Genomic DNA, 51,112 nt, shown 5'->3' on the forward strand with positions numbered 1-51,112 from the left:
TTAAAGAATCGTAATGGATGAATGCCTGAAAGTGATAATAAAATGCCGTGTACTACAAACATGATTGCAAGACCAATATAAGAGGCAACTAAAAAACCACCCAGCTTTAAAATGTCTGCCATATTGGAGCCAGCAACGACTTTAGTCATTAAAGCAAAAACACCATAAGGTGTTAGGGTCATCACAAGGCGAACCAGTTTCATAATCCAGCCTTGTAAAGACTCGATCCCGCGTAAAATACGCTGACCTTTTTCAGAATCATCCTTCAAGAGCTTTAATGCAGCCATCCCCAAAAAAGCAGCAAAGATCACTACACTAATAATTGAAGTCGGATTTGCTCCCGTTAAGTCTGCAAATGGATTGGTCGGAATAAATGACAATAATAGCTGTGGCACATTTAAATCTGTCACTTTACCCATATAGTCACTGTGCAATGCGCTTAACCGCGCAGTTTCCTGTGTTCCCTGCACCAATCCTTCAGCAGTTAAGCCAAATAAATGGGTCACACTTACCCCCACAAAAGCGGCTATTGCGGTGGTAAATAATAAAATTCCTATGCTATAAAAACTGATTTTCCCTAATGAACTTGCATTGTGAAGTTTGGCAACAGCACCCAAGATAGAAATAAAAACTAATGGCATCACCACCATTTGCAGCAGTTTGACGTAGCCATTTCCAACAATATTAAACCATTGCATTGACTCAGCAATAATGGGGCTAGATTCACCATATACCAGTTGTAAGCCCAGTCCAAAAACCACCCCAAGCAATAAACCACTCAGCACTTTTTTTGCTAGGCTCCAATTGGTCTTTCGGGTCTGAGCAAGTAAAATAAGTAGCCCAATAAAAATAATAATATTGATCAGTAAGGGCCAGTTCATACAGACACCTGAAAGTTAATTGAATTTGTGAGTAATATTGGAGCATAGATATAAGCCATTAAACTAGCCCCAAGTTATTTAATTGATCAGACAATAACGGTTATCTTTATATTTATTCAGTCTAAGCAATTCATTTAAATCAATTTATCAATATGAATCATCATCAGACTGAGGTTCAATTCAACAAAATATCAACAAATGATGATATTCAAAAAATTAACCTCTCAAAGTTGAGAGGTTAATGCTAGATTATTCATCACCCATATGCTGAATGATCGCTTGTCCAAATTCAGAACAGCGTAAAAGTGTTGCACCTTGCATCAGTCGTTCAAAATCATAGGTCACTGTTTTAGCTGCAATTGCACCCGATATACCTTTAATAATCAAATCCGCAGCCTCTGTCCAGCCGATATCACGCAACATCATTTCCGCAGACAAAATAATCGAACCCGGATTCACTTTGTCCTGCCCTGCATATTTAGGTGCTGTACCGTGCGTCGCTTCATAAACTGCAATCGCCCCCCCGATATTTGCTCCTGGCGCAATGCCAATCCCGCCGACTTCGGCAGCCAGTGCATCAGAAATATAGTCCCCATTTAAGTTTAATGTCGCAATGACTGAATAATCTGTAGGACGTAGCAAAATTTGTTGCAAGAACGCATCGGCAATAACGTCCTTAATAATAATATCTTTGCCAGTTTTTGGATTTTTAATTTTTACCCATGGACCATCATCAATGAGTTCACCGCCAAAACGCTCAATGGCCAGTTCATAACCCCATTCTTTAAATGCGCCTTCGGTATATTTCATAATATTGCCTTTGTGTACCAAAGTCACATTTGGCTTATCATGATCGATTGCAAACTGAATTGCCTTACGCACTAAACGCTGTGAACCTTCTTTAGATACAGGCTTGACACCTATGCCACAACTTTCAGGGAACCGAATTTTGGTCACACCCATTTCTTCTTCAAGAAATTTAATCATTTTTTTGGCTTCAGGCGAGTCTGCTTTCCATTCAATACCTGCATAAATATCTTCCGAATTTTCACGAAAAATCACCATATTGGTGTGTTCTGGATGTTGAACAGGACTTGGAACCCCTTTAAACCAGCGGACAGGTCGAATACAGACATATAAATCCAACTCTTGACGCAGTGCAACATTGAGTGAGCGAATGCCGCCGCCCACTGGCGTAGTCAATGGCCCCTTAATTGAAACTACATATTCACGCAATGCTTCAAAAGTTTCTTCGGGCATATAACTGCCATAAATGGTATTTGCTTTCTCGCCGCAGTATACTTCCATCCATTCGATCGAACGTTTGCCACCATACGCTTTTAGCACAGCAGCATCTACCACTGCTTTCATAGCTGGTGTAATATCCACACCAATACCGTCACCCTCAATGAAAGGAATGATCGGATGGTTGGGGACATTAAGTGATAGATCTGCATTGACTGTAATTTTGTCACCATCCGCTGGAACCACGATCTTCTGATAACCCATTGTATTGGTTCTCCCTTTTGTAACTGGTGAATAAAGTATGCCGCTAAGGACATACCCACAAGTTTATTTTTTAATCGCTAATAGTCTAATCCAAAACAGGTTTTTTTTAGATTTAAAGGATGAATAGCTACATTTCTCCATTAAATAAAAACCTTTTATTAACGCTTATGACCAAAGGCCAAAGTAGTTTATTGATATGAAAATCGTTGTATTTAACAAACCATTTGATGTCTTATCTCAGTTTCGGGAAGACAGCGCACACTTGACCGTTTCAAGTTTTATCAATGATCCTGAATTACGTATTGCAGGACGATTAGATTTAGATTCAGAAGGCTTGATGTTCCTGACTGATCATGGCGGTTTAAATCAGTTCATTACTCATCCAAGTAATAAAAAATATAAAACCTATCTGGTTCAAGTCGATGGCGATATCACTGAAGATGCGTTGCAACAATTACGCAAAGGTGTCGAACTTGCCGATGGCTTAACCTTACCTGCCACTGCGATTAAAGTTTCAGAGCCAGATTGGCTTTGGGAGCGTAATCCACCTGTACGTTATCGGGCGAATATTCCAACGTCTTGGGTTGAAATTTCAATTTGTGAAGGGCGCAATCGTCAGGTACGTCGTATGACAGCTACTGTTGGTTTTCCAACTTTACGCTTGATTCGGACAAAAATTGGTTCTATTGATTTAGTCCGACTAGGTCTGCAACCTGGCGAACAAACTGAGATTGAACCACTACTTTATCCTGACTTTAAGGACGTGCCAGAAGATAAGCCATATCGTTCACGGTCTTATGTAAAAAAACCAGGTGGAACTGGTGGTAAACCGATGCAGCATAAAAACAAAGAAGGTGATAAAAAAGATCCAAATAAGAAAAAGTCAGGAACTAAACGTATCTGGCAAATGGATGAAAGTGAGAAGCCACGTCGTAAGACCAATGGTACAACTCGTCCGAATACTAAAGCACCACGTGGCCGTAACCGTAATGGTCGTTGAGGTTTAGATGCTGATAAATCAAAATTTATCAGCATCTATTTTTTAAGTTCCTGAAATAAATGCCCATCCATCTTGAGATCCAGCAATACTTGAAACAAGTCTAAAACTTGCTGGACTTAAATCCTCATCTATGACCAGATACCCTTTTGTATTATTTTTTAATACATCACAGGTATTATTTTGTATTTGATAATTTATTACGTTATTCATCTGGCTCTTGATAATTGTCCCTGCAAAGGAACAATTTTTTTCTTTAGAATGTATTTCTCCATTTGAAGTAATTTCAAGCTGAATACTCTGATCACTAGGAAATGACAATATATAATTTTCAGCAAGTGATCCTATATCGACGGCTTGATCTGTGATTTGATCAATATGAGCAAAATTTATAGGGACTGGGCTACTCTGATTGGTTTGCCATGTTTTGCTTTTTGCATCATACGACATCACTATCGCTGCTCGATCTTCATCGTTATTCATAATCAACAGTCTATTACCATCAGAACCTGAATAATATTTACCAGTCATAGGCAGTTCATTACTTGTTTCTAAACTAACTGAATAGGTGCCTTGACTTAAATCAGGAGCAAGGTTCTGAGTTATATTTGTATTTTGCTGATCTTTATTATCATTATTACATGCTGCAAGCCCGAATGTCAGGAGTAAAACCACCCAATAGTGCTTCATGATTATTCTCCTGTTATTTTAATAAATCTTTAAGGCGAATTTTTAACCACTCTTGTGCAGCGGGGCGTTGTTCATAACCAACTTGCATTGCCGTTACAGAAATCTTATTTTTTACAACAACGCTTTCATCAGAAGCTTGAGCCGTAGTTGGGGCCGTAGCAGTTACATTTATTCCCAGATTATTAGTTTTACTATCAAATTTAAGATTATAAAGGTCATAACTGCCAATTTTTGAAAAAGTGAAAGGCGTAGTCGTGCTTATATTTGCAGGGAAATTCACATTTAAAGGTATTCCTTTTGGCAATAGCAGACCCTTGGCATTACTTTGTAAACTTTTAATTAAACTAAGTGTACGTTGAGCTACGATTTTAGAATTTGCATTATTTAACTGGTTATCATCTGTAGTATTCGCATCAGCACTTAATGCAATTGATGGAATTCCACGAGCTGCCGCAAGCTGAACATTTCCGATTGTTCCTGAATGAACAACTACTTTGCCAACATTTTGCCCTTCATTTGGCCCCGAAAGAACTAAATCTGGTGCTTTACCCCAACGCTTAATCGCCAGCACATCTAGACCATACATGGTGGCCATTACAGGTGTGCCATGTGCATAGTTCCAGTCTCCATTGGTATATCCTGCTTTAGTAAATGAACCTGTAGAAGGTGCGCCGATGGATGCTGCTCCATTATGACAACCATTCTCTTTGGTTATTTGCTCATCATTTTTAGCTGATATGATAGAAGTACTATACATAACAATTGCACCCGCTCTGCCACTTTGTGGAGAACAAGGTACAGATACCAGTACATCATGACCATTAGCCTTTAACTCATCATAAAGTGCTTTTACATTACTGGTTAGACCATCATCATTTACAATTAATACATTCAAGGCAAATGCAGGTGTGGTCTGTAAAGCCAACAAAATACCGCCAATAAAATACTTTTTCATTTAAATAATTTCGCTAGTAATATATCACGTGATAATTTATTGTTTTTTTATTTATAAATTATGACAATTAATCAATATTTTAATTTAACCAAATTTAAAAAACCCGTGAACATATAATAAATTATATATATTAATACTTATAATTTTTTATAAAATTCGGTGTTCAAAATAATCTCAACCTTTATTTATAATTTAGATATTTCCTTATTTAATTTTCATCAATCCATAAAAAAACCGATGCTTTTGCATCGGTTTTCTTTCATAATATTGGCAAAATGACAAATATTATTTTGACTTAAATCGTTTCTAGCGCGGCATTCAATGTCGAACTTGGACGCATCACTGCTTCCACTTTCGCTGGATCTACCGCATAGTAACCACCGATATCAGCAGGTTTACCTTGAACTGCTGCTAGCTCTGCAACGATCTTGTCTTCGTTATCAGCCAAAGCTTTAGCAAGTGGTGCAAACTTGGCTTTTAGCTCAGTATCTTCATCTTGAGCAGCAAGTGCTTGAGCCCAATACAATGCTAAATAGAAGTGGCTACCACGGTTATCAATCTCGCCAGTACGACGTGATGGTGATTTACCATTGTCCAGTAATTTACCCGTTGCCTGATCTAAAGTTTGAGCAAGTAACTTCGCACGTTCGTTGTTTTCCTTGATACCCAGTTCCTCAAGTGAAACGGCAAGCGCAAGAAACTCACCCAAAGAATCCCAACGCAAATGGTTTTCTTCAACCAACTGTTGTACATGTTTTGGCGCCGAACCACCTGCACCAGTTTCATACATACCACCGCCCGCCATTAATGGAACAATAGACAGCATTTTGGCAGAAGTACCCAGTTCCATAATTGGGAACAAGTCTGTGAGATAATCACGCAAGATGTTACCAGTTACAGAAATTGTATCCAAACCACGTGCTACACGCTCAAGCGTATAACGCATTGCACGAACTTGTGACATGATCTCGATATCAAGTCCAGCCGTATCATAATCTTTCAAGTATTTTTCAACTTTTTTGATCAATTCATTTTCATGTGGACGGTATGGGTCAAGCCAGAAAATAGCAGGCATACCAGAGTTACGCGCACGAGTAACTGCAAGTTTTACCCAGTCGCGAATTGGCGCATCTTTTACCTGACACATACGCCAGATATCGCCTTCTTCAACATTTTGAGACAGTAAAACCTCACCTGTTTCAATATCGGTAATATTGGCAACACCAGCTTCAGGAATTTCAAAAGTTTTATCGTGAGAACCGTATTCTTCAGCTTTTTGTGCCATTAAGCCTACGTTTGGCACCGTACCCATGGTACGTGGGTCAAAATTACCATGCCATTTACAGAAATTAATCATTTCCTGATAAATACGGGCAAAAGTTGACTCAGGCATGACTGCTTTAGCATCATACTGTTTACCATCTGCACCCCACATTTTACCGCCAGCACGGATCATAGCCGGCATAGAGGCATCGACAATAATGTCGTTTGGCGAATGGAAGTTGGTAATCCCTTTAGCTGAATCTACCATTGCTAATGCAGGACGATGCTCCTGACATGCATGTAAATCTTCAATAATTTCTTCACGTAATGAAGTCGGCAATGTTTCGATTTTTTCGTAAAGACCTGCCATACCGTTATTGACATTGATACCAAGCTCGTCAAATAACTTACCGTGTTTTTCAAATGCATCTTTATAGTAAATTTTGACGCAGTGACCAAATACAATCGGGTGTGACACTTTCATCATGGTTGCTTTAACGTGCAACGAGAACAAAATGCCTGCTTCACGACAGTCTTCAAGTTGTTTCTCATAAAAGTCACAAAGCGCTTTTTTGCTCATGAACATTGAGTCGATGATTTCACCATCAAGCAAAGCAACTTCTGGTTTAAGCACAATGCTTTCACCAGTCTTGGTAATCAGCTCCATTTTCACTTTACGCGCACGATCAAGTGTCAATGATTTTTCACCATGATAGAAGTCGCCTTCTTCCATATGTGAAACATGAGTTTGAGACCATTGCTTCCATTCGCTCATTGAATGCGGATGTTTTTTGGCGTAGTTCTTCACCGCAGCAGGCGCACGACGATCAGAGTTACCCTCACGTAACACAGGATTTACAGCAGAACCTAGACATTTGCTATAACGTGCTTTCAGTGCTTTTTCTTCATCTGTAGTCGGATTTTCAGGATAATCAGGAATTGCATAACCCTTTGACTGTAATTCTTTAATACATGCAGTCAATTGACCTACCGAAGCACTGATATTTGGCAATTTAATAATGTTTGTATCAGGATCTTGTGTAAGACGACCAAGCTCTGCAAGATTGTTTGGTACTTTCTGCTCATCTTTTAGGTATTCAGAGAACTCTGCGAGTACGCGTGCAGACACAGAGATATCGCTTTTGTCGATCTCAATGCCAGCTGGCTTGGTAAAAGTCTCAATGATTGGAAGCAGTGAGTAGGTCGCTAATAGAGGCGCCTCATCGGTCAGTGTGTAAATGATTGTTGACTTTCCACCAGCCATATATATCTCCTGCTTTGGATTGAGTTGTGAGGAAAAAGCTTGTGACCCTCTCCTGCGAACCGATTTGCTTAAATAAAACCCTGAGAGTATCGACTCTCATTGCATTTCAGTCAACGTAATATCCAGTGATAACGACATTTCGCCAGAAAATAATAGGAGCAAATTTTCGCAGCTCTTATTCGTTAAATTTGTTATTTTTTTAGTTTGAATAAACCGTTAGACATCAATACATGCTTTACATGGAGACGAAATTTGGTATTTCAATAGCTATCTCAATATTTTTTAGATCTAAATTTACATATTTTCTATAAAAATTATATAAATAAGATCTTAGAATAAAATGAATGATTTAATTTCTGGTAAAAAACTGTGTATAAGACAGCACTTTTCGCGTTCAGCCTAGCCGCAACAACATTTACATTTGCCCAAAATCCTTTAAGTGTACATGTACTGAATCTTGAAAATGGTCTTCCATCCTCAGATGTTAATGTTGTACTTGAAGCACAACAAGGCGAAAAATGGGTTCAAATTAATCAGGCAAAGACAGATGAAAACGGTCGAATCACTGCGCTTTATCCTGAAGACAAGGCTCTAGATAAGGGTATTTATCGAGTAACTTTTAAAACGGGAGATTGGTTTCGCCAACACAATCAACGCTCTTTTTTCCCAGAGGTACCAGTCGTATTCGTTATTGATGGTGCAGTCGAGCATTATCATATTCCCTTACTTATAAGTCCTTATGGTTATTCAACTTATCGAGGCAATTGATACGCTCACCTTTAAAATGAAAAGATGAGATTTCCCAAGAGAATATGATCATTCTAAAACCAAATTATATCGGCTTTCTGATCACCAATTCCTACTAAGGAATTTATTTCGGATAAAAATGCTTCTTTTCTGAGTCGACGGGAAGTCAAATATAATGCTATTACTTATATTGTTATAATTTGACTGTTATACATATTTAGGCTATTTGCGAACAATCATTCCATAATGCCTTATGACATTTCAGATCTGGCATCTTGACTACGCTAACTGGTCGTAAAAAAAAATATCAAACTGAAATTACGTATCGATACTAAGGTATGCGAGCAATTAGTTTATGAAAATATCAGATGATCAGAAATAAGGCGGAATTAATTAATTAAAGTTTACGACTCAATTATGATAATAATTATAAATAGATTGGCGTCCCTACGGGGATTCGAACCCCGGTTACCGCCGTGAAAGGGCGATGTCCTAGGCCTCTAGACGATAGGGACGTTTCAGAGGTGGGCGTATATTAGGGTGATTTTTGGAGCCTGTCAAACAATTTTGACTATAAAAATTAGAAAAATTAATTGAACGTTTAAAATTAAATCAACAGCATAAAACTTTGTCAATTCTACCCCAACCTGACCGTTTAAGGTCTTGTGAGAAAAATATCTATTCACTCGAAGTCTAGTATTATTAATTCTTACAAAAGTTAAAATTTATCCAATACATCTTTTTCAAACTGCAAAGGCTCATTTATTTCATATTAAAATTTTCGATTCACCTTTATTTTCTTTATTTTTTAATTGCTGCAAATGTTTCGCACGTCACTTTTATATAAACTCATAACACAAAAGAAGAAAATGGAGAATATTAAATTGAAGCGAAGATTATCTAACTTATGTTTAGCCCTGAGTTTAAGCATCAGCACAACAGCACTTATCACTTATTCAAATACTACAATCGCTGCACCTAGTATAAATATCCAAAATGTTCTGCAACAAGAGCGAACATGGGCTGGATTGCAAACCAAAAAATTAAAAGTCGGTGAAATTGAATGGGTATATAGTGAAGGTGGTCAAACATCGAAACCCACGATTATTCTGGTTCATGGGTTAGCAGGTAGCCGTGACAATTGGAATCGAGTAGCGCGTTACCTGACTCCAAATTATCATGTGATTATTCCAGACCTACCTTCGCAAGGAGATACCAAAGTCGCAGATGATTTTGATCTATCCATTCCCAACTTAACTGAAAAATTAAGACGTTTTGCTGAAGCTGGACATTTTGAAAAAGATGTTAATATCGCAGGTCATAGCATGGGTGGTGCCATTGCACTTTTATATACAGCACAATATCCAACAGAAACCAAATCATTATTGTTAGTTGATAGTGCTGGTGTATTTAAAACAGCCAATACGCCTTATTTAAAAAATCCCGCACTATTGAATGACTTAGTTGTTAAAAAATCTGGAGATTTTGACAGACTCTTCCAATTAGTCACAGCCTCTCCACCGTTTATTCCGACCGAGTTAAAATCAGAACAAGAAAAATTAATGATTTCTCAGTCGCAAAGTACACAGCACATGGTCGATCAACTGGTAGCCATGTCCAAAGTTTATACTCCAGAAACCTTTGCAATCGCCGCCAAGTCCATCGATGTACCCACGTACATCGTCTGGGGAGACAAAGATAAAATTATTAATGTTGAAGCCGCACAAGAGTTAAAAGATTTATTGAAAAATGCCGAAGCGCCTTTAATTTTAAAAGGTGTTGGGCATATGCCAATTTTAGAAGCAGATCAAATTCTAGCGCAGCAATACCTAATCTTTTTAAATAAACATAAATGATTGGATTGGGGTTAACATGAAATAGGTAAACTAGCGTCATCTGCAAAACTCGCCTGAAGTTACCATTTATCAAATCATTCGTAAAAACAATGCATGGCAGATGTAGGTCAGGCGTAGACAATTGCAGATGACAATTTCATGTCTCTAAAATTTTATCAAACTTATCTCGCTTTAAAGTTTGCGTAATCTTAGAGCATTGAGCACTACAGATAATGAACTTAATGACATCGCAATCGCCGCAAACATCGGCGTCAATAACCAACCAGTTAATGGATAAAAAATCCCTGCTGCAACTGGCACACCCAAGCCATTATAGATAAATGAAAACGCCAAATTTTGTTTCATGTTTTTCACGCCTTGCTTTGCCATATGTACGGCTTGAGCAACGCCTTGAATATCACCTTTCACCAAAGTAATCTGCGCGGTCTGTTTGGCAATATCAGTACCTGTACCCATTGCAATACCGACATCAGCTTGAGCTAAAGCAGGTGCATCATTAATACCATCTCCTGCCATTGCCACCACTTTGCCTTGTGATTGATAGCGTTTTACAATCTCCAACTTCTGTTTAGGGTCTAAATCACCATAGGCATGCTCAATTCCTAATTGCTTCGCGACCATTTGTGCATTTTTATTGTGATCACCTGTTGCCATAATGACCTCAATACCATCTTGATGGAGTTGATCAATGACGGCTTTCGCATTTTCTTTGATGGCATCATGAATCACAATATAGGCCAGTACGGCTTTCTTATTCATCAGAAAACTAATCACATCACCTTGTTCACGAAGTTGATCCAATTCAGAAATCACTGATGCATCAAGCTTTAATCCAAGCTGATCAACCAGTTTCTGACTACCTACATAATACGTTTGCCCTTCAAATTGACCTTTTACTCCAAAGCCTGTGACATCTTCAAAGTCATTCACTTTAAGTAAATGTTCAGCATCTACTATTTTCGTCAATGTTTGTGCAATTGGATGAGTGGAATATTGCTCAATAGATGCAATATAAATTTCAACTGTCTTTTGTTCCAGTGATTGATCCAATAAATGAATCTGCTTGAGGCTTGGTTTCCCTTCTGTAAGCGTTCCTGTTTTATCAATGATTAGCACATTGACTTTACTTAGCGCTTCAATCGCTTCGGCATCTTTAAACAACACTCCTTTTTGGGCAGCACGACCTGTCGTTGCCATGACCGACATGGGCGTTGCAAGACCTAATGCACATGGACAAGCAATAATTAAAACGGCTACAGCACACATTAAAGCCAGATCAAATTGCGCATGTCCAAACAACATCCACGCTACAAAAGTAATGACACTAATCGAGAGTACAGCCATGACAAAGTATTTAGCGGCAACATCGGCAATGCGTTGAAGTGGTGCTTTTGAACGTTGTGCCTCCGCAACTGCCTGAATCATTTTTGACAATGTGGTGTTGGTTCCAACCGCAGTGGTTTGAATACGAATACTGCCCTGCTGATTGACCGTTCCTCCGATAACTTTATCTTCTAATTGTTTTTTTACAGGTACAGGTTCACCCGTCATCATAGACTCATCGACATAAGTAGTTCCTTCAATGACGATGCCGTCTAATGGAATCTGCTCACCAGAAGAAATCTGTAAAATATCATTTTCCTTAATCTGACTAATGTCTACTTCTTCAACTTTGTCATCATGAACACGCTTGGCTTTATGTGGCTGTAAACGTAATAAGGCTCTTAAAGAATCGGCTGTTTGCGCTCGGGCTTTAAGCTCCATAATTTGCCCAAGTAAGCTTAAAGAAACGATCATACAAGCCGCTTCATAATATACCGCAACGCCATGCCCTGTTTTAGCTTCCATTGGAATCATAGATGGGAAAATAGTCGCGATGACACTATAGATAAACGCCGCAAGTATACCGACTCCAATTAAACTCCACATATTTAAATGACGGGTTTTATACGAAGTCCAACACCTTTGTAAAAATGGATAACCTGCCCACAGCACAACGGGAATACTTAAAACTAATTCAATCCAGGGTTGGATATTCGATGAAATAAAAGCATGGATATGCGACCCCATTGCCAACACGACAACCAATAAAGTTAAAGGCAATGTTGTCCAGAAACGTTTACTAAAATCAACCAACTCAGGATTTGGGCCTTCATCTAGCGTTGGCTGCATTGGCTCTAAAGCCATGCCGCAAATCGGGCAAGTTCCTGGTCCTTTTTGTATAATTTCAGGATCCATTGGGCAGGTATAATCAATATCCATTGCGCCCTCAGGTACAGCACGTTCATCAAATGGAATCAAATACTCTTCAGGATCGCTTTTAAATTTATCTAGGCAAGAAGGATTACAAAAGTAGTATTCTTTCCCCTGATAATGAGTGTGTAAGGGACTGTTCATACTCACTTTCATGCCACAAACAGGATCTATTTCTGTTTGACTATTTTCATGATCGCCATGCTGATGATCCCCACCGCCACAACAACTTTGGCTTTTTGGGGCAGTTGCTTGAACTGAAGTTCCACAACAAGATGACTTAGCGGATGTTTGGTTTTTTTCGGCTTTTTGATCTAACGGTTTTGACTCATGACCGCAGCAACTCGAAACAGGTTTAGACTGTTCTTTGCTCGCACATCCACAACTTGATGCTATCGAATTTGTTTGAGCACTGTTATTTGCACAGCAACTTTTTTTTGGCTGTTCTGTCTTTACAGTATGATCTGGCCCACCGCTAGGTTTAACAGACTCATCTTTTTTATTCAGATATTTTTCAGGATTTTGTTCAAATTTTTGTTTGCAATTGGCTGAACAAAATAAATATCGAATTCCATCCAGATCAATAGAATGCTGACTTCCCTCAGGCACTGTCATACCGCATACAGGATCAGTGTGAACGATTGTGTTAGGTTCTGCACTAGGCTTGGAACAACAGGCAGCTTGCTTTTGCTCAGTCATGGCGATGTTCTCGTATTTTTATATGATTGTGTTAAGATAAACTCTGTACCTAGGTACGGAGTCAAGCTTTTTATTTATACAAATGAGAGGTATCGCGCATGCTGACCATTGGAAAACTCGCTAAACAGGCAAATTTAAATGTTGAAACGATTCGTTATTATCAACGTATTGGTCTCATGCGTACTCCAGAAGCGGTCAATCATTACCGTTATTATAATGATCAAGATATAGAAACTCTGAGTTTCGTACAAAAAGCCAAAGATGCTGGTTTACAGCTCACCGAGATTAAAGAACTTTTACAGTTACAACTGAATGATCGTGAACAAGTTCGCCATGTCATTGAACAGCGTCTTGAAAAAATTGATCTTCGAATTCAAGAGTTACAAGGTCTAAAACAACGTCTAAGCAGTTGGGTTAATGAGTGTAAATCGACAAAAGCAGATTGTTGCCCTATTTTGTTAGATTTAAAACAGTAAGCAGTTTAGTAATATTTTGAGTATGACTAGCTCACTAAAATAAAAAAACCTGAGTCCGAAAACTCAGGTTTTTTTACGCGATGACAGTCACTTAATTATTCTTCAGTAATATCATCATTTTGTGAAACTGAATCTTCTGGTTGAGTTTCAGATGCTTCCTCTTCTATCAACTGAGGAATCTCATCATCTTCTTCGACTGCTTCGATAGAAACAACACCAACTAGTGTTTCGCCATCACTTAAACGAATGAGACGAACACCTTGTGCATTACGCCCAGTCGTTGCTACTTCTGCTGCACGTGTACGGACTAATGTGCCACCATCCGAAATCAACATTAGCTCTTTGGTTTCATCGATCGAAACCGCACCCACCAATTCACCATTACGCTCAGAAGTTTTAATTGCAATTACGCCCTTACCGCCACGTTTTTTGGTTGGGAAATCATCTACAGGTGTACGCTTACCATAGCCGTTGGCACTAGCACATAAGACTTCACCTGTTTCTGGCACAACGACCAACGATACAATACGAGTCACAAGATTTGAATCTGAATCATCATTTTCATCTGAATCGTCATTTTCAATATCTGTATCATCAGCATCAAGCGTCGCAGCCAAAGTCACGCGCATACCACGTACACCTTTGGCGGTACGTCCCATTGCACGAACATCGGTTTCGGCAAAACGAATCGCTTTACCTTCGTTCGAGAATAACATGATTTGTTGTTGACCATCTGTAATGGCAACCCCAATCAACGTATCTTCTTCGTTCAACTCAATGGCACGTAAACCATTTGAACGAATATTTGCAAACTGTTCAAGTTCTACACGTTTTACCGTTCCTGAAGCTGTTGCCATGAAGACATAGTGATTTTCGAGGAATTCAGTTAAAGGTAAAATTGCAGTAATGGTTTCATTGGCATCTAGTGGCAATAAGTTGACCATTGGGCGGCCTTTTGCTCCACGAGAAGCCTGCGGTACTTCAAACACTTTCAAACGATAGACCTTACCAACATTGGTAAAGCACAATACGGTTGCATGATTCGATGCCACGATAAGATGCTGAATAATATCATCATCTTTCATCGAGGTTGCAGATTTACCACGACCACCACGACGCTGTGCCTGATAGTCTGAAAGTGGCTGTGTCTTGGCATAACCTGTTTGAGAAACAGTCAATACCACTTGCTCTTCTGGAATCAAATCTTCACGGCAGAAATCAATACGAGATTCAATAATTTCGGTACGACGTGCATCACCATATTGTTGAAGAATTTGTGCAAGTTCTTCACGAATCACACCCATCAATAAATTGAAGTCATTTAAAATGGCTGTAAGTTCAGCAATCTGACCCAAAATCTCAGTATATTCAGCATGTAACTTGTCTTGTTCAAGACCCGTTAAACGATGTAGGCGAAGTTCAAGAATTGCTGCAACTTGTGTCGGTGACAAACGATAAGTAGAACCAGACAAGCCAAATGGACGATTTGGATCCTCACCTTCGATTTCATCTGGACGTACTGAAATTGCACCCGCTTTTTCAAGTAAAGCAGTGACACCACCACCTGCCCATTCGCCCGCCTGCAAACGCTCACGCGCTTCTGCTGGATTTGCAGAAGTTTTGATGGTTTCAATAATTTCATCAATATTGGCAAGGGCAACAGTGAGACCTTCCAAAATATGACCACGTTCACGTGCCTTACGCAATTCAAACATGGTACGGCGCGTCACAACTTCCTGACGATGACGAATAAATGCCGCAATGATATCTTTTAGATTCATTAATTTTGGTTGTCCGTTATCCAGACATACCATATTGATACTAAAAGAATTTTCTAATTGAGTATTTAAAAACAGGTTATTAACAATAACTTCTGCGTTTTCACCACGCTTCAAATCAATCGCGATCCGCATACCATCTTTATCAGACTCATCGCGAAGCTCAGAAATTCCTTCCAGTTTTTTCTCTTTCACCAATTCAGCAATACGTTCAATCACACGTGCTTTATTGACCTGATATGGAATTTCTGTGAAAACAATCGTAGTACGACCTGTTTTCTGATCTTCTTCAAAATGGTATTTACCGCGAATATGTAAACGACCTTTACCTGTACGGTAAGCATCTACAATACCTGACTTACCATAAATAATACCGCCAGTTGGGAAATCAGGGCCGGTTATATGTTCCATCAATCCTTCAATTGAAATGTTCGGATTATCTGCATAGGCAAGACATGCATGAATCACTTCATTCAAGTTATGCGGCGCCATATTGGTTGCCATACCGACAGCAATACCCGCAGCACCATTGATTAATAAATTAGGAACACGCGTTGGCAAAACTTCAGGAATACGTTCTGAACCGTCATAGTTATCGACCCAATCTACTGTATCTTTTTCAAGATCTGCCAATAACTCGTGAGTAAGTCTTGTCATACGGACTTCGGTATAACGCATCGCCGCAGCGCTATCACCATCGACAGAACCAAAGTTACCCTGACCATCAACCAAAAGATAACGGAGACTAAAATCCTGTGCCATACGAACAATGGTATCGTAAACAGCAGTATCACCATGCGGGTGATATTTACCGATCACATCACCCACCACACGAGCAGACTTTTTATAAGCTTTATTATAATCGTTACCTAGCTCGTGCATCGCATAGAGCACACGACGATGAACTGGTTTCAGGCCGTCTCTCACATCAGGTAATGCACGTGAAACAATTACACTCATTGCATAATCGAGATATGAGTTTTTTAACTCATCTTCAATGGCAATCGGTCGGATTTCCGATACGCTCATGCATACTCCTTTCTATGCAGCAAAGCAAAAGCTAGCCACAATTTATGTATTAATCTCGCAAAACTTAGTTCAAAAAGCTGAACTAAAAGTAAAAAACATAGCAAGAAAGTATAGCATAAATCATGCGGAGAATGTGATGGATTAATACAGCTTACCCTTTAATATTTGAGTAAATTTATGCTGAAAAAACAGACAGTTCCAAAGTTTAATTAGCAATGGAATAAATCAAATACTTAGCGCACATTGTTTTATAAAATTTGTGAAATATTTAACAGCAAAATAGCCAAAACCATATTATTTTTATCATTTCTAATAAAAAACGCCCTGAGCAAAACAGTAAAGCATCGCTTTAACTGCTTGCACAAGAGCGTTTCATAAACTTAATTCAATAACGAATTAAAGCTTAGATACCAATTCAGGTACAACAGTGTTCAAATCGCCAACTAACCAGTAGTCAGCAACGCTGTTGATTGGTGCTTCTTCGTCTTTGTTGATTGCAACAATGACTTTAGAGTCTTTCATACCTGCCAAGTGCTGAATCGCACCAGAGATACCCACAGCAACATATAGATCAGGCGCAACGATTTTACCTGTTTGACCAACTTGGAAGTCGTTTGGAACGAAACCAGCATCAACGGCAGCACGTGATGCACCTTGTGCAGCACCTAGTTTGTCCGCTAATGGATCAAGAACTTTATGATAGTTCTCGCCAGAACCGACACCACGACCGCCAGAAACAACGATACGTGCAGCAGTTAATTCTGGACGATCAAGTTTTACAATTTCTTCATTAACGAAAGAAGAAACACCAGCATCAGCCGCTTCACCAACAGTTTCAACCGCAGCAGAACCACCTTCAGCAGCAACAGGATCAAATGCTGTACCACGTACAGTACCTACAATCACTGCTTCATCAGATTGAACAGTTGCAATTGCGTTACCTGCGTAAATTGGACGCTTAAATGTGTTTGCAGATTCAACAGAAATAATATCTGTAATCATGCTCACATCAAGCAATGCCGCAGCGCGTGGCAAAATGTTTTTACCTGTTGTGGTTGAAGCTGCTAAAACGTATTTATAGCCACCTTCTTTCACAACATCAGCAATCAGTTTTGCAACATTTTCAGCTAATTGGTTAGCATAAAGTGCATTGTCTGCAAGTAATACTTTGCTTACACCAGCAACTTTAGCCGCAGCATCTGCTACACCTTGAGCACCAGAACCAGCTACCAATACAGCAATATCACCACCGATTTTTTGAGCTGCTGCAACAACGTTTAACGTTGCACCGTTAAGTGCTTGGTTGTTGTGTTCAGCGATTACTAAAATACTCATGATTTTATCCTTCTGTATTAGATCACTTTCGCTTCATTTTTTAATTTTTCAACAAGTTCGTCTACAGACTTCACTTGTACGCCAGCTTTACGCTCAGCAGGTGGCTCAACTTTAACTGTTTTAAGTTTAGTCCCTGTAGCAACACCATAATCAGCAGGTGATTTGGTATCGAGCGGTTTTTTACGCGCTTTCATAATATTTGGAAGAGCAGCGTAGCGTGGCTCATTCAAACGTAAGTCAGTGGTAATAATCGCAGGAAGCGTAAGTTCAACAGTTTGTAAACCACCGTCAATTTCACGAGTCACTTGAACTTTTCCGCCATCAACTTTTACTTCTGAAGCAAAAGTACCTTGACCTGCACCAAGTAATGCAGCAAGCATTTGACCAACTTGGTTTGAGTCGTCATCAATTGCTTGTTTACCAAGAAGAATTAATTCTGGTTTTTCTTGTTCTACAACGCCTTTAAGAATTTTGGCAACTTCCAAAGCACCAATCTCATCAGCTGTTTCAACCAAGATACCACGATCCGCACCAAGCGCCATTGCAGAACGGATTTGTTCTTGCGCTTCTTTAGGTCCGACAGAAACCACCACGATTTCAGATACTGTTCCTTTTTCTTTTAAGCGAACCGCTTCTTCCACTGCGATTTCACAGAATGGGTTAATTGACATTTTAACGTTAGTAAGGTCAACCCCACTATTGTCCGGCTTAACGCGAACTTTAACGTTGGCATCAACCACACGTTTTACAGCAACAAGAGCCTTCATGTAATCCTCGGCTGTTTAGCAAGTAAATGTTGAGAAGAGTTATATTAACGCTTCATATTGAATTTTTTAGGTGCTTTATCTTGCAATGTGTTTGGCATTTCGGTCAAGTCACAATTACACCAACATTGCGAAAAAGTCGTAAAAAGCCTGAAATGGTCAGTTCATTGTTTTTTTTATTGAATGTTTCCTTATGAAATTACAGCAGTTTTTATATTTTATTAATATTTGATTTATAATATGTTTTATTTTGATTTATTTCATCAGTATGACTGATAGCCCAATTTATTTGTTTAGCTTTTATACAAAACAGGATATTTGAGTAATACTGACTCATCAGATCAAAAATGTCAGTCCAGTATTTTTTAGGAACTTAAAGCGATAGAAATGTAACAATAAAAATCAGTTCATCACTTTTATTCAAAAAACATTAGGCTCTTGGATGAGCTTTATCATAAGTTTGTGCTAAATGATCAAAATCAATATGCGTATAAATTTGAGTCGTACTCAAATTGGTATGCCCTAACATTTCCTGTACTGAACGTAAATCACCACTGGCACTTAGCATATGACTGGCAAAACAATGCCGTAATAAATGCGGATGCAAATCTACATTAACCCCTGCGCGTTGTGCCTGAATTTTAACTCTAGATTCAATTTGCCTTGGTGTAAGTACGCCGCCTTTTTGCGATACAAAAACAGGGCTATTGGCTAAAAAACTACCTTTCCAAATTTTATACATTTGCAACCATTGACCTAAACTATGTTTAGCCTTGCTTCCAAATGGAATCACCCGTGTTTTATTACCTTTACCTGTGACACGTACTAACTGTCGGGTAAAATCAAGATCATTCATTTTTAAACTTTGCAATTCTGCCAAACGTAGACCACTCGAATAAAGCAATTCCAGCATAGCTTTATCACGTATCCAAAGTTGCTGATCTTTAATTTTTTCAGGAGCAGGTTGATCCAGTATCTGATTGACTGTTTCGATATCAATCATCCCTGGTAATGGGCGCGCTTTACGCTTGAGTTTAAAATCCTCCGTTGGGTTCATATTAAGATAATGGCTTTGCTGCGCCCACTTCATAAACTGACGAATTGCAGATAAATGACGCTGAATACTGCTACTACTCAAATTTGACTGTTCAACTTTGTAGGCCAGATATTCACGTAAATCAGACGCTTCAATCTCACTTAAATTTAGTTTTTTAGTTTCACAAAACACAAAAAAATCGGTCAAATCTCGGTGATATGCATAAATCGTATGTTCAGACTGATTTTGAATCGTGCGCTCTTTTAGCCACATTTCGAGGAGTTGATGGTTATTTATTTTCACCTCATTGCCCCGTATTTTAATTTAAAAGGTTCATATCAAGCTGACTTAAATATAACACAATTTCCTGCGCCACCTGTTCTGCATAACGATGGGCTAAGTCATGTTCCCCACCGTGAATGATCTTAAATTTTGCATTTTGGAAAGATTGCTCCAGATATTGCCCGACTTCTACAGGGCTGACCAAGTCATGATCGCCCCAGATTAGTAAAATTTTCTGCTGAATCTGAGCAAGTTGAGATTCATAATTTATTTTGGTGGTGATAAACCAGTCAGGATAGTTTAAAAATTCTTTCGCATAACTTTGTCGCCAATCTGCGACATTAAACTGGCTTAGATCGATACCACCTGATGTGGCAATTAAAACTAACCCCTGTATCAATTCAGGCTTTTTTAAAGCCGCCGCGACTGCAAAAATTCCACCCATAGATTGAGCAACCAAGATACATGGATGGTCAATTTTATCCAGTACATAGTGCTGTAATTGCTCAAAGTTATGGATATCTGGATGAGCAGGTTCATTGCCAAAAGCAGGATAAGCAATGATTTGTGTGCTGATATTTTTAGGTAAATTTTTAATTAAGGGTAACCAAAAATCTGTACGACCTGATGCACCAGGAAGAAAGATTAACTGTTTTGTCGTATTCATCTTTTAATTTCTAAGCATCTGTTTCCAATTTCTTATCTTGCATTACCTTTTAGAAAATAGCTGCGCAAAGAACCCCTTTTTTATATTTTGACGCTGATAAAAAGGCACTGTTTCAAGCAAGTAGCCTGATAAACCTGAAGATTCATGGGGATCAATCATAAAAATATCGACCACCTCACCAAGACTATCGTAGGCCACCTGACCAATTTGATTGATTAGAATTTGGTTTCTCTCTGCTATATTGAGCAATACGCCCACCACTAGAACTGGTTTTTCATCTCGTGCGGGATTGTGCATTAAAGCCAAATACGCTTTTTCAATCTCTGCATGCTGTCGAAAATATTTATTCAGTTGCTCAACCATCTGATGAGGATATTGTGAAGGTTGTGCCAATAACACTTGCGTATCTTGTTGCGCAACAAATTGCTCCAGTGGAGCAACACTATTTTGCTCTAAAAGACTTTTTATTTCTTCTGGAATAAATTCTTTGCCATAAGGAAGATTTGGATTCAGCATCAAATGATCTCCCAAGGTTATATTAAACAACTCGCGGGTATCCATATGCAAGTAGCTTTCTTGCTGCTCGATTGCTTTACTTAAACTATCTACAGATAAGAAAAAAGGAACAATTGATCTGCCCTCTTGATTTTGCCATTTCCTTAAATAGATATGATTACCTTGTTGCAGCTCGACTAAACCATGACGATTGTGTTGTTGAGTATCAGTTGTACCTAAACAATACACATGACCATTTAATAATTTCTCTAGAAATTCTGGGCGATAAGCAGGTTCATTTGCTGCTTTTTGAAGAAGTTCTTCTAAATACTTTTCTTGTTTGTCCATGTATCTTTACTCAATATTTCATTTTTATAGAACATCTGATTGTTATAAGAAACCTCGGTACTTTTTTATCGTCATTGTTTTTACAGCAAAAATAGATAGTTTATATTTTAATGGAGATGATAAGACTGGTTCGGTTGAACCAGTCTTATTTGTTAACCTTGAAAATAACGTAAATCCAAACGCCCTTCATAAACTGTAGAAGTTGGCCCAGTCATCCAGACCACTTCCCCTTCGCGCCAAGCAATTTGCAACTTACCACCAGCCAATTCAACTTCAACCTCATTGGCGAGTAAACCACGACGCATGCCACTGACCGCTGCTGCACATGCTCCTGTACCACAAGCCAGAGTTTCCCCCACGCCACGCTCAAAAACACGTAGACGTACATGTTTTTCATCCAAAATTTGCATAAAACCAGCATTTACCCTTTGCGGGAAACGTACATGCGATTCAACTTGTGGTCCAATGGTTGCGACATCCGCAGTTAATACATCTGGCACAATGGTTACAGCATGGGGATTGCCCATATTGACCACATCAATTTTCAGGCTTTGGTCATTGGCTAGCTCAAGGTGATAAAGTGCTTCAAACTCTTCAGTGACAAATGGAATTTCATTAGGCAAAAATTTAGGAAAGCCCATATTGACCCGTACCAAACCATTTGGTCCAAGTTCAGGTTCAACAATACCCGCTTTGGTTTGCACTTTGATTTTGGTTTTATTGGTCAGTTGGCGATCATGCACAAAACGCGCAAAACAACGAACGCCATTACCACATTGCTCAACCTCAGAACCATCGGCATTAAAAATACGATATTTAAAATCTGCACTTGGAAAATCGGGCGGTTCAACTATCAGAAGCTGATCAAAACCAATCCCAAAGTGACGATCAGCCATACGCTGAATGGTAGTAGTATCCAGATACGCACGTTGACTGATTAAATCAACCACAACAAAGTCATTACCCAAGCCATGCATTTTTGTAAATTCAAGCAACATGTTTTTTACTCCTCAGGTAATAAACGTTCTTTATCCCATAATGATTCAATGGTCTCACGCTCACGAATTAAATGAGCTTGATCTGCATTCACCATCACTTCAGCAGCACGACCACGACTATTATAGTTTGAACTCATGACAAAACCATAAGCGCCTGCACCCAGTACAGCCAAAACATCATTTTCTTTTAATGCCAATGTACGATCTTTGCCTAGAAAGTCTCCAGTTTCACAAATCGCACCAACAACATCCCAGGCTTTTTCTTCAACATCTGTATTGGTATCCACCGACTGAATATCCATCCACGCTTCATATAAGGATGGACGAATCAAATCATTCATCGCGGCATCAATAATCGCAAAATTACGATGATTGGTCGGTTTAAGCAGATCGACTTTGGTGAGTAATACACCTGCATTGGCACTAATACTACGTCCTGGCTCCATGTACACTTTCAAGCCTAATTTTTGCAGCGCAGGTTTTAACGCATTGGCATATTCTTCAACGCTTGGCGGTGTTTCATCTTTATAACAAACACCTAAACCACCACCAATATCAATATGTTTGAGGTCGATACCAAGCTTTTTCAACTCAGCAATCATCACCATAACACGATCCAAAGCATCGACAAAAGGCTTGGTTTCAGTCAGTTGTGAACCGATATGACAATCAATTCCTACAACATCCAAATTAGATAAAGATGCCGCGTATTGATAGGTTTCATAAACCGTGTCACTAGGGATACCAAATTTATTTTCTTTCAATCCCGTTGAAATATAAGGATGAGTTTTGGCATCGACATCTGGATTGACACGTAATGAAATTGGGGCTTTTTTCCCAAGTTTTGCTGCAACTTTTTGAATACGATCCAATTCGGCATACGACTCAACATTGAAACAGGCAATTCCGACTTGCAGCGCTTTTTCAATATCTGCTTCTGACTTGCCTAAACCAGAAAATACGATTTTGGCTGGATCGCCACCCGCTGCCAACACGCGCGCAAGCTCACCCCCAGTCACAATATCAAAACCAGCCCCAAGCTTGGCTAATACATTCAACACCGCAAGGTTTGAGTTTGACTTCACCGCAAAGCAAATTTGATGGTCGATAAAATCAAAAGCACGATCCATATCCAGATAATGTTTTTCAAAATCTGCTTTTGAATAAACATATAACGGTGTACCAAACTTTTCGGCAAGCTGAAGCAGTGAACATTGCTCAGCATGCAATATCCCTTGAATGCGGGAGAAACTCATGAATGTATCCTTATCTTTGAGACGTTAAGGGGATGGTGTAGGTTCTGAAGCTGAGGATTTTTCTTTTTCCTCAGTCGCATTTTTCTGAGCTTGTTGCTCAGCATCTTTAGATGAATACAGTAAATATTTGGCACGTTTGTCATAATTTGGATCAGAAGGTAACTGTAATGCACCTGACTGACCGCATGCCGTGAGCGCAACACCGCTCAGTAATATACTGATAGAGCAAATGACTTTAAGCATCTGAACACCGAACTTTTACAATTCGGAGCAGTATAGCGTGATCATCTCAGCAGCTAAAGTCTAAACATAAAAAAACGCCAGTATAAACTGACGTTATTGAGGGTTTACTCAGACCTATTTCCTTTTAGCAAAGAAATAACCTATTGCGAGAATAATAAACCAGATTGGACTGACTTTTAATGATTCAAGTGTGGTTTCATCCAAAGCAAGGAAATAGATTGTTGCAAGGAAGAATAAGATCACCACCCAACAGGTAAACACACCACCAGGTAATTTAAAGATAGATTGCTCATGTAGTTCTGGTCTATTTTTACGGTAGTTAATATAACTCCACATAATAATGATCCATACACAGATAAACAAAATCGTAGATAATGTGGTTGCCAAAGTAAAAGCCGTTACTTCATCATTTGTACCTGTTTGTACCTTATAAATGTACTGAACAAATGCACCAATAAAGATACAGATAGAAGAGAAAATCAACGCTTTTGCGGGAACTGCTGACTTAGACAACATTGCAAATATTTTTGGTGCTTTTTGATCTGTCGATAAACCAAATAGCATACGACTAGTCGAAAATACGCCACTATTCATTGATGACATTACAGAAGACAGTACCACTAGATTCATAATAATCGCAGCAGAAGCAATACCCGCTTGCGAAAAGATATTTACGAATGGGCTGACTTTAGGATTAATTTGATCCCACGGTGTCACACACATCACCACAAACAATGCCAATACGTAGAAAATAATAATACGAATTGGAATCGAATTAATCGCTTTTGGTAAATTACGTTTTGGATCCTGAGTTTCAGCAGCGGTCGTCCCGACCAACTCTACCCCTACGAAGGCAAAAATGGCAATTTGGAAACCTGCTAAAAATCCATCAAGCCCTTTTGGAAAGAAACCACCATGAGTCCATAGATTACTCACACTTGCAGTTGTACCCGAAGCATTGGTAAAACCTGTGAAAATCATCCACAAGCCCACAGCAATTAATACAATAATTGCTGTGATTTTTACCATTGCAAACCAGAACTCCATTTCACCAAACAATTTTACCGTAACAAGGTTTAATCCCAGTACGAATAAAATGGCGACTGTACTAATCAGCAACCCCCCTAACGCAGTGAAAGATTCACCACCGTTGAAGAATTCCAGATAATAAATAATGGCTGATAAATCTGCGATACCGATGGTGACCCAACACAGCCAATACGTCCAACCTACAAAATAACCTGCCCATGGGCCGATTAAATCAGTCGATAAATCAATAAATGATTTATATTTTAGATTTGACAATAGCAATTCGCCTAATGCGCGCATGACGAAAAACACCATGATGCCGATTAAGCCATAAATAAATAGAATAGAAGGACCAGCTAAACTAATCGTTTTACCTGACCCCATGAATAACCCTGTACCAATCGCACCGCCAATTGCAATTAATTGTAAGTGACGATTTGAGAGGCTGCGTGAGAGTTCACCTTCTCCAGAATGTGAACCAAAATTTTCATTTGACATTGTTTTTTTTAACTCTCAAATTTTGTACTTTAAAATTAGCCTAAAACCATTAAAACAAAAAAGTTTTTTTAACTTATTGCTTCATTTTTTTGATAAATAACGCCTACAAGATGTTTTTTTAGACATGCTTACTCCATTTTTAAGTTGTAATTGAACTATCCCTACATTTGCAGTTTACGTGCCAAACAATTTTTTGGCGATATTTTCCTGCAAAATTTGTATTTAAAGTCCTCAATTGTTACATTCCACTGATCAATTTACGCCAAGATGCACTGAATATGAGCAAAGTTAAAACCGTTTATCGCTGCGAACAATGTGGTACTGATCACCCTAAGTGGGCAGGTCAGTGCTCAGAATGCGGTGAATGGAATAGTCTGGTCGAAGTGCGTCTCGAACCTGCTTTATCACATCGTGGCAAACCTAAATTAGGTGGTTATGCAGGTCAAACTTCCGCAGTTACAACCTTAAATCAGATTTCTGTTTCAAATGAAACCCGTGTTGCCACTGGTATCAGTGAATTTGACCGAGTACTTGGGGGTGGGCTTGTTACAGGTTCAGTGGTGCTGATCGGAGGTGATCCTGGTATTGGGAAATCCACCATTTTGCTGCAAACCGCAACTTATATGGCAAGTAGCAATAGCTCTGCACTCTATGTAACAGGTGAAGAGTCATTATCTCAAGTGGCGCTACGCGCTCAGCGATTAGACTTACCGACCAATCATCTTAAAGTCATGGCTGAAACCTGTGTAGAGCGGATTTGTGAGGTCTTGGCACAAGAACGTCCGACTGTTGCCATTTTAGATTCAATTCAAACTTTATATACAGAAACTTTACAATCTGCCCCTGGTGGAGTTTCACAAATTCGCGAGTCCGCAGCTTTGCTCACACGTTTTGCCAAACATAGTGGAACTGCACTTTTTATCGTAGGTCATGTCACTAAAGAAGGTGCTTTGGCTGGTCCACGTGTGCTTGAACATATGGTGGATTGTGTTTTGTATTTTGAAGGTCAGTCAGATTCACGCTACCGTATGATTCGCGCGGTAAAAAACCGTTTTGGGGCGGTAAATGAACTAGGTGTTTTTGGCATGACCGATAAAGGTTTACGTGAAGTCGCCAATCCTTCGGCTATTTTCTTAAGTCGTTATGATGAAGCCATTCCGGGTTCAATTGTCATGATCAGTCGCGAAGGTACTCGCCCACTCTTGGTCGAAGTACAAGCATTGGTAGACGATGCACATGGTCAACCTCGCCGCGTCGCACTGGGTCTAGAACAAAACCGATTAAACATGTTACTTGCAGTGATGCATCGTCATGGTGGTGTTCAAACTTCTGGACAAGATGTTTATGTCAATGTGGTGGGCGGCTTAAAAATTACCGAAACAGGTTCAGATTTGGCAGTACTTTTGGCCTGTGCTTCTAGCTTACGTGGCAAAGCCTTACCGCAGCAATTGGCTGTATTTGGAGAGGTTGGATTATCGGGTGAAATACGTCCAGTTCCAAACGGTCAGGAACGTTTAAAAGAAGCTGCCAAACATGGATTTAAATATGTCATTTTGCCACGTGGCAATGCTCCGCAAAAAACCATTGATGGGGTACAAATTATTGCGGTTGCAAGGTTGCACGAAGCTTTAACAGAAGCCATGCAATTAAGTGACGAGTTAAATTAAATCGTCCGATATGATTTGACATAAAAAAACATATTTTTGTTATTGAAATTCGTCAAGAAAGCCTGCATAAATACACTTGTAAATTGAATTTATATAGGAATTTTCGATGGAAGTACGACAGCGTAGTTTATTGGCAGGTGTTTTAATGGCCGCTCTGGTCGTTGCACCTCTTGCTGAAGCAAAACGTGCAGGTGGCGGTAAAAGTCATGGTATGTCACGTTCAGCCGCTCCAAGCCAGTCTTACCAACAACCTCGCCAAGTGACTCCAGCACCTCAAACTGCTCCAGCTGGAACGCCTCAACGTTCTGGTCCAGGTGTTGGTTCAATGGTTGCTGCGGGTGTGGCGGGTGCTGCTGTAGGTGCTGTTGCTGCAAATGCGCTGGCGGATGACCGTCACTCTACCTCGCCTGAACAACAAGCAACTCAACAAGATGCAGCAGCTCAGGCAAAAGCTGAGCAAGAAAAGAAAAGTGGCATCCCAGGCTGGCTCTGGATTGTATTAATTGCTGCAATTGCTTTCTTTATTTTCCGTAGATTTAGCAATAAACAAAAAGTTGCAGCAAACAATCCGTTTGCACCAAACAATACTGGTGGTTCGGCACCATTTGGGCAAAACACAACGACAAATCGTTCTGTAGCAAGTGATAGCACCAATATTTTTGGTCAGAATGTTGGTGGCAATACAAATACAGCACCAACGTCTGCCCCGTTTGGTAGTGCATATACCAATAGTGGTAGTCAGCTTCCTGATGGAACGGAACCTGCAACCTTCTTACGCATTGCACGTCAACGGTTTAACCATATTCAATCGGTGAATTCTGCTAATAATATTGAAGAAATTCGTCGTTATTTAACACCTGAACTATATGCTTCTATGCATAATGACATTATGTCAAACCAAGATCAGGATGTAGCTGAGTTTAGTAACTTGAATGCTATGGTTGTCGATAGTGCTAATGACAATGGTCAATATGTCGTAAGTGTTCGTTTCACGGGTACAGTGAGTGAAGACCTAAATAGTCTGCCGCAACCATTTTCAGAAATTTGGCACTTTGTTAAGCCAGCAGGTTCAAGTGAAGATTGGAAAGTGGCTGGGATTCAGCAAGACTAACTTTTCGCTAAAATAAAATAAGTCGCATCAGCGGCTTATTTTTTATCTGTAATTTTCATCTTAATTTTTTAAACTAAGATGAAAATCACTTTTGGGGTTAAGCAATTGCCGCAGGGAAACTAATCACCTGATCAATACGCATGTTTTCAGTTGCGATCATCAGTAAACGATCAATCCCTAAAGCAATACCCGAACAAGCAGGCATATGTGGTAAAGCCGCCAAAAGATGTTCATCGAGTGGCATTTCAGTTAAGCCTTGTTGTTTACGCTCGATATTATCTGCTTCAAAACGCTGTCTTAATGTTTGCGCATCCAATAATTCATCATAAGCATTGGCCAGTTCTAAACCTTCAATATAAACCTCAAAACGTGCTGCAACCTGTTCACCATCTTCATCGATACGCACTTTAGCCAGTGATGCCATTTCTGGAGGAAAATCAGTTAAAAATACGGGCGTATCAAACCCCAGACTAGGTTCAACAAAATGCGAAAATAATAAATCCATATAGGCCAGTCGATCATCTCCCAAATCTAGCGTCAGCCCGACGCGTCGCGCGGTATCTTTTAATTGATTTAGATTGGCTTGCAATGGATTAATATCCAGACGATCCTGAAAAGCATGTTTATAACTAAGTATCATCGGGCGAATCTCATCAAAACGATGATACAAACAACTGTGTAATAAATCAGCCGTTTCATGCATTAAGTCTTTAAGATCAAATTCAGGGCGATACCATTCCAACATGGTAAACTCGCTATTATGTTTACGTCCATGTTCATCATCACGAAATACTTTACAAATCTGATAAATCGGGCCACTGCCACTGGCGAGCAAACGTTTCATGGCAAATTCAGGCGAGGTTTGTAAATATTGAATACGCTCTCTGCCTTCAATATGGCGTAATGCACGTACTGAAGCCAAATGCACATCGGTTACCCCTGCTTGAGAAATAATGGGCGTTTCGACCTCCAATACATCACGCTCTGCAAAAAAAGTACGAATCTTTTGATATAGTTTGGCACGTGCTTTAAGTGCTTCAATCGAACAGGTCGGTTGATACGTTTTTAAATTTAAATCTGACTGTTGACTCATGCCACAGGCCCTCCATACGCAGCCCATTCACGGCGCAATGGATATTCTTTTCGTAATCGATCAAAAGCTTGCTGATCAACTTGCCCTTCTTTGACACAAGCACGTAAATTTCGATCGTCGCGCTGAATATCATAAATCTCTGTTAAATATCGTTGTAAAACTTGTTTTAATGATGAATCTTTAAAGTATGTTTCACAGAGAGGAAGCTCAGATTCAAATGTTTTTTCGGCTTTAAAACCAAAATGCTGACAAAAAGCCTGATACACCATTTGTGTACCACGCGCTTTACCTTCCAAACTGTAACCTGCAATATGGGGTGTGACCAAGCTGACTAAATCTAACAGTCGCTCAGAAATCACAGGTTCATGTTCAAACACATCCAACACCACTTGACGCTGCGTTTTTTGAATATTTTCAATTAAAGCAGCTTCTTCTATCACAGGTCCTCGCGCACTATTGATTAAAATAGTTTGGTTTGAGAGACGAGCGAGCGTTTGTGCATTGATTAAATGATAAGTCGGATAATCGCCTGTTTTGGTGAGTGGAACATGAATTGAAACGGCGTTGCTACGTTGTAGTAATTTATCTAATGAAACATTTTCAATCTGATCAAGCTGCACATAAGGGTCATAGCCAATAACATGCCAATCCAACAATTTTGCCATGTAAGCCAAACGACGACCGACATTGCCCAAACCGATAATACCTAAGGTAAACTGCTGTTCTTGTTGTAAAAGCTCTGGTCTTAAATATAATAACGCTGTAATGACATATTCTGCGACTGCCTGAGCATTACATCCCGGTGCATTACTCCACGCAATGCCTTGTTGTTGCAGTGCAGTAATATCCATATGGTCAGTACCAATGGTCGCACTGCCTACAAATTTTAATGCGCTATGATCGATTAAAGCATGATCTACTTTGGTCACAGATCGAATAATTAAAGCATCGGCATCTTTGACATCTTCATTCTGTAAATGTCGACCACCGCGATGTTCAACTTTGCCAAATTCAGAAAAAAAATAGTCGGTAAATGCCAGATTTTCATCTGCAATCATCTTCATATACTGTTCCAATCACTCACTGGCATTTATCATAACGCGTCACTCGGCACGTGACTACGCTCGTCATTTATAAATCGAATTTTTTACCAGCATTCAATTTTAAATTTTTTATGCTCAATGAATTATGAAATCTATATTTGCTTATTTCTTGTTTGGTTCTAATATCAAATGCAACATATGGGTCGCAGTGGTATGTCTGATGTGATCTGGTCGGGCATGAAAATAACGTTCTGATAGAGCATCGCCAGATAAATCTTCAAGTATTTGAAAACCCATTTGATTCACGAGATCATGCAATTCTAATGAATTAAATTGCCCCATCAATGGTTCGCGTAAGATTTTTGTGAATTGAGCAACAGCTTGAGTTCCTATTTTTTCAATCCCCCGAAGTGAATCAAAATTAATCGAATAATCCAGAACGATTTCACTTTGCTTCGCTGCGAAACTGGCAATACTACTTAAGGTCTGTAAGGTGGTTTTAGGGTGTAAATAGTGCGTTGTACCCAGCCAAGAGTAAAAAGCGGGGCGATCTTTATCATAGTGACTTTTTACTAAAGCCTGTGCCAAAATCTCTTTTTCAAAATCAATTGCAACAAATTCGACGTTGGCAGGAATATCACCAAGTTGCTTAAGTTTGTGTATTTTTAAACGCTGTGTATCGGGATGATCAACCTCAAAAATTTTTAAATCTGGATAATGCTGTGCCAAACGTAAGGCAAATGAATCTAAGCCTGCCCCAACAAGCACATATTGATCAATTCCCTTTTCAATCGCCTGTTGCAATTGATCTTCAGCATAACGCGAACGCCCCACGACCTGAGCTGTTAACAACCCTAACGTTCGATTCAATGCTGGTGAGTTAAAGATTCTATTCACCAAAGGCAAGCTTAATAACCTTTTCCACGCTTTATTGGTCATTTCAAATGCATAGGCATCGGCAAAAATCGGTTCATGCGCGAATAAATAATGATTGGCGCGTAATGCCGCAGCGGCTTCTGCGGTACGACTTGACCTTCCTTGTTTCATGTCATCTTCCTTTGAAAGCGAAATCAAAATAAAAGCAGTCGATTGAAAACAATAGACTGCTTCATTTGAAAATAAACCAGAAAATTAAGCGTCTACTTTACTTTTGCTTAGATTGGTTTGGTAAGTCACTTCATAATCGCGTAGGTTCAAAGTTTTTAAACGCTGTTTTAATTTTTTTAACGACCACGGCCATGCGGCAAAGTTACGCCCATTGGCATCCAAATAATAACTTTTACAGCCGCCTGCATTAAATACGGTGGTTTTTAAGTGCTTTTGCACCAATTCATTATGCGCATGTATGACTTGGGGTTTAACACTTAATTTGGCAATATTATGTTTTTTGATTTTTTGCAAACCATCGACAATATAATCTAATTGCGCTTCGGCTAAGCCAATAAATGAATCGTAAACCAATACGTTTGGCCCGAGTACCAAAAACGCATTCGGTACATTTTCAATATTGGTTCCTAAATACGCTTCAGGAGAACTACTTTTCCAAAGATCATTTAAACATTCCCCTTTGTCATTATAAACACGGCGACCAATAGGAGGATGAGAGACTTCAAAGCCTGTTCCCCAGATGATGACATCAACTTCATGACGTTCACCATTGGCAGCAATGACCGTATTGCCTTCTACTTTAACCAAACCATGTGGAATTAAATGCGTATTTTCAGCTTGTAATGCTGGATAGTAATTATTTGCAAATAATAGACGCTTACAGCCAATGGTAAAATCTGGCGTGATATTTTTTAATAACTCAGGATCTTTAACCTGAACTTTAAGCACTTGTTTAAATACTTCACCGACAGGCTTTAATACAGAAGGATGACGTAAACCAAAGTTAATCGCATTCAAAGATTGTGCTACGGTTTTACGCCATGTTGATTGAATCAATGGAAATTTTTCAATGACAGATTTACCAAACTCACCCAGTTGCATATCTGGTTTTGGCACGACCCAAGGTGCAGTACGCTGAAAAACAAAGAGTTCTTTTGCTAAAAGTTGAATTTGTGGCACAAATTGAATCGCTGAAGCGCCTGTACCAATCACGGCAATACGTTTATCGGTTAAGTCATAGTCATGCTTCCATTTTGCTGAATGAAACATCTCGCCTGTAAAGGTTTCGATGCCCTCTAATTTTGGAATTTGCGCTTCGGTAATTGGTCCTGTCGCAAACACGACAGTACGAGAAAGATACTGTCCTTTATTGGTATCGAGTACCCAGACATTGCGTTGATTGTCCCAAGCCGCTTTTTCAAGTTCAGTTTCAAATTCAATTTTTTCATGAACATTGAATGTATCGCTAACTTCTTCTAAATAACTGAGAATTTCGGGTTGACGCGCAAATAGATGACTCCACTTAGCACTGGGTGCAAATGAATAAGAATATAAAGCTGATGGTACATCGCAACCGCAACCCGGATAGGTATTTTCACGCCATGTCCCGCCTACACGACCTGCTTTTTCAATAATTTTGTAATCGGTATATCCGACTTGGTCGAGTCGAATCGCTGCTGCAATTCCTGAAATACCAGCACCGACAATAAACGTGTCATAAATATGCTGGGGTAATGCTTTGCTTTCAGCCGAGTTTAATTTTTTTGCTTGAGCTGTCATTTACAATATCCTTGTACTTGAAAAATAGATCTTTTAAAACGGCATTTGACCGAATTCTCATCTAAATTTCATCGTGGGTTATTTCATTAATCTGTAGGAAGTCCCTAGAAATTTTGCATAAAGATTGGGTGCTGTACGTTTCATCAACCAAAAAAGCTTGGCATCGAACTGTGGAATGGTATAAAGCTGATTTTTGTCCAGACGATCCAGTGTCAATTTTGCGACTTTATCGCTGGTGGTAAATGCTAAATGAGTCAATGCATAATCTAAAATACCTTTATGCGGTACTTTCCCATTTTTTATAATGTTGGTGGGTACTAAGGTTGGGCACAGTACATTCACCTTAATATCAAACTTTTTAAGCTCAGCAGACAATGTTTCTGATAATGCTCGAACCCCTGCTTTACTGACGTTATACACCGTCATTTCTGGCGCCGCAGTATAAGAAGCTGCTGAGGCTACATTGATAATGGCACCATGTCCAAGTTGCTTAAACTTAGGCACAAATGCACGACAGCCATGAATCACGCCCCATAAATTGACATCCATACACCATTGCCAATCCTCCATCGTCATTTCATCAAACTTACCACCCAAACCGATACCAGCGTTATTAATGACCAGAGTGACTGGATTTTTCAGTAACTTCTCGGCTTGTTCAGCCAGTTCCGATACCTGTTCAGCTTTCGCTACATCACACTGCACAGAAAATGCAGTCGCGCCCAGTTGTTCAATCAGACTCACTGTTGCTTGAGCTGCCTCCAGATTGATATCTGAACACACCACAGTACCGCCACGACGGGCAAGCTCTAGTGCAAAACTACGTCCAATACCACTGCCTGCGCCTGTTACAACAGCATAAGACTGTTGGCTTGGCTTTTTATTTTTTGAGCCAAATAATTTCATGGCATATCCTTTTTCCTGTCAGCATCTTGACTGAACATCTCTTTGTTGAATAACGCAGGACTTAATGACGTACTGGTGGTGTAAATGTTTTGATCAGATAAGGCGCAATCGCTCCGCCTTCGGAGAGTAGTTTGTCTTTGTAATATTCGAGATAAGCCGATGTGTCATGGTCATTCGGATGAAAATCGGGACGTAAATAATCAAATATCTGCCCTATAGTGCTACCAAATACACCATCTTTAGGACTAAAAATGAGGCTCACACCTCGACCTGCATCTTTCCAGAACTTTCGGGTCAGCACATCTTTTGGCTTACGAAATAAAGGTACAAATAAAGTCGAAAATGGAATTAAACCTAAAATCGTACCCAATGCGATAAAGAATCCAGCAGCACGAAGTGAATAATTACCATTGAGAAGCTGATAAACATCGTAGGCAATATCTTTATGTTCTGATTCTTCTAGCATATGCCACATCCACATAGCACGTGTTTTAGCGTCATCAGAATAATAAAAATTCTTTTCATGCTTCATCATGTATTCGGCAAGCACTGCGGTAAAATGTTCAATTCCCGCCATCATGGAAAGCTTAAGCGGCTGTGGAAACTTTAAGAAAATATTGTCAAAGAATTTTTCGCCCAGAAAACGATATAAAGCGACTGGATAATTAATGGCTTCGTGTGCAATCGCATCATTAAACTCATTGTGTAATTTGGAATGAATCGCTTCTTGTCCAATCAAAGAAGTTACACGCTGTTTGAGAACAGGATCTTTTACCATATCTCGGTGAAAACGAGCTGTTTCAATAACTAAGTCTTCACCATAAGTCAAAAATACAGAAAGCGTGGCGAAAAAAATCGTGGCAAACTGATTATTCATATAAAATGACATATCAATTTCCTGACCTTCAAATCCAATGGCTAAATGACGAATTGGAATGGTCTGTTTCAAAGCATAATCAGGTTGTTCAAATTTAGGCGATGATTTGAAAGCTTGGACTGATTTTTTTACTGCGGTCGTGATCATGGCGACACCTACTTAAAGCATTCAATTTGTTACAACATTCAATATTTACGAAGCTCAATGATGCAAACTGAAATATTGTTCGCACTTTACTAACCATTTCATCCTAATCTGATCTTATGTTCGGATTCAATTCGGGTCTAAATTGCCGAGCTTATCTGCAAAAATCAAAGCGATTAAAATGAATACCCCAGTTAAATTTCCATAACATATTGTTTTTATTAAGAGCAAAATTATAAATTAGCAAAAAATAATCGCAATAATGAGCTTTTAAGCAAATGACATCATGCATTTATTTATCTTGATAAAATTGGATAAAATTCAGAATTTTTTGCTGTTCGGATTTATGTTTTTTAATTTGGTAAATATGGCCCGACATGATAACTTGAATAAATATTCGGATTTCAAGGATGTGATGTTGAGTACACGCAAACCGCGCCAGACTCGCGCTAAAGTCACGGTGGATACCATTATCGAAGCGGGTTTTATCTCTGTTGCCTTGCATGGCACCAGTGGTACAACGACTCGACATATTGCAGATATCGCAGGCGTGAGTGTTGGCTCACTGTATGAATATTTTAAAAACAAAGAAGAAATTTACGATGCAATGGCACATTCTTTTGTAAAAGAGATTCTGGATATGATCCAAAATCTCACCCCGATCATTATGGATATGGAGCTAGAATCGGTCATTGAACTTATTTTCTATACCTTTCGCGACTTATTGACTCAAAACAATGAACGTTATTTGATCTGTTTACGTTATGCAAGTGAGCTTAAATATGACAAATATATCAATCAGATTGAACGTGAACTCATGAATATTGTCATGAAATACATGATGAATAATCCAAAATATCTGAAAGTAAATAATCTGGCAGTGACTGCCTATGTCAGCATCAATAGCGGAATCTTTAATATTGCCCGCCATTTAATTTTGCCAAACCCTTATATCACTTTTGATGAATTGGTGCAGGGTTTAAAAACCATGATTATGAGCTACATCAATGTAGAACTAGCAAAAAGTGAACGCTAAACTGATGTGTTCACGTTTGGCGATCATCAAGTGTGGTACTTAGATTTTTCACCATAATTTCCAGATTATTGCGAATTAAATACGCCAGATTAATATCGACACCCTGTAACATCTGATGTTCCAGTTTTTCAACAATTTGATTACACGCTGCAAATTTTTCCAGACCTTTTCCAGTGACGGTCAATAAAATACGACGACCATGCGTTGGATCTGGTGTTTTTTCGATCCAGTCATTGACCAGCAAATCTTGTAAAATTTTATTGGCAGATTGCGGCTTAATAAAAGAACGCTCTGCTAATTGGGCATTTGAAAGATTCGGCTTTGCCGCCAAAACTGATAAAGCGGTAAATTGCGGCAAACTAATATTTAAATCTTTAAGATGTTCTGTGAGATGTTTACTAATGATTCGATCCACACGGGCAATCATATAGCTGAGTCTTGGTTCATCTTCTCGTTTTTTTTCAACTGAACTTGAGTTTGGCATCATGTTTGATCATCAAAATTTAAAGAAAGTATGAAGCCCCGCCCCATACTTTTCATTTTACTTAAGTTGTACTTTGGCTATGTGCTAACTGTACTGCCTGTTTAGGCTTTCTGACAAGCAGCAACGCAGAAATTGCAGCAATCAAAATTACAGGGATACTTGAACCAATAACGATTGTGGCACTTTGCCCTAATGATAATAAAAATCCTGCAAACAATGGCCCTGCAAATGAACCAATTCGTCCAATGGCAACCGCAGCGCCAACACCCGTACCTCGCATTTCGGTTGGATAATACATCGCAGCTAGTCCATAAAGTGCAGATTGACCGCCTACAATAAACAAACCACAGCCCACCGCAGAAAGTGCCAGTAAAGCGACTGTTGGAGAAATCGATAAACAGCAAAGCGCAATCAAGATTCCTGCATAAATAAATTTGATGACCGTTGCCATGCGCATTTGATCCAATAACATCCCCATCAGGATTGATCCGAAAATTCCCCCAATGTTATAGCCCATTTGTACATAGTTAGCTTCTAGTTTGGAGAGTCCTTGTGCGCCCATGAGTAGTGGCAACCAGTTCAGCAAGAAATATAAAACTACGAGTGTACAAAAGAAACTGACCCAAATTTGCAAGGTCGACATACGTCTTTCTTTGGCAAATAGCACTTCAAAAAAAGGCGTTGGTGCTTGTGTTTTTTGTTGCAAATAACTTTTTGACTCGGGTAGATACTTCATCAATAACGGAATTAACAAGATAGGCGCAATACCGCCCACATAGAAAATATGTCGCCATTCGCTATCGCCTGCCAACAACATTGCAACCACCGAAGTCAGCAATCCACCAAAAGGGAGCCCGCTATACATAATACTGACTGCGGTCGCTTTTCGATTTTCAGCAACAGCTTCAGAAGCCAAAGTGATCATCATCGGTAAAGCGCCGCCCATGCCTAACCCTGTAAAAAAACGGATAAGCAAAAGTAAAGTATAATTTTCGGCATAGGCGGTGAGTAAAGACATCACACCAAAAATGAGAATACTCAGAATTAAAATTTTCTTACGTCCAATAATATCGGCCAGTCGTCCACCAATAATTGCACCAGGCAAGGTTCCGATAATAGCAGCACTAAATGCCCAAGCCATTTGAGCATTATCCAACATAAACTCCGCACGCATACGTGGCGCTGCTACACCCATTGATTGAAGATCAAAACCTTCAAAGATTGCGATGGCAAAACAGAGTAGTAAAGTCAGTTTCGCCCTTCCTGACGGATTCAATACTTTATCCATAGTCCTTTCCTTATTTAGACCATATTTCCATGACATTTTTTATTGTGTAGTGTTTAAATAACACCGTTAAAATATCAGTTAAGCTTACAAAAAAATCAATAGTATTTTATAAATATTTTTTAATTTAATTTTTTTATTTATATTTTTCATTAAATTATAAAAAATTTTAACTATTTTACAAAAAAGACTTGAATGTAAGTTTAACTGATATTAAATTAAATCCAGAACAACACAATTGTCATTCAAGGAGAATACACATGACATATGAAAAACGCTGGGAAACCGTTGATGTACAACTTGAAAATGGTATTGCATGGGTCATTTTAAATCGTCCCGAAAAGAAAAATGCCATGAGTCCAACCCTTAACCGTGAAATGATTGATGTACTTGAAACACTCGAACTTGATCAAAATGCCAAAGTTTTAGTTTTAACAGGTGCTGGTGATTCGTGGACTGCGGGAATGGATTTAAAAGAATACTTCCGTGAAGTAGATACACAACCTGAAATTTTTCAAGAACGTATTCGCCGTGATTCATGTCGCTGGCAATGGCAATTACTCAGAATGTACTCAAAACCCACGATTGCGATGGTGAATGGCTGGTGTTTTGGTGGCGGTTTCTCTCCATTAGTGGCGTGTGATCTTGCAATTGCAGCAGATGAAGCAACTTTTGGTCTATCTGAAATTAACTGGGGTATTCCGCCGGGTAACCTTGTGAGTAAAGCAATGGCAGATACTGTCGGACACCGTGCATCATTGTATTACATCATGACGGGTAAAACCTTTAGCGGTAAAGAAGCTGAACAAATGGGCTTAATTAATAAAAGCGTTCCTTTGGCTCAACTTAAAGCGGAAGTCACTGAATTGACAAACTGCCTGCTTGAAAAAAACCCTGTGGTATTGCGTACCGCCAAAAATGGTTTTAAACGTTGCCGTGAACTGACTTGGGATCAAAACGAAGACTATTTATATGCCAAACTGGATCAATGTAACCACCGCGATACAGAAGGTGGTCGTGAAGAAGGACTGAAACAATTCTTGGACGAAAAATCGATTAAACCGGGTTTACAGAGCTATAAGCGTACTGGTTAACTTTTGATTTTTATTGGCTATGTAAGGACACAACCCATGCAAAATGTACAGTTACTCATCCACGGTCAATCGCTTGACGCATCTAATGGTGCAAGCTTTGAACGCATCAGCCCGATTAACGGTCAGGTTGCTAGTATTGCATCTGCCGCAACGCTTGAAGATGTTGACCGTGCCATTGAATCGGCGCAGCAAGCTTTTCAGATTTGGTCAAAACTGTCTCCAACTGAACGTCGTTTACGCTTATTAAAAGCAGCAGATTTAATGGATCAACATACTGATCAATTTATTCAGATTGGGATGCAAGAAACAGGGTCGACTGCGACTTGGTATGGGTTTAATGTGCATCTTGCCGCCAATATGCTACGTGAAGCTGCTGCCATGACCACACAGATTGATGGCAGTCTGATTCCCTCGGATGTTCCGGGTAATCTGGCGATGGGGATTCGTATTCCTTGCGGTGTGGTGGTTGGAATCGCACCATGGAATGCACCTGTGATTTTACCCACTCGTGCTTTAGCAATGCCGCTTGCCTGTGGTAATACCGTCGTATTAAAAGCATCTGAAGCCTGCCCTGCCACGCATCGTTTAATTGGACAGATTTTAAATGAGGCTGGATTAGGTGATGGCGTGGTCAATGTCATTACCCATGCCCCAGAAGATGCGCCACAGATTGTTCAGCGTTTAATCGAACACCCTGCGGTAAAACGAATTAATTTTACGGGTTCCACCAAAGTTGGGAAAATCATTGCAGAAACTGCGGCGAAATATTTAAAACCAGTGTTGCTGGAACTTGGTGGTAAAGCACCTGTTGTCATCTTGAATGAAGCTGATCTGGATGAAGCAGTCAATGCCATTGCATTCGGTGCCTTTTTTAATCAGGGTCAGATCTGTATGTCGACTGAACGAGTGTTAGTGCAACAGGGTATAGCCGATCAGTTTATTAAAAAACTCATTGCAAAAACCAAATCACTAAAAGCTGGCAATCCAACTGATCAGCAGAATATGTTAGGTGTGTTAGAAAGCCGTCGAGCTGCCGAGCGTATTCAACATTTACTCGAAGATGCTCAAAGTAAAGGTGCAGATTTACCTTTAGGCATTCAAGTTCAAGACACCACCATGCAACCCACACTGGTACTGAATATTCAGCCTGAAATGTTGCTATACCGTGAAGAATCTTTTGGGCCTGTATGCACAGTACAACGCTTTGAGACGCTTCAAGAAGGTATTGCACTGGCCAATGACAGTGAGTTTGGTTTGTCATCTGCTGTATTTAGCCAAAACTTTGCTCAAGCCTTTGAAGTCGCCAAGCAGATTGATTCAGGTATTTGTCATATTAATGGTGCCACTGTACATGATGAAGCACAAATGCCATTTGGTGGAACTAAATCGAGCGGTTATGGACGTTTTGGTAGTAAGGCTTCCATCGCTGAATTTACCGAATTGAGATGGATTACGGTTCAGACTCAATCACGGCACTATCCGATTTAAAGGTCAATTTAACTTAAGCGGTTAAATAACCACAATAAACATTGAATGAATAAAAAAATTGCATGATGCAAAACAAGCGCAGCAATGCGCTTTCCACGGAGTGAAAGAAATGCAAATGAATGCCACTCAATCACAAGATCGTGAACGGTTTGTTCAACTTGGATCACATGATGTTGAGTATCAATATCAAGGTCAGGTACTTTATATTCAACCTACAGAGCAATTAAAGCCCTATCCGCAAAAGCTTACAGATCGTCTGATTCATTTTGCAAAAAATAAACCTGATCATATTTTTGCTGCAAAACGTAATGCTCAGGGTCAATGGGTCAAATTGAGTTATGCCGATACCTTGCAACGCGCTTGGCACATTGCTCAGGCATTGCATCAACGTAATTTAAGCCAGGAACGACCATTACTCATTCTGTCGGGTAATGATCTTGAACATTTAACCTTATCGATGGGTGCAATGTTGGCAGGTGTTCCATTCTCTGCCATTTCCCCTGCTTATTCTCTGATTTCTCAGGATTTTGGTAAGCTTAAACATATCTTTGAAGTACTCACTCCGGGCATGATTTATGCCAGTGATGGACAGGCGTTTAGCAAAGCGATCCAAACGTGTGCAACATCCGATATCGAAGTCATTACCAATACGGGAATTGTTGGGCAGCAGCAATGTACCTCTTTTCAATCCTTGCTGGATACCCCTGTGACCAATGTTCAGGAGTTTTATCAAACACTGGATGAACACCAGATTGCCAAATTTTTGTTTACCTCTGGTTCGACTAAACTGCCTAAAGCTGTACCAACCACGCATTTGATGCTGTGCGTGAATCAGCAGATGTTATTACAAACCTTTCCAGAATTTGAGCAGACCCCACCTGTATTACTGGATTGGTTATCTTGGCATCATACTTTTGGGGGTAGCCATAATGTCGGCATCGCTCTGTATAACGGCGGTACAATTTATATCGATGATGGCAAACCCGTTGCAGGCAAGTTTGATGAGACCATTCACAACTTAAAAGAAATCTCCCCGACGGTCTATTTAAATGTGCCAAAAGGTTGGGAAGAACTCACGGATGCTTTGGAAAAAGATGCTGAGTTACGTGATCGCTTTTTTAAAGATGTCAAAATTCTATTTTTCGCAGGTGCAGCATTGTCTGAAGCAGGCTGGAATCGTCTGGATAAAATTGCACAAGCACATTGCGGTGAAAAAATTCGGATTATGAGTGGTCTCGGTATGACTGAAACTGCGCCTTCTTGTGCTTTTACCACAGGGCCAAAAGTCATGGCAGGCTTTATTGGTTATCCTGCGCCTGGCTGTGAAATTAAACTGGTGCCACACTGCGATAAAATGGAATTTTGTGTGCGTGGTAAACACGTCATGCAGGGTTATTGGCGTTTAAAGTCCGATCAACAAAGTATCGTATTTGACGATGAAGGTTTTTTCCATACAGGTGATGCCGTGCGTTTGGTATCCCCCAATGATCCAACGCAAGGCCTGATGTATGACGGACGAATTGCAGAGGACTTTAAGCTCAATACTGGTACTTTTGTTAATGTTGGAACCCTACGCAATAAAGTCCTGATTCAAGGCAATTTACTGATTCAGGATGTCTGTATTACAGGGTCTAACCTAAATGCCATTGGTTTTCTGATTTTTCCAAAACTGGACGCTTGTGCACAATATGCAGGTTTAACTTTTAAGGATCATCCTGCCGAAGAAATTTTAAAACATCCCAAAGTACAGCAATGGTTCCGCCAATTTTTATTAAATTTTAATAAAGACGCAACAGGAAGCTCTAATCGAGTGTCGATGCTGTATTTGATGACTGAACCGCCACAACTTGATGCAGGAGAAGTCACCGATAAAGGAAATCTGAATCAAAGCAACATCGCTAAGCGTCGAGCGGATTTGATTGAAGAACTTTATCAAAAGCAAACGGACAATCCACTGATTATTCGGATTCCAGTCCTAAACAACTAGTCCTTTGAAATTACATAAGAAGTTCAAATTTACTTTTGAGCTTCACCCTTAGTTTTGCCCTAAAAAAGGTGAAATATGCAACACGATACGGAATTTGAACTATTTCGAGATAATTATCGACGTTTTCTAAAAGAACAAGTCGCTCCTTATTATGAACAATGGGAACAGGATGGCTTAATTCCACGAAAGCTTTGGAATCAACTGGGTGAAAATGGTTTTTTATGCGTCGATGTTCCAGAAGAATATAGCGGCTATGGCGCACCTATCCATTACTCACTGATGCTAGTTCAAGAAACTGCACAGGCAGGATTTACCTCTTTGGCAGTTGCCATCGGTGGGCAAAATGAATTGGTTTCGCCCTATATTCAAAATATTGGTACTGAAGCACAGAAAAAATATTGGCTTCCCAAAATGGTCACTGGTGAAGTGGTCACAGCGATTGCCATGACGGAAGCCAATGCTGGTTCTGATTTACAGGCAATCCGTACACAAGCCATATTAACTGACGACGACTATATCGTTGATGGTTCAAAAACCTTTATTTCCAATGGATTACATGCAGACTTAATTGTACTGGTGGCAAAAACCACCCCACAGGCAGGTGCTAAAGGCATGTCGTTATTTTTAGTTGATGCCCATTTACAAGGTGTAAAAAAAGGACGCTCACTGAAAAAAATTGGTTTACATGCACAAGATACCGCCGAACTATTTTTTGATCAGGTCAAAGTTCCCACTTCACAACGTTTAGGCGATGAAGGACAAGGCTTTGCTTACCTAATGCAAGAATTACCGCGTGAACGCCTGAGTATTTCCATGATGGCACTGGGGTCAATTTTAGGTGCAATTGAACTGACTAAAGACTATGTCTTACAACGCAAAGCCTTTGGTCAACCCTTAAGCCAAATGCAAAATACCCGATTTGTACTTGCCAATGCGCAAATTAAAGCCAAAGCCGCACAAGCCTTTGTCGATCAATGTGCTGAGATGTATAGCCAACAGCAACTCAGGGTCAACCACGTTGCCGCACTGAAATGTTTTATCACCGATACCCAATGTGAGGTGATAGACCAATTACTACAACTGTTTGGTGGCTATGGCTACATGCAGGAATATCCAATTTCACGTTTCTTTGTCGATGCCCGCGTGCAAAAAATTTACGGCGGAACCAACGAGATTATGAAAGAAATCGTGGCGCGTGAACTCTTGGGAAAATAATTTAAATTTTAACAGCGAAGCAAGGCAGAAAGAACAAACAGGTCTTGCTTAAAACAACAATGATATTTCAGGATGAAATGCTATGTCTAAATTATGGGTGTATTCCACGCTTATGTTTTCTGGTTCTATATTTGCGGGAAGTTTTGTCGATAACAGCAGTGTAGAACTGACTACACGCAATTTTTATTTTGACCGCGACTATCAGGAGCTTTCCAAATATCCAGCAGCGAAGGACTGGACACAAGGCTTTATTTTCAAGGCAAATTCAGGCTATACCGAAGGAACAGTGGGCTTTGGTCTGGATATTCTCGCCACCGCTGGTTTTAAGCTAGATGCCAGCGCCAAATATGCAGGAACTGGAAATCTACCGCGAGACACCGTCACCAATGAACCCGCGTCAAGTTACGGTGAAATCGGTGTCACAGGTAAAGCTAAAATTAGTCAGACTGAACTTAAAATAGGAACGCTTAGACCAATGAATCCTGTTTTAGTCGCTTCTCCTGCCCGTTTGTTACCACAAACTTATCGTGGAATTTCACTAGAATCTAAAGATGTAAAAGATTTTGAATTACAGGCTGCTTATATTGATAAAGTGAATCAACGTGATTCGACCAATTTTGAAAATATCAGAATTTCAGCAGTAAATGGACGTTTTAAAAATGCTGAAACTGATGGATTGTACTATGCAGGCGGCTATTACAATGTCAATCCAAGTTTACGTTTAGGTTTATTCTATCTGGATGTGAATGATCTTTATGATCAATGGACAACAGGTTTTTTACACAAATGGGAGATCAACCCAACCACACGATTGAGTAGTTATTTACATTATTATCGAAGTCGTGATGTAGGCAATGCAAAAGCAGGCTTAGTCGATAATGACTTATATCATGCGCATTTTGAACTGAAGCATCAAAATCATAAACTTATTTTTGGGACGTTTCAGCATCATGGTGAAACTGCGTTTCCTTATTTAAGTGGTGGAGAAACAGGACTACTGATTGATACATGGCCAGGCGAGTTTCTCAATCCCAAAGAACAAGCTTATAGTTTCCGCTATGAATATGACTTTAAAGATTATGTTCCGGGTTTACGCTTTATGACACGCTATACCATGGGTCGTAATATCTATGCACCTAATCTGGGTGGAACCAATTTAAAAGAGCGCGAAACTGATTTTGATCTGGGCTATACCATTCAAAGCGGTTGGCTCAAAAATCTGGGACTTCGCGCACGTTATGCCATCTACGACAATAACATGTCGGCCAACGCCAATATCAAACCTGTGAACGAAACCCGTATCAATATTGATTATACGTGGAAATTTAAATAACACTGATAGGCTCTAGATCATCGGGAGCCTACTTCGATTTAGGGAAAATAAAAAATGGATATGACTGACAAACTCCCTCCTATTCACTATTTGCTAGGCGGACACCATATTCAATGGAACGATCAAGCGCAGCAACTTGAAATTGATTATGTCGCATTAGAAAGTTTTACCAACCCTAGAGGTACCGTTGAAGGTGGTATGATTTGCGCAATGTTGGATGATGTGATGGGCTTATTTGCATTTCTGGCGAATAATCGACAACCTGCCACCACGATTAATCTGACAGTAGATTTTCTACGCCCATGTCAGGTCGGTGTCGTGCAGGCCAAATGCCACTTTGTAAAGCAAGGTAAATCTATTTTAAATATCGAAAGTGAAGCATGGCAAAACAATAAAATGCTGGCACGAAGTACAGCTAATTTTATGGTGCTTTAAGTTTCAGTTGAAGCCACAAAAGAGAAAGAAAACCCGTTGCTTTCTTTCTCAAACCATTCATTACTTAGTTTTAAAAGCGCTGAGAGATGCTCAACTTAAAGTCACGTCCCGTGCCTGTCATATATTCTCCAAGATACATTTTGTAGTCACGATTAAACAGGTTATCAATAGAGAAATTCAACTGAGGACCATTTTCACCGACTGGCTGCCAATCGATAAAAATACCGTGCAAAGCATAGCCTTTAGTACGAGGCAATGAAAAACCAGAAGCCCCAATTGAATGATCTGTATTTAGAATACTTCTGGTTTGCGCATCTACAAAAATTCCACGCCAGCCCATTGTCAAATCATGTTCAGGAACATTGACACCTAGCGTAGCTGTCGCCTTGCGTGGAGGTATTTGTTCAATCCATGTTTTTTGATTAAACCACGGATTAACAGGAGAATTATCACGTTGACCGCGCACATAAGAATAAGTTAAACCCGCAAAATAGGTGGGCTGATTATAAAATAGCTCTGCTTCATAAGCTTTGATGGTGTAATCAGTAATATTTCTATAAAAACCATGATCATATTGGCCATTACAAACACTGGCATTCGCACTTCCACCCTGAGCAATAATCTCGGCTTGTGCCTGACAGAAAACCGAACGATTACGGAAAATTTCGTCTGAACCGCGGTTATGATAATAGCTAAGACGGATCTGTAAATGATCATCATCTGTCAAAAGCTGATCAAAATTCATTTCATTACCAAGTCTTATCGCCAACATTTTTTCGGGACGCAAATACAGACTGGTCGCAGATACCGTAGAACTTGGACCATCATTATAATATTGCTCATCAACGCGCGGCGCACGCCATGTTTTGCTGATATTAGCAAACCACGTGAGGTAATCTGCCTGTTTCCATGCCAAGGCTAAACGAGGTGACCAACCTGTATAACTTTTTTCTGAATAATCATGGCCTGCTTCAACAGTGCTATAACGTGGAGCCAGATTGCCATAACCCTGATTGATAATATTGTCATAACGTAAAGACGGCGTAATCGTGACTGCCCCAATTTGATATTGGTCTTCAACAAATGCGCTATACATTTGCTGATCACCTGCGGGCATATAATTTGGTTGATAGAGTCCGTAATTATATTGAGGATTATTCAGATAAGAGCGAACCAGCATCAAAGAGTTTTGCTTCATCTTTTGATATTGTGCCCCGATTTTTAGCTTATGTGTACCATAAGCCGTATCAATATCACTGATATTTAAAAGTTTTAGTGCTGTATTGGTATAGTTCACCCAGCTTTCATCGCCAAGATTGGCCGCTGAAAAAGAAACCCCTTCCAAACGTTTATCATGTTGTTTGGTTTTTGAATAAGAAAAATTTGCTTTGAAATTAATATAAGGATTCGCAGCAGGATTAAACTCATAACCAGCAGAATAGCTTGTATCTTTTTGGTCACGATAGACTAAACGGCGTTTCCACGCTTCGTCATAGCCATACTTTGCAATATCTGCGGCACTCGGAACAGCATCCTGATCACGCATTGCAGCAAAAGGTTCCCAGCCTGTATGGCTACTTTGCATGGCATTGAAAGAAATCTTTTGGCTTTCATCTGGACGAATATTCAGTTTTGCTAAATATGTGTCCTGTTCCTGAGCCGAATATAAAAAAGAGGTTCCATCTGGACGCTCTACATTATCGCTATCGCGTTTGGTATAGTAAAACAGCCCATCTAGCAGATTATTTTCAGTTTTTCCATACACTGCACCCGTATAAGTATTTTGCTGGTTATTACTAAATCGCGAATACTTTAGAAATGCGCCGACATTTTTATTCTGTTTTAATAGATCCTGCGCATCTCTGGTTTCCAGTGTCACCTTTCCACCAAAACCGCCATTACCAACTTCAACATTATGCGGACCTTTATCGACCGTGACCCGTTTTAAAATTTCAGGTTCAATAAAGACTGACCCTTGTCGATATTTATCAAAAGATTTGACCGAATCATCCAGTGTAATGGGAACATCCTCAACTCCCCCCATACCCAGAATATTAATCGTTTGTCCGCCGGGTCTAGGAGAGCCAGCCGAAGATACCCCTGGCATGGTGTCTAATAGTTGTGCAACATTATTGGTCTGATAACGATCAATCGCGGTCTGATTTAAAACGCTTTGCCCAAACTGAACCGTATCTGAATTTTCTGCCTGCATAGAGAGAGTTGGCATTTGGTATAACTGATGATTATCCTGATTGAAAATTGAAGATGAATTCAGTTGCCCTTTTTTTATGGCACTTGAAGTCCCCACATTTTTTTCATCAGACTGTTCATGCTCTTGTTTCTTATCTACCAATAAGTAACCTGCCGATGATTTCATCAGTTGAAAAGGCGTATTTTCAATCAATCTGGCAAATGCTTGCTCAACTGTATAGTTGCCTTTTATCGCATTTACTTGGTAACGATTCGTCTTCTTTGCATCCATCAGTAATGAAACATTGGCTTGCAATGCAACGCTATTGAGCGCCTGAGTCAGAGAACCACGCTCCACTTGAAAGTAAGCAGAAGAATTGCTACTTGCAGCGTATATAGGGGCCGAAACGCAACTGACAGAAATTGCCAGAGAAACGGCCAACGCTATTTTTTGTAGAGAATATTGGGAAGATAAAATGTGCATTAAAACGATAGCCCCATATAAATGATAATCATTAACTAAGCCAATTAGCAAATAATTGCTGTTCTTCCCTATATGACGCACCACAATCCCAAAACACGCAATTTGTCTTTATTTTCTAACTTTCAAGCTGAATAATAAAAACATGACTTCCTATTTTTTGAATATTTAATTGTGGATATTGAGCTTTGATTAAGCTCAAAGTTTGCTCCACATCCTGTTGGGCATTAATCACCCCATTGACTTTGAATGACTCAAGTACAGATGCACGATAAATAAAATAAACGTTATGCTGTCGATTTAGACGTTCTAGTAAATCAGGTAAAGCCAGATTATCGGCTAAAATCTGGTTGTGTTGCCATGCAAATTCAGTAGATTGAATTGCAATCGGTTGAATCGGTCCAAAGCCATGTGCGTCAGCTTGTACCTTTTGACCAGCATGTACGCGCTGACGTTGATTGACCTGCTTCGCACTCGCTTCAACACTTGAATGCAACATACTAATACTGCTGTTTTCACGATTTTGATGCACAATAAATCGTGTTCCTAATGCCTTGTAATCGGCTTGCTTCGATTGCACGATGAATGGTCGATGTTTGTCTTTTGCGACATCCACATAAATCTCACCCTGAACCAGTTCCACCTGACGTATCTGTGAATTAAAATGCAATTTGATGGCAGATTTAGCCCCTAGTGTAATTTTTGAACCATCTTTAAGTACAAATGACTGCATACTTCCCGTCGCAGTTTTATAATCTGCGGTGTAATAAGCAAAGGGAAAATAATGGTAGGTCAAAATACTGAATAGCCCAATGAAACCAATGCCCAATATCCCACGACCAAAAGCCTTTTTGAGCTGTTGTTGACTTTGTTGAGTGTGTTTTAGCGACTGTTGCAAGGTCTGGCTATGAATACGGTGTGTTTCCTGAAGTTGTTTTAATTCGTCAGAAAAGCGACTGATTTTATCGAATTGATCATGATATTCGGGATGCTGTCGTTGCCAATGCTCAAATTCGACTTGAGCTTGAGCGCGTTCAATCGGATCATCTGTGTTTAAACGAATAATCCATAAAGATAATTCTTTTTGTAATTTTTTTGGGTCAGTCATGTTCCGACTCAAGCAACTGTTCTCGCGCTTCAAGGCATAGACTTAGACAATCTGCTAAATAAGTTTGCGTCGTCCTTAAAGATTTACCAATCCGTTCAGCGATTTCACTTTGATTGTAACCTTCAAAGTAATACATCAGAAAAGCTTTTCTTGCCAATACTGGGCTTTCGTTTAAAGCAATCGTTAAAAAATCTAAAATTTGTACCACTTCTTCAAGTTGATTATTTGATAATTCAATCTCTTGAAGTTGTAACTCCCCTGCCAGAGTTTCCAGATAGCTTTGCTCTAATACATAACGTCGATGCTTATCAATCAGTACATTTTTGGCAACATTGACTAAATAAGCTCTTGGTTCCTGAATTCCGAGTAGTTTTTGTCGAGTTTGTAATAACTTAACAAAAGTATCTTGCACCAGATCGGCTGCATTAAAAGGATAACGAATGCGATAGCTAAGCCACTGTTGAAGCCAATCATGGTGATCCAGATACATTTCATGAATGAATTGTTTCTGTGCAGTTGGGGAGAAAGATTGATCCATAGCAAAATATTGAATGAATAATATAAACAAGAATTATTATCATTTATTAATGTGATTATTGTAAACTATTTCTGAACGATATTTTCTATAAAAAAGCTGCATTCCTTATTGCGTCTTTTTCTATCCTCCTTCGTCATAGCGTATATAGACCTTTATTTACTCCGCAAATATACAACTTTATTTAGGTAACGATATGAACCAATCCGTTGGCAAAACAGACATTCAACATCATATAAGTTCAGCACTATCACTTCGCTTAAAAACTGAAACAGCAGCAGAACATGAACGTATGCATCACTTAATGGCTCAGGCAGATGTTTTTGCAAGTCGGATGCATTATGCAAAATTTACACTGGCTCAATATTATTTTCAGCGTGATGTTGAGTACTTATTTAAATATCCAGAAATCATTGATTTTATTCCTGATCTGGATGTTCGTGGTCGCTCAGACGCAGCGTTTAAAGATTTACAAGATTTAGGAGTTTCACCTACAGATCTTAATATCGCGAGTCAGGATGCCAATGCACTTGAAGCGCTAGGCTGGATTTACGTTTCTGAAGGTTCAACGCTCGGAGCTGCTTTTTTATTTAAAGAAGCAAAAACCAAGCTGGAACTTTCCGAAGAATTTGGTGCACGAAATCTGGCTGCTTATCCTGAAGGCAGAGCAAAAGTCTGGAAACGCTTTGTTCAGGCACTCGATGATGCAGGTTTAAGTCAAACTGAACAGGATCAGGTCGTACAAGGTGCAATGGATGGTTTTGCCCGCTTTGCATCGCTATTAACCACAGCAAATACAGATCAGTAAAATGTCAGTACCAACCAATCCGTCCAAGTCGCCCTCAACCTCTGATCACCTAAATCATGATCAGATCGAGCTCACTATATCTAAAAATATACATCATGAAAGCTTATCTAAATCCAGCTTTTTAAGGATTGTATTTATATGTCTGTCTTGCTTGAGCCTGAGTATTGGTGTGATTGGTTTGTTTGTTCCAGGTTTACCTACGGTTGAGTTTGTATTACTCGCGGCTTTTTTTGCAGGAAAAGGCTCTTCCAGATTACATAAATGGTTTTACCAGCATAAATTATTTGGTCCCATGATTCGTAACTGGCAAGATAAGCGTCAGGTTTCCAGAAAATCAAAATATATGATGGCTGTTAGTATGACACTTGCTAGCAGCATCTTGATACTTCATGTACCTCATTTCTGGTTTAACTTTATATGTATGCTATGCATGCTGTTCGTTTTTATTTGGGTTTGGCGGCGACCTGAGCCCTAAGATACATAAAATGGAAATCATGAATCTCAAAAAAAAAGACCACAAATTTGATCTGACCCCCGAAAGTTGGACGGTTTGATTAAGCAGCTTTTAAGGACTGAGTTCTGTACTCTACAGGGCTTAGTCCTTTTAATTTAACCTTGATTCTTTCATGATTGTAATAGTGAATATATTCTTTCACGGTTTGTTCCAATTCTTCAACTGAATTAAATTTTTCACCATAGAAGCACTCTGATTTGAGTATTCCAAAGAAATTTTCCATTGATGCATTGTCCAAACAGTTACCTTTACGAGACATACTC

43 protein-coding genes and 1 tRNA gene (1 of these 44 only partly in view) are annotated in these 51,112 nt (G+C 39.5%); 15 read left to right on the forward strand and 29 right to left on the reverse strand.

Going from position 1 to position 51,112, the window contains the following annotated elements; all coding sequences use genetic code 11:
* Positions 1 to 881 carry the 5' portion of an L-cystine transporter gene (locus A7A69_RS02395; RefSeq protein WP_152876138.1) on the reverse strand. It extends 511 nt beyond the left edge of the window, so only the first 881 of its 1,392 coding nucleotides appear in the window; it begins with the start codon at positions 879 to 881; its stop codon lies off the left edge, out of view.
* Between the two features lie 249 nt (positions 882 to 1,130).
* Positions 1,131 to 2,390: an NADP-dependent isocitrate dehydrogenase gene (gene icd / locus A7A69_RS02400; RefSeq protein WP_152876139.1), complete on the reverse strand. Its 1,260-nt coding sequence runs from the start codon at positions 2,388 to 2,390 to the stop codon at positions 1,131 to 1,133.
* 196 nt (positions 2,391 to 2,586) lie between these two features.
* Here icd and A7A69_RS02405 point away from each other — a divergent pair, with 196 nt between their 5' ends.
* Entirely contained in the window at positions 2,587 to 3,390 is an 804-nt protein-coding gene (locus A7A69_RS02405) for an rRNA large subunit pseudouridine synthase E (RefSeq protein ID WP_151981020.1), read from the forward strand.
* Between the two features lie 42 nt (positions 3,391 to 3,432).
* Here A7A69_RS02405 and A7A69_RS02410 read toward each other — a convergent pair whose 3' ends face one another.
* From A7A69_RS02410 to A7A69_RS02420, 3 genes are all read right to left on the reverse strand, one after another.
* A complete protein-coding gene (locus tag A7A69_RS02410) occupies positions 3,433 to 4,077 on the reverse strand; it encodes a putative periplasmic lipoprotein (RefSeq protein WP_152876140.1) in 645 nt (214 codons plus the stop codon).
* Positions 4,078 to 4,090: 13 nt separating this feature from the next.
* Positions 4,091 to 5,032 (reverse strand): 5'/3'-nucleotidase SurE, encoded by a 942-nt coding sequence (locus tag A7A69_RS02415; RefSeq protein WP_152876141.1) that lies wholly within the window; start codon positions 5,030 to 5,032, stop codon positions 4,091 to 4,093.
* A gap of 295 nt (positions 5,033 to 5,327) precedes the next feature.
* A complete protein-coding gene (locus tag A7A69_RS02420) occupies positions 5,328 to 7,559 on the reverse strand; it encodes an NADP-dependent isocitrate dehydrogenase (protein ID WP_152876142.1) in 2,232 nt (743 codons plus the stop codon).
* A gap of 369 nt (positions 7,560 to 7,928) precedes the next feature.
* Here A7A69_RS02420 and uraH point away from each other — a divergent pair, with 369 nt between their 5' ends.
* On the forward strand, positions 7,929 to 8,327 hold the full coding sequence (uraH, locus tag A7A69_RS02425) for a hydroxyisourate hydrolase (RefSeq protein WP_120369514.1): 399 nt from the start codon (positions 7,929 to 7,931) through the stop codon (positions 8,325 to 8,327).
* Between the two features lie 418 nt (positions 8,328 to 8,745).
* On the opposite strand, the gene A7A69_RS02430 is transcribed toward uraH, so the two are convergent.
* A tRNA-Glu gene (locus A7A69_RS02430) sits at positions 8,746 to 8,821 on the reverse strand.
* 369 nt (positions 8,822 to 9,190) lie between these two features.
* Between A7A69_RS02430 and A7A69_RS02435 the strand changes: the two genes are divergently transcribed.
* Positions 9,191 to 10,162, forward strand: coding sequence for an alpha/beta fold hydrolase (locus tag A7A69_RS02435; RefSeq protein WP_152876143.1), 972 nt, complete (start codon positions 9,191 to 9,193; stop codon positions 10,160 to 10,162).
* Positions 10,163 to 10,333: 171 nt separating this feature from the next.
* On the opposite strand, the gene A7A69_RS02440 is transcribed toward A7A69_RS02435, so the two are convergent.
* Entirely contained in the window at positions 10,334 to 13,114 is a 2,781-nt protein-coding gene (locus A7A69_RS02440; protein WP_152876144.1) for a heavy metal translocating P-type ATPase, read from the reverse strand.
* A gap of 98 nt (positions 13,115 to 13,212) precedes the next feature.
* On the opposite strand from A7A69_RS02440, the gene A7A69_RS02445 reads away from it, so the two are divergent.
* Entirely contained in the window at positions 13,213 to 13,590 is a 378-nt protein-coding gene (locus A7A69_RS02445; protein ID WP_152876145.1) for a MerR family transcriptional regulator, read from the forward strand.
* Between the two features lie 95 nt (positions 13,591 to 13,685).
* Here A7A69_RS02445 and gyrA read toward each other — a convergent pair whose 3' ends face one another.
* From gyrA to A7A69_RS02495, 10 genes are all read right to left on the reverse strand, one after another.
* On the reverse strand, positions 13,686 to 16,397 hold the full coding sequence (gyrA, locus tag A7A69_RS02450; RefSeq protein WP_152876146.1) for a DNA gyrase subunit A: 2,712 nt from the start codon (positions 16,395 to 16,397) through the stop codon (positions 13,686 to 13,688).
* A gap of 396 nt (positions 16,398 to 16,793) precedes the next feature.
* Positions 16,794 to 17,732, reverse strand: a complete 939-nt coding sequence (locus tag A7A69_RS02455) for an electron transfer flavoprotein subunit alpha/FixB family protein (protein WP_120369510.1) — start codon at positions 17,730 to 17,732, stop codon at positions 16,794 to 16,796.
* Positions 17,733 to 17,749: 17 nt separating this feature from the next.
* Entirely contained in the window at positions 17,750 to 18,499 is a 750-nt protein-coding gene (locus A7A69_RS02460; protein ID WP_120369509.1) for an electron transfer flavoprotein subunit beta/FixA family protein, read from the reverse strand.
* A gap of 427 nt (positions 18,500 to 18,926) precedes the next feature.
* Entirely contained in the window at positions 18,927 to 19,805 is an 879-nt protein-coding gene (gene xerA, locus A7A69_RS02465) for a site-specific tyrosine recombinase/integron integrase (RefSeq protein ID WP_152876190.1), read from the reverse strand.
* A gap of 46 nt (positions 19,806 to 19,851) precedes the next feature.
* Positions 19,852 to 20,481 carry an alpha/beta fold hydrolase gene (locus tag A7A69_RS02470; RefSeq protein WP_152876147.1) on the reverse strand — a complete coding sequence of 210 codons (630 nt, stop codon included), beginning with the start codon at positions 20,479 to 20,481 and terminating at the stop codon, positions 19,852 to 19,854.
* Positions 20,482 to 20,523: 42 nt separating this feature from the next.
* Positions 20,524 to 21,324, reverse strand: coding sequence for an enhanced serine sensitivity protein SseB C-terminal domain-containing protein (locus tag A7A69_RS02475; RefSeq protein ID WP_152876148.1), 801 nt, complete (start codon positions 21,322 to 21,324; stop codon positions 20,524 to 20,526).
* Positions 21,325 to 21,476: 152 nt separating this feature from the next.
* Positions 21,477 to 22,322, reverse strand: a complete 846-nt coding sequence (gene dapF, locus A7A69_RS02480; protein ID WP_120369505.1) for a diaminopimelate epimerase — start codon at positions 22,320 to 22,322, stop codon at positions 21,477 to 21,479.
* 5 nt (positions 22,323 to 22,327) lie between these two features.
* Positions 22,328 to 23,578 carry a diaminopimelate decarboxylase gene (gene lysA / locus A7A69_RS02485; RefSeq protein ID WP_152876149.1) on the reverse strand — a complete coding sequence of 417 codons (1,251 nt, stop codon included), beginning with the start codon at positions 23,576 to 23,578 and terminating at the stop codon, positions 22,328 to 22,330.
* A 24-nt stretch (positions 23,579 to 23,602) separates the two neighbouring features.
* The gene (lptM, locus tag A7A69_RS02490) at positions 23,603 to 23,821 is read right to left on the reverse strand and encodes an LPS translocon maturation chaperone LptM (protein WP_152876150.1); all 219 of its coding nucleotides are present in this window, start codon (positions 23,819 to 23,821) and stop codon (positions 23,603 to 23,605) included.
* Between the two features lie 114 nt (positions 23,822 to 23,935).
* Positions 23,936 to 25,348, reverse strand: coding sequence for an amino acid permease (locus A7A69_RS02495; RefSeq protein WP_120369502.1), 1,413 nt, complete (start codon positions 25,346 to 25,348; stop codon positions 23,936 to 23,938).
* Between the two features lie 278 nt (positions 25,349 to 25,626).
* Here A7A69_RS02495 and radA point away from each other — a divergent pair, with 278 nt between their 5' ends.
* Together radA and A7A69_RS02505 are read left to right on the forward strand one after the other, a co-directional pair.
* Positions 25,627 to 27,015, forward strand: coding sequence for a DNA repair protein RadA (gene radA / locus A7A69_RS02500; protein ID WP_152876151.1), 1,389 nt, complete (start codon positions 25,627 to 25,629; stop codon positions 27,013 to 27,015).
* Positions 27,016 to 27,121: 106 nt separating this feature from the next.
* Complete coding sequence (locus A7A69_RS02505; protein WP_152876152.1) at positions 27,122 to 28,126, forward strand: Tim44 domain-containing protein; 1,005 nt, start codon at positions 27,122 to 27,124, stop codon at positions 28,124 to 28,126.
* 97 nt (positions 28,127 to 28,223) lie between these two features.
* Here the strand turns inward: A7A69_RS02505 and epmA are convergent, their stop codons facing one another.
* From epmA to A7A69_RS02535, 6 genes are all read right to left on the reverse strand, one after another.
* Positions 28,224 to 29,219 (reverse strand): EF-P lysine aminoacylase EpmA, encoded by a 996-nt coding sequence (gene epmA / locus A7A69_RS02510; RefSeq protein ID WP_152876153.1) that lies wholly within the window; start codon positions 29,217 to 29,219, stop codon positions 28,224 to 28,226.
* A complete protein-coding gene (locus A7A69_RS02515; RefSeq protein ID WP_152876154.1) occupies positions 29,216 to 30,283 on the reverse strand; it encodes a 4-phosphoerythronate dehydrogenase in 1,068 nt (355 codons plus the stop codon). The genes epmA and A7A69_RS02515 overlap by 4 nt, the downstream gene beginning before the upstream one ends.
* Positions 30,284 to 30,424: 141 nt before the next feature.
* A complete protein-coding gene (locus tag A7A69_RS02520) occupies positions 30,425 to 31,309 on the reverse strand; it encodes a class I SAM-dependent methyltransferase (protein ID WP_152876155.1) in 885 nt (294 codons plus the stop codon).
* An 84-nt stretch (positions 31,310 to 31,393) separates the two neighbouring features.
* Entirely contained in the window at positions 31,394 to 32,929 is a 1,536-nt protein-coding gene (locus A7A69_RS02525; RefSeq protein WP_152876156.1) for a flavin-containing monooxygenase, read from the reverse strand.
* A 78-nt stretch (positions 32,930 to 33,007) separates the two neighbouring features.
* A complete protein-coding gene (locus A7A69_RS02530; protein ID WP_152876157.1) occupies positions 33,008 to 33,835 on the reverse strand; it encodes an SDR family NAD(P)-dependent oxidoreductase in 828 nt (275 codons plus the stop codon).
* A gap of 61 nt (positions 33,836 to 33,896) precedes the next feature.
* The gene (locus tag A7A69_RS02535) at positions 33,897 to 34,859 is read right to left on the reverse strand and encodes a metal-dependent hydrolase (RefSeq protein ID WP_120371221.1); all 963 of its coding nucleotides are present in this window, start codon (positions 34,857 to 34,859) and stop codon (positions 33,897 to 33,899) included.
* Positions 34,860 to 35,274: 415 nt separating this feature from the next.
* Between A7A69_RS02535 and A7A69_RS02540 the strand changes: the two genes are divergently transcribed.
* Positions 35,275 to 35,892 (forward strand): TetR/AcrR family transcriptional regulator, encoded by a 618-nt coding sequence (locus A7A69_RS02540; protein WP_120371232.1) that lies wholly within the window; start codon positions 35,275 to 35,277, stop codon positions 35,890 to 35,892.
* Between the two features lie 10 nt (positions 35,893 to 35,902).
* Here A7A69_RS02540 and A7A69_RS02545 read toward each other — a convergent pair whose 3' ends face one another.
* Both A7A69_RS02545 and mhpT read right to left on the reverse strand, forming a co-directional pair.
* Positions 35,903 to 36,376, reverse strand: coding sequence for a MarR family winged helix-turn-helix transcriptional regulator (locus A7A69_RS02545; protein WP_152876158.1), 474 nt, complete (start codon positions 36,374 to 36,376; stop codon positions 35,903 to 35,905).
* A gap of 61 nt (positions 36,377 to 36,437) precedes the next feature.
* Positions 36,438 to 37,664 (reverse strand): 3-(3-hydroxy-phenyl)propionate transporter MhpT, encoded by a 1,227-nt coding sequence (gene mhpT / locus A7A69_RS02550; protein ID WP_152876159.1) that lies wholly within the window; start codon positions 37,662 to 37,664, stop codon positions 36,438 to 36,440.
* Between the two features lie 251 nt (positions 37,665 to 37,915).
* On the opposite strand from mhpT, the gene A7A69_RS02555 reads away from it, so the two are divergent.
* The 6 genes from A7A69_RS02555 (at position 37,916) to A7A69_RS02580 (ending at position 45,213) form a co-directional block, all read left to right on the forward strand.
* Positions 37,916 to 38,755: a p-hydroxycinnamoyl CoA hydratase/lyase gene (locus A7A69_RS02555; RefSeq protein ID WP_187349151.1), complete on the forward strand. Its 840-nt coding sequence runs from the start codon at positions 37,916 to 37,918 to the stop codon at positions 38,753 to 38,755.
* A 36-nt stretch (positions 38,756 to 38,791) separates the two neighbouring features.
* Positions 38,792 to 40,243 carry an aldehyde dehydrogenase gene (locus A7A69_RS02560; RefSeq protein WP_152876161.1) on the forward strand — a complete coding sequence of 484 codons (1,452 nt, stop codon included), beginning with the start codon at positions 38,792 to 38,794 and terminating at the stop codon, positions 40,241 to 40,243.
* A gap of 100 nt (positions 40,244 to 40,343) precedes the next feature.
* Positions 40,344 to 42,230 carry an AMP-binding protein gene (locus tag A7A69_RS02565; RefSeq protein WP_187349152.1) on the forward strand — a complete coding sequence of 629 codons (1,887 nt, stop codon included), beginning with the start codon at positions 40,344 to 40,346 and terminating at the stop codon, positions 42,228 to 42,230.
* A 75-nt stretch (positions 42,231 to 42,305) separates the two neighbouring features.
* Positions 42,306 to 43,445: an acyl-CoA dehydrogenase family protein gene (locus tag A7A69_RS02570; RefSeq protein WP_152876163.1), complete on the forward strand. Its 1,140-nt coding sequence runs from the start codon at positions 42,306 to 42,308 to the stop codon at positions 43,443 to 43,445.
* A gap of 82 nt (positions 43,446 to 43,527) precedes the next feature.
* Positions 43,528 to 44,778 (forward strand): OprD family porin, encoded by a 1,251-nt coding sequence (locus A7A69_RS02575; RefSeq protein WP_187349149.1) that lies wholly within the window; start codon positions 43,528 to 43,530, stop codon positions 44,776 to 44,778.
* 54 nt (positions 44,779 to 44,832) lie between these two features.
* The gene (locus tag A7A69_RS02580; protein WP_152876164.1) at positions 44,833 to 45,213 is read left to right on the forward strand and encodes a PaaI family thioesterase; all 381 of its coding nucleotides are present in this window, start codon (positions 44,833 to 44,835) and stop codon (positions 45,211 to 45,213) included.
* Between the two features lie 70 nt (positions 45,214 to 45,283).
* On the opposite strand, the gene A7A69_RS02585 is transcribed toward A7A69_RS02580, so the two are convergent.
* The 3 genes from A7A69_RS02585 to A7A69_RS02595 are packed head-to-tail and all read right to left on the reverse strand — an operon-like array spanning position 45,284 to position 49,530.
* Entirely contained in the window at positions 45,284 to 47,974 is a 2,691-nt protein-coding gene (locus A7A69_RS02585) for a TonB-dependent receptor (RefSeq protein WP_187349153.1), read from the reverse strand.
* Positions 47,975 to 48,002: 28 nt separating this feature from the next.
* Positions 48,003 to 48,992: a FecR family protein gene (locus A7A69_RS02590; protein WP_152876166.1), complete on the reverse strand. Its 990-nt coding sequence runs from the start codon at positions 48,990 to 48,992 to the stop codon at positions 48,003 to 48,005.
* Entirely contained in the window at positions 48,985 to 49,530 is a 546-nt protein-coding gene (locus A7A69_RS02595) for a sigma-70 family RNA polymerase sigma factor (RefSeq protein ID WP_120371215.1), read from the reverse strand. The genes A7A69_RS02590 and A7A69_RS02595 overlap by 8 nt, the downstream gene beginning before the upstream one ends.
* A gap of 193 nt (positions 49,531 to 49,723) precedes the next feature.
* On the opposite strand from A7A69_RS02595, the gene A7A69_RS02600 reads away from it, so the two are divergent.
* Both A7A69_RS02600 and A7A69_RS02605 read left to right on the forward strand, forming a co-directional pair.
* Entirely contained in the window at positions 49,724 to 50,335 is a 612-nt protein-coding gene (locus tag A7A69_RS02600) for a biliverdin-producing heme oxygenase (RefSeq protein WP_044434433.1), read from the forward strand.
* A 1-nt stretch (position 50,336) separates the two neighbouring features.
* Complete coding sequence (locus A7A69_RS02605; RefSeq protein WP_152876167.1) at positions 50,337 to 50,810, forward strand: YbaN family protein; 474 nt, start codon at positions 50,337 to 50,339, stop codon at positions 50,808 to 50,810.
* Positions 50,811 to 50,889: 79 nt separating this feature from the next.
* On the opposite strand, the gene A7A69_RS02610 is transcribed toward A7A69_RS02605, so the two are convergent.
* On the reverse strand, positions 50,890 to 51,112 hold a 223-nt coding region (locus A7A69_RS02610), incomplete at its 5' end, for an IS3 family transposase (RefSeq protein WP_152876168.1).

The organism is Acinetobacter guerrae, from assembly GCF_009372255.1.
Classification (GTDB): Bacteria; Pseudomonadota; Gammaproteobacteria; order Pseudomonadales; family Moraxellaceae; genus Acinetobacter; species Acinetobacter guerrae.

What these genes read in the sequence shown, in the direction of transcription:
- icd (WP_152876139.1), bottom strand. Translation starts at nt 2,390, where the DNA reads ATGGGTTATCAGAAGATCGTGGTTCCAGCGGATGGTGACAAAATTACA.
- A7A69_RS02530 (WP_152876157.1), bottom strand. Translation starts at nt 33,835, where the DNA reads ATGAAATTATTTGGCTCAAAAAATAAAAAGCCAAGCCAACAGTCTTAT.
- lptM (WP_152876150.1), bottom strand. Translation starts at nt 23,821, where the DNA reads ATGCTTAAAGTCATTTGCTCTATCAGTATATTACTGAGCGGTGTTGCG.
- A7A69_RS02560 (WP_152876161.1), top strand. Translation starts at nt 38,792, where the DNA reads ATGCAAAATGTACAGTTACTCATCCACGGTCAATCGCTTGACGCATCT.
- A7A69_RS02520 (WP_152876155.1), bottom strand. Translation starts at nt 31,309, where the DNA reads ATGAAACAAGGAAGGTCAAGTCGTACCGCAGAAGCCGCTGCGGCATTA.
- lysA (WP_152876149.1), bottom strand. Translation starts at nt 23,578, where the DNA reads ATGAGTTTCTCCCGCATTCAAGGGATATTGCATGCTGAGCAATGTTCA.
- A7A69_RS02570 (WP_152876163.1), top strand. Translation starts at nt 42,306, where the DNA reads ATGCAACACGATACGGAATTTGAACTATTTCGAGATAATTATCGACGT.
- A7A69_RS02415 (WP_152876141.1), bottom strand. Translation starts at nt 5,032, where the DNA reads ATGAAAAAGTATTTTATTGGCGGTATTTTGTTGGCTTTACAGACCACA.
- A7A69_RS02545 (WP_152876158.1), bottom strand. Translation starts at nt 36,376, where the DNA reads ATGCCAAACTCAAGTTCAGTTGAAAAAAAACGAGAAGATGAACCAAGA.
- radA (WP_152876151.1), top strand. Translation starts at nt 25,627, where the DNA reads ATGAGCAAAGTTAAAACCGTTTATCGCTGCGAACAATGTGGTACTGAT.
- dapF (WP_120369505.1), bottom strand. Translation starts at nt 22,322, where the DNA reads ATGTTGCTTGAATTTACAAAAATGCATGGCTTGGGTAATGACTTTGTT.
- A7A69_RS02495 (WP_120369502.1), bottom strand. Translation starts at nt 25,348, where the DNA reads ATGTCAAATGAAAATTTTGGTTCACATTCTGGAGAAGGTGAACTCTCA.
- gyrA (WP_152876146.1), bottom strand. Translation starts at nt 16,397, where the DNA reads ATGAGCGTATCGGAAATCCGACCGATTGCCATTGAAGATGAGTTAAAA.
- A7A69_RS02605 (WP_152876167.1), top strand. Translation starts at nt 50,337, where the DNA reads ATGTCAGTACCAACCAATCCGTCCAAGTCGCCCTCAACCTCTGATCAC.
- A7A69_RS02535 (WP_120371221.1), bottom strand. Translation starts at nt 34,859, where the DNA reads ATGATCACGACCGCAGTAAAAAAATCAGTCCAAGCTTTCAAATCATCG.
- A7A69_RS02505 (WP_152876152.1), top strand. Translation starts at nt 27,122, where the DNA reads ATGGAAGTACGACAGCGTAGTTTATTGGCAGGTGTTTTAATGGCCGCT.
- A7A69_RS02595 (WP_120371215.1), bottom strand. Translation starts at nt 49,530, where the DNA reads ATGGATCAATCTTTCTCCCCAACTGCACAGAAACAATTCATTCATGAA.
- A7A69_RS02470 (WP_152876147.1), bottom strand. Translation starts at nt 20,481, where the DNA reads ATGAATACGACAAAACAGTTAATCTTTCTTCCTGGTGCATCAGGTCGT.
- A7A69_RS02475 (WP_152876148.1), bottom strand. Translation starts at nt 21,324, where the DNA reads ATGGACAAACAAGAAAAGTATTTAGAAGAACTTCTTCAAAAAGCAGCA.
- A7A69_RS02440 (WP_152876144.1), bottom strand. Translation starts at nt 13,114, where the DNA reads ATGACTGAGCAAAAGCAAGCTGCCTGTTGTTCCAAGCCTAGTGCAGAA.
- A7A69_RS02445 (WP_152876145.1), top strand. Translation starts at nt 13,213, where the DNA reads ATGCTGACCATTGGAAAACTCGCTAAACAGGCAAATTTAAATGTTGAA.
- epmA (WP_152876153.1), bottom strand. Translation starts at nt 29,219, where the DNA reads ATGAGTCAACAGTCAGATTTAAATTTAAAAACGTATCAACCGACCTGT.
- A7A69_RS02590 (WP_152876166.1), bottom strand. Translation starts at nt 48,992, where the DNA reads ATGACTGACCCAAAAAAATTACAAAAAGAATTATCTTTATGGATTATT.
- A7A69_RS02580 (WP_152876164.1), top strand. Translation starts at nt 44,833, where the DNA reads ATGGATATGACTGACAAACTCCCTCCTATTCACTATTTGCTAGGCGGA.
- A7A69_RS02525 (WP_152876156.1), bottom strand. Translation starts at nt 32,929, where the DNA reads ATGACAGCTCAAGCAAAAAAATTAAACTCGGCTGAAAGCAAAGCATTA.
- xerA (WP_152876190.1), bottom strand. Translation starts at nt 19,805, where the DNA reads ATGTGGCTAAAAGAGCGCACGATTCAAAATCAGTCTGAACATACGATT.
- A7A69_RS02405 (WP_151981020.1), top strand. Translation starts at nt 2,587, where the DNA reads ATGAAAATCGTTGTATTTAACAAACCATTTGATGTCTTATCTCAGTTT.
- A7A69_RS02460 (WP_120369509.1), bottom strand. Translation starts at nt 18,499, where the DNA reads ATGAAGGCTCTTGTTGCTGTAAAACGTGTGGTTGATGCCAACGTTAAA.
- A7A69_RS02575 (WP_187349149.1), top strand. Translation starts at nt 43,528, where the DNA reads ATGTCTAAATTATGGGTGTATTCCACGCTTATGTTTTCTGGTTCTATA.
- mhpT (WP_152876159.1), bottom strand. Translation starts at nt 37,664, where the DNA reads ATGGATAAAGTATTGAATCCGTCAGGAAGGGCGAAACTGACTTTACTA.
- A7A69_RS02420 (WP_152876142.1), bottom strand. Translation starts at nt 7,559, where the DNA reads ATGGCTGGTGGAAAGTCAACAATCATTTACACACTGACCGATGAGGCG.
- A7A69_RS02600 (WP_044434433.1), top strand. Translation starts at nt 49,724, where the DNA reads ATGAACCAATCCGTTGGCAAAACAGACATTCAACATCATATAAGTTCA.
- A7A69_RS02455 (WP_120369510.1), bottom strand. Translation starts at nt 17,732, where the DNA reads ATGAGTATTTTAGTAATCGCTGAACACAACAACCAAGCACTTAACGGT.
- A7A69_RS02410 (WP_152876140.1), bottom strand. Translation starts at nt 4,077, where the DNA reads ATGAAGCACTATTGGGTGGTTTTACTCCTGACATTCGGGCTTGCAGCA.
- A7A69_RS02515 (WP_152876154.1), bottom strand. Translation starts at nt 30,283, where the DNA reads ATGAAGATGATTGCAGATGAAAATCTGGCATTTACCGACTATTTTTTT.